Origin of the sequence: Thermosyntropha sp. (assembly GCF_017656155.1) — a bacterium.
GTDB lineage: Bacteria > Bacillota > Syntrophomonadia > Syntrophomonadales > Syntrophomonadaceae > Thermosyntropha.
The window spans coordinates 1-57,671 of record NZ_JACDOH010000005.1; the positions used below are offsets into that span (position 1 = coordinate 1).

General features: G+C 37.4%; 59 protein-coding genes and 1 other RNA gene (1 of these 60 running past the window's edge). 13 read left to right on the top strand and 47 right to left on the bottom strand.

The genetic code is table 11. The features are described from left to right. Nucleotides 1–482 (top strand): DDE-type integrase/transposase/recombinase (locus H0Z36_RS05940; protein WP_296864406.1); only part of this gene is annotated, 482 nt, incomplete at its 5' end. A gap of 111 nt (nucleotides 483–593) precedes the next feature. Here H0Z36_RS05940 and tatC read toward each other — a convergent pair. From tatC to speD, 7 genes are all read right to left on the bottom strand, one after another. Further along, a complete protein-coding gene (tatC, locus tag H0Z36_RS05945; protein ID WP_296864408.1) occupies nucleotides 594–1,397 on the bottom strand; it encodes a twin-arginine translocase subunit TatC in 804 nt (267 codons plus the stop codon). A gap of 24 nt (nucleotides 1,398–1,421) precedes the next feature. After that, the gene (locus H0Z36_RS05950; RefSeq protein WP_296864410.1) at nucleotides 1,422–2,387 is read right to left on the bottom strand and encodes a polyprenyl synthetase family protein; all 966 of its coding nucleotides are present in this window, start codon (nucleotides 2,385–2,387) and stop codon (nucleotides 1,422–1,424) included. A gap of 74 nt (nucleotides 2,388–2,461) precedes the next feature. After that, complete coding sequence (locus H0Z36_RS05955) at nucleotides 2,462–3,043, bottom strand: flavin prenyltransferase UbiX (protein ID WP_296864412.1); 582 nt, start codon at nucleotides 3,041–3,043, stop codon at nucleotides 2,462–2,464. Between the two features lie 51 nt (nucleotides 3,044–3,094). Continuing rightward, entirely contained in the window at nucleotides 3,095–3,949 is an 855-nt protein-coding gene (locus tag H0Z36_RS05960; RefSeq protein WP_296864414.1) for a UbiA-like polyprenyltransferase, read from the bottom strand. Next, the gene (locus tag H0Z36_RS05965; RefSeq protein WP_296864416.1) at nucleotides 3,939–5,390 is read right to left on the bottom strand and encodes a menaquinone biosynthesis decarboxylase; all 1,452 of its coding nucleotides are present in this window, start codon (nucleotides 5,388–5,390) and stop codon (nucleotides 3,939–3,941) included. Before H0Z36_RS05965 ends, H0Z36_RS05960 begins: the two co-directional genes overlap by 11 nt. A gap of 26 nt (nucleotides 5,391–5,416) precedes the next feature. Beyond that, on the bottom strand, nucleotides 5,417–6,178 hold the full coding sequence (locus H0Z36_RS05970) for a hypothetical protein (RefSeq protein ID WP_296864418.1): 762 nt from the start codon (nucleotides 6,176–6,178) through the stop codon (nucleotides 5,417–5,419). 279 nt (nucleotides 6,179–6,457) lie between these two features. Next, the gene (gene speD / locus H0Z36_RS05975; RefSeq protein ID WP_296864420.1) at nucleotides 6,458–6,841 is read right to left on the bottom strand and encodes an adenosylmethionine decarboxylase; all 384 of its coding nucleotides are present in this window, start codon (nucleotides 6,839–6,841) and stop codon (nucleotides 6,458–6,460) included. A gap of 276 nt (nucleotides 6,842–7,117) precedes the next feature. On the opposite strand from speD, the gene H0Z36_RS05980 reads away from it, so the two are divergent. Then, complete coding sequence (locus H0Z36_RS05980; protein ID WP_296864422.1) at nucleotides 7,118–9,337, top strand: hypothetical protein; 2,220 nt, start codon at nucleotides 7,118–7,120, stop codon at nucleotides 9,335–9,337. 27 nt (nucleotides 9,338–9,364) lie between these two features. Beyond that, nucleotides 9,365–11,524, top strand: a complete 2,160-nt coding sequence (locus H0Z36_RS05985) for a hypothetical protein (RefSeq protein ID WP_296864424.1) — start codon at nucleotides 9,365–9,367, stop codon at nucleotides 11,522–11,524. Between the two features lie 123 nt (nucleotides 11,525–11,647). On the opposite strand, the gene H0Z36_RS05990 is transcribed toward H0Z36_RS05985, so the two are convergent. After that, nucleotides 11,648–12,070: a MarR family transcriptional regulator gene (locus tag H0Z36_RS05990; RefSeq protein ID WP_296864426.1), complete on the bottom strand. Its 423-nt coding sequence runs from the start codon at nucleotides 12,068–12,070 to the stop codon at nucleotides 11,648–11,650. A gap of 260 nt (nucleotides 12,071–12,330) precedes the next feature. Here H0Z36_RS05990 and trpS point away from each other — a divergent pair, with 260 nt between their 5' ends. Beyond that, on the top strand, nucleotides 12,331–13,326 hold the full coding sequence (trpS, locus tag H0Z36_RS05995; RefSeq protein ID WP_296864428.1) for a tryptophan--tRNA ligase: 996 nt from the start codon (nucleotides 12,331–12,333) through the stop codon (nucleotides 13,324–13,326). 27 nt (nucleotides 13,327–13,353) lie between these two features. Here the strand turns inward: trpS and H0Z36_RS06000 are convergent, their stop codons facing one another. Continuing rightward, nucleotides 13,354–13,512, bottom strand: coding sequence for a hypothetical protein (locus tag H0Z36_RS06000; RefSeq protein ID WP_296864430.1), 159 nt, complete (start codon nucleotides 13,510–13,512; stop codon nucleotides 13,354–13,356). Nucleotides 13,513–13,602: 90 nt separating this feature from the next. On the opposite strand from H0Z36_RS06000, the gene H0Z36_RS06005 reads away from it, so the two are divergent. Then, nucleotides 13,603–14,040: a hypothetical protein gene (locus tag H0Z36_RS06005; RefSeq protein WP_296864432.1), complete on the top strand. Its 438-nt coding sequence runs from the start codon at nucleotides 13,603–13,605 to the stop codon at nucleotides 14,038–14,040. A gap of 15 nt (nucleotides 14,041–14,055) precedes the next feature. Further along, on the top strand, nucleotides 14,056–14,595 hold the full coding sequence (rbr, locus tag H0Z36_RS06010; protein WP_296864434.1) for a rubrerythrin: 540 nt from the start codon (nucleotides 14,056–14,058) through the stop codon (nucleotides 14,593–14,595). 41 nt (nucleotides 14,596–14,636) lie between these two features. Here the strand turns inward: rbr and speB are convergent, their stop codons facing one another. The 24 genes from speB to H0Z36_RS06130 all read right to left on the bottom strand — a co-directional run bounded on the left by speB (nucleotide 14,637) and on the right by H0Z36_RS06130 (nucleotide 38,675). Then, nucleotides 14,637–15,512: an agmatinase gene (speB, locus tag H0Z36_RS06015; protein WP_296864830.1), complete on the bottom strand. Its 876-nt coding sequence runs from the start codon at nucleotides 15,510–15,512 to the stop codon at nucleotides 14,637–14,639. Further along, nucleotides 15,505–16,338 carry a polyamine aminopropyltransferase gene (speE, locus tag H0Z36_RS06020; protein ID WP_296864436.1) on the bottom strand — a complete coding sequence of 278 codons (834 nt, stop codon included), beginning with the start codon at nucleotides 16,336–16,338 and terminating at the stop codon, nucleotides 15,505–15,507. Before speE ends, speB begins: the two co-directional genes overlap by 8 nt. Before the next feature lie 131 nt (nucleotides 16,339–16,469). Then, nucleotides 16,470–17,375, bottom strand: a complete 906-nt coding sequence (locus H0Z36_RS06025) for a selenium metabolism-associated LysR family transcriptional regulator (protein ID WP_296864438.1) — start codon at nucleotides 17,373–17,375, stop codon at nucleotides 16,470–16,472. Between the two features lie 12 nt (nucleotides 17,376–17,387). Beyond that, entirely contained in the window at nucleotides 17,388–18,311 is a 924-nt protein-coding gene (locus H0Z36_RS06030) for a SufD family Fe-S cluster assembly protein (RefSeq protein WP_296864440.1), read from the bottom strand. Beyond that, on the bottom strand, nucleotides 18,298–19,044 hold the full coding sequence (locus tag H0Z36_RS06035; protein WP_296864442.1) for an ATP-binding cassette domain-containing protein: 747 nt from the start codon (nucleotides 19,042–19,044) through the stop codon (nucleotides 18,298–18,300). The genes H0Z36_RS06030 and H0Z36_RS06035 overlap by 14 nt, the downstream gene beginning before the upstream one ends. Before the next feature lie 182 nt (nucleotides 19,045–19,226). Beyond that, nucleotides 19,227–19,457, bottom strand: coding sequence for a FeoA family protein (locus tag H0Z36_RS06040; protein ID WP_296864444.1), 231 nt, complete (start codon nucleotides 19,455–19,457; stop codon nucleotides 19,227–19,229). Between the two features lie 127 nt (nucleotides 19,458–19,584). Next, nucleotides 19,585–20,019: a transcriptional repressor gene (locus tag H0Z36_RS06045; RefSeq protein WP_296864446.1), complete on the bottom strand. Its 435-nt coding sequence runs from the start codon at nucleotides 20,017–20,019 to the stop codon at nucleotides 19,585–19,587. Nucleotides 20,020–20,082: 63 nt separating this feature from the next. Then, a complete protein-coding gene (locus H0Z36_RS06050) occupies nucleotides 20,083–20,202 on the bottom strand; it encodes a DUF4491 family protein (RefSeq protein ID WP_296864448.1) in 120 nt (39 codons plus the stop codon). A gap of 21 nt (nucleotides 20,203–20,223) precedes the next feature. Beyond that, the gene (locus H0Z36_RS06055; RefSeq protein WP_296864450.1) at nucleotides 20,224–21,384 is read right to left on the bottom strand and encodes a YibE/F family protein; all 1,161 of its coding nucleotides are present in this window, start codon (nucleotides 21,382–21,384) and stop codon (nucleotides 20,224–20,226) included. A gap of 83 nt (nucleotides 21,385–21,467) precedes the next feature. After that, nucleotides 21,468–22,529, bottom strand: a complete 1,062-nt coding sequence (carA, locus tag H0Z36_RS06060; RefSeq protein WP_296864451.1) for a glutamine-hydrolyzing carbamoyl-phosphate synthase small subunit — start codon at nucleotides 22,527–22,529, stop codon at nucleotides 21,468–21,470. Between the two features lie 15 nt (nucleotides 22,530–22,544). Then, on the bottom strand, nucleotides 22,545–23,270 hold the full coding sequence (locus tag H0Z36_RS06065; RefSeq protein ID WP_296864453.1) for a hypothetical protein: 726 nt from the start codon (nucleotides 23,268–23,270) through the stop codon (nucleotides 22,545–22,547). Further along, nucleotides 23,270–24,535 carry an FAD-dependent oxidoreductase gene (locus tag H0Z36_RS06070; RefSeq protein WP_296864455.1) on the bottom strand — a complete coding sequence of 422 codons (1,266 nt, stop codon included), beginning with the start codon at nucleotides 24,533–24,535 and terminating at the stop codon, nucleotides 23,270–23,272. The genes H0Z36_RS06065 and H0Z36_RS06070 overlap by 1 nt, the downstream gene beginning before the upstream one ends. A 2-nt stretch (nucleotides 24,536–24,537) precedes the next feature. Further along, the gene (locus H0Z36_RS06075) at nucleotides 24,538–24,987 is read right to left on the bottom strand and encodes a 4Fe-4S dicluster domain-containing protein (protein ID WP_296864457.1); all 450 of its coding nucleotides are present in this window, start codon (nucleotides 24,985–24,987) and stop codon (nucleotides 24,538–24,540) included. A 13-nt stretch (nucleotides 24,988–25,000) separates the two neighbouring features. Next, nucleotides 25,001–26,500, bottom strand: a complete 1,500-nt coding sequence (locus H0Z36_RS06080; RefSeq protein WP_296864459.1) for a glutamate synthase-related protein — start codon at nucleotides 26,498–26,500, stop codon at nucleotides 25,001–25,003. A gap of 43 nt (nucleotides 26,501–26,543) precedes the next feature. Next, a complete protein-coding gene (locus H0Z36_RS06085; RefSeq protein ID WP_296864461.1) occupies nucleotides 26,544–27,662 on the bottom strand; it encodes a glutamine amidotransferase family protein in 1,119 nt (372 codons plus the stop codon). Nucleotides 27,663–27,939: 277 nt separating this feature from the next. Beyond that, entirely contained in the window at nucleotides 27,940–29,253 is a 1,314-nt protein-coding gene (locus H0Z36_RS06090) for an ammonium transporter (protein ID WP_296864832.1), read from the bottom strand. 98 nt (nucleotides 29,254–29,351) lie between these two features. Continuing rightward, on the bottom strand, nucleotides 29,352–29,690 hold the full coding sequence (locus H0Z36_RS06095) for a P-II family nitrogen regulator (RefSeq protein WP_296864463.1): 339 nt from the start codon (nucleotides 29,688–29,690) through the stop codon (nucleotides 29,352–29,354). A 37-nt stretch (nucleotides 29,691–29,727) separates the two neighbouring features. Further along, a complete protein-coding gene (asnB, locus tag H0Z36_RS06100; RefSeq protein ID WP_296864465.1) occupies nucleotides 29,728–31,584 on the bottom strand; it encodes an asparagine synthase (glutamine-hydrolyzing) in 1,857 nt (618 codons plus the stop codon). Between the two features lie 128 nt (nucleotides 31,585–31,712). Then, nucleotides 31,713–33,047, bottom strand: a complete 1,335-nt coding sequence (gene glnA / locus H0Z36_RS06105) for a type I glutamate--ammonia ligase (RefSeq protein ID WP_296864467.1) — start codon at nucleotides 33,045–33,047, stop codon at nucleotides 31,713–31,715. Nucleotides 33,048–33,060: 13 nt separating this feature from the next. After that, nucleotides 33,061–33,627, bottom strand: coding sequence for an ANTAR domain-containing protein (locus tag H0Z36_RS06110; protein ID WP_296864469.1), 567 nt, complete (start codon nucleotides 33,625–33,627; stop codon nucleotides 33,061–33,063). 317 nt (nucleotides 33,628–33,944) lie between these two features. Beyond that, complete coding sequence (locus H0Z36_RS06115; RefSeq protein ID WP_296864471.1) at nucleotides 33,945–34,886, bottom strand: peptidyl-prolyl cis-trans isomerase; 942 nt, start codon at nucleotides 34,884–34,886, stop codon at nucleotides 33,945–33,947. Nucleotides 34,887–34,995: 109 nt separating this feature from the next. Continuing rightward, the gene (gdhA, locus tag H0Z36_RS06120; protein ID WP_296864474.1) at nucleotides 34,996–36,327 is read right to left on the bottom strand and encodes an NADP-specific glutamate dehydrogenase; all 1,332 of its coding nucleotides are present in this window, start codon (nucleotides 36,325–36,327) and stop codon (nucleotides 34,996–34,998) included. Between the two features lie 108 nt (nucleotides 36,328–36,435). Then, a complete protein-coding gene (gene gltA / locus H0Z36_RS06125; protein ID WP_296864476.1) occupies nucleotides 36,436–37,833 on the bottom strand; it encodes an NADPH-dependent glutamate synthase in 1,398 nt (465 codons plus the stop codon). Further along, complete coding sequence (locus tag H0Z36_RS06130) at nucleotides 37,833–38,675, bottom strand: sulfide/dihydroorotate dehydrogenase-like FAD/NAD-binding protein (protein ID WP_296864478.1); 843 nt, start codon at nucleotides 38,673–38,675, stop codon at nucleotides 37,833–37,835. Before H0Z36_RS06130 ends, gltA begins: the two co-directional genes overlap by 1 nt. Before the next feature lie 488 nt (nucleotides 38,676–39,163). On the opposite strand from H0Z36_RS06130, the gene H0Z36_RS06135 reads away from it, so the two are divergent. Next, complete coding sequence (locus tag H0Z36_RS06135) at nucleotides 39,164–39,349, top strand: hypothetical protein (RefSeq protein ID WP_296864480.1); 186 nt, start codon at nucleotides 39,164–39,166, stop codon at nucleotides 39,347–39,349. 441 nt (nucleotides 39,350–39,790) lie between these two features. Continuing rightward, nucleotides 39,791–40,036 (top strand): hypothetical protein, encoded by a 246-nt coding sequence (locus H0Z36_RS06140; RefSeq protein WP_296864482.1) that lies wholly within the window; start codon nucleotides 39,791–39,793, stop codon nucleotides 40,034–40,036. Nucleotides 40,037–40,084: 48 nt separating this feature from the next. Here H0Z36_RS06140 and H0Z36_RS06145 read toward each other — a convergent pair whose 3' ends face one another. After that, entirely contained in the window at nucleotides 40,085–40,543 is a 459-nt protein-coding gene (locus H0Z36_RS06145; protein ID WP_296864484.1) for a RidA family protein, read from the bottom strand. Between the two features lie 12 nt (nucleotides 40,544–40,555). Next, nucleotides 40,556–41,569 carry a sodium:calcium antiporter gene (locus H0Z36_RS06150; protein ID WP_296864485.1) on the bottom strand — a complete coding sequence of 338 codons (1,014 nt, stop codon included), beginning with the start codon at nucleotides 41,567–41,569 and terminating at the stop codon, nucleotides 40,556–40,558. A gap of 203 nt (nucleotides 41,570–41,772) precedes the next feature. Between H0Z36_RS06150 and H0Z36_RS06155 the strand changes: the two genes are divergently transcribed. Then, nucleotides 41,773–42,579: a histidinol-phosphatase HisJ family protein gene (locus H0Z36_RS06155; RefSeq protein WP_296864487.1), complete on the top strand. Its 807-nt coding sequence runs from the start codon at nucleotides 41,773–41,775 to the stop codon at nucleotides 42,577–42,579. Between the two features lie 47 nt (nucleotides 42,580–42,626). On the opposite strand, the gene H0Z36_RS06160 is transcribed toward H0Z36_RS06155, so the two are convergent. The 4 genes from H0Z36_RS06160 to H0Z36_RS06175 all read right to left on the bottom strand — a co-directional run bounded on the left by H0Z36_RS06160 (nucleotide 42,627) and on the right by H0Z36_RS06175 (nucleotide 46,458). Next, entirely contained in the window at nucleotides 42,627–43,385 is a 759-nt protein-coding gene (locus H0Z36_RS06160; protein ID WP_296864489.1) for an SDR family oxidoreductase, read from the bottom strand. A 122-nt stretch (nucleotides 43,386–43,507) separates the two neighbouring features. After that, nucleotides 43,508–45,331 (bottom strand): ASKHA domain-containing protein, encoded by a 1,824-nt coding sequence (locus H0Z36_RS06165; RefSeq protein ID WP_296864491.1) that lies wholly within the window; start codon nucleotides 45,329–45,331, stop codon nucleotides 43,508–43,510. 13 nt (nucleotides 45,332–45,344) lie between these two features. Beyond that, nucleotides 45,345–46,058 (bottom strand): formate dehydrogenase accessory sulfurtransferase FdhD, encoded by a 714-nt coding sequence (locus H0Z36_RS06170; RefSeq protein WP_296864493.1) that lies wholly within the window; start codon nucleotides 46,056–46,058, stop codon nucleotides 45,345–45,347. A gap of 73 nt (nucleotides 46,059–46,131) precedes the next feature. Further along, nucleotides 46,132–46,458 carry a hypothetical protein gene (locus tag H0Z36_RS06175; RefSeq protein ID WP_296864514.1) on the bottom strand — a complete coding sequence of 109 codons (327 nt, stop codon included), beginning with the start codon at nucleotides 46,456–46,458 and terminating at the stop codon, nucleotides 46,132–46,134. Between the two features lie 228 nt (nucleotides 46,459–46,686). On the opposite strand from H0Z36_RS06175, the gene rnpB reads away from it, so the two are divergent. Together rnpB and H0Z36_RS06185 are read left to right on the top strand one after the other, a co-directional pair. Next, an RNA gene (gene rnpB, locus H0Z36_RS06180) (RNase P RNA component class A) lies at nucleotides 46,687–47,026 on the top strand. A gap of 486 nt (nucleotides 47,027–47,512) precedes the next feature. Then, complete coding sequence (locus H0Z36_RS06185; protein ID WP_296864516.1) at nucleotides 47,513–48,652, top strand: acyl-CoA dehydrogenase family protein; 1,140 nt, start codon at nucleotides 47,513–47,515, stop codon at nucleotides 48,650–48,652. 46 nt (nucleotides 48,653–48,698) lie between these two features. Here the strand turns inward: H0Z36_RS06185 and H0Z36_RS06190 are convergent, their stop codons facing one another. The 7 genes from H0Z36_RS06190 to H0Z36_RS06220 all read right to left on the bottom strand — a co-directional run bounded on the left by H0Z36_RS06190 (nucleotide 48,699) and on the right by H0Z36_RS06220 (nucleotide 56,059). Next, on the bottom strand, nucleotides 48,699–49,811 hold the full coding sequence (locus H0Z36_RS06190; RefSeq protein WP_296864518.1) for a Ger(x)C family spore germination protein: 1,113 nt from the start codon (nucleotides 49,809–49,811) through the stop codon (nucleotides 48,699–48,701). Next, nucleotides 49,795–50,901, bottom strand: a complete 1,107-nt coding sequence (locus tag H0Z36_RS06195; protein ID WP_296864521.1) for an endospore germination permease — start codon at nucleotides 50,899–50,901, stop codon at nucleotides 49,795–49,797. Before H0Z36_RS06195 ends, H0Z36_RS06190 begins: the two co-directional genes overlap by 17 nt. Next, entirely contained in the window at nucleotides 50,894–52,462 is a 1,569-nt protein-coding gene (locus H0Z36_RS06200) for a spore germination protein (protein WP_296864522.1), read from the bottom strand. Before H0Z36_RS06200 ends, H0Z36_RS06195 begins: the two co-directional genes overlap by 8 nt. Nucleotides 52,463–52,643: 181 nt before the next feature. Then, nucleotides 52,644–52,973: an HU family DNA-binding protein gene (locus H0Z36_RS06205; RefSeq protein ID WP_296864524.1), complete on the bottom strand. Its 330-nt coding sequence runs from the start codon at nucleotides 52,971–52,973 to the stop codon at nucleotides 52,644–52,646. Nucleotides 52,974–53,171: 198 nt separating this feature from the next. Next, nucleotides 53,172–54,197 (bottom strand): HD-GYP domain-containing protein, encoded by a 1,026-nt coding sequence (locus H0Z36_RS06210; protein WP_296864526.1) that lies wholly within the window; start codon nucleotides 54,195–54,197, stop codon nucleotides 53,172–53,174. Nucleotides 54,198–54,276: 79 nt separating this feature from the next. Then, nucleotides 54,277–55,386, bottom strand: coding sequence for a Nif3-like dinuclear metal center hexameric protein (locus tag H0Z36_RS06215; protein WP_296864528.1), 1,110 nt, complete (start codon nucleotides 55,384–55,386; stop codon nucleotides 54,277–54,279). Further along, nucleotides 55,379–56,059 carry a class I SAM-dependent methyltransferase gene (locus tag H0Z36_RS06220; protein ID WP_296864530.1) on the bottom strand — a complete coding sequence of 227 codons (681 nt, stop codon included), beginning with the start codon at nucleotides 56,057–56,059 and terminating at the stop codon, nucleotides 55,379–55,381. Before H0Z36_RS06220 ends, H0Z36_RS06215 begins: the two co-directional genes overlap by 8 nt. Nucleotides 56,060–56,167: 108 nt before the next feature. Here H0Z36_RS06220 and H0Z36_RS06225 point away from each other — a divergent pair, with 108 nt between their 5' ends. After that, nucleotides 56,168–56,572 (top strand): NUDIX pyrophosphatase, encoded by a 405-nt coding sequence (locus H0Z36_RS06225; protein ID WP_296864532.1) that lies wholly within the window; start codon nucleotides 56,168–56,170, stop codon nucleotides 56,570–56,572. Continuing rightward, nucleotides 56,569–57,369: a hypothetical protein gene (locus tag H0Z36_RS06230; protein ID WP_296864534.1), complete on the top strand. Its 801-nt coding sequence runs from the start codon at nucleotides 56,569–56,571 to the stop codon at nucleotides 57,367–57,369. The genes H0Z36_RS06225 and H0Z36_RS06230 overlap by 4 nt, the downstream gene beginning before the upstream one ends. On the opposite strand, the gene H0Z36_RS06235 is transcribed toward H0Z36_RS06230, so the two are convergent. Next, nucleotides 57,366–57,671: the 3' portion of a TrpB-like pyridoxal phosphate-dependent enzyme gene (locus H0Z36_RS06235; RefSeq protein ID WP_296864536.1), read on the bottom strand. 1,062 nt of this gene lie beyond the right edge of the window; 306 of the gene's 1,368 nt are visible here — the last part of the coding sequence; its start codon lies beyond the right edge, outside the window; its stop codon occupies nucleotides 57,366–57,368. The two genes, H0Z36_RS06230 and H0Z36_RS06235, sit on opposite strands and share 4 nt — an antisense overlap.

A 57,671-nucleotide genomic window follows, 5' to 3' on the forward strand; every position in this document is an offset into this window, starting at 1 on the left:
AAACTGTTGTTAAGGTAGCTGGTAAAAAATATTACCTTTGGGTTGCTTTATGCAGCGAAACCCGCGTCGTTTTAGCCTGGCACTTATCACCTTATCGTGATACGATCCAAGCTATACGACTCTTGCGCGCTGCTATCCGTAATTCTCAAACTCAACCTGCTGTCTTGATTACAGATCGTTACCCAGCTTATGTCTCTGCTTTCTATGCTGATTGCCCTCATGCCGAGCATATTAGAGTTAACTCTTTCGAAGACCTTATCTCTAATAATACTCTTGAACGCTTTATGGGCACTTTTAAAGACTGGTACAAGAAACTTCGCGGCTTTAAATCCTACAATAGTGCTGTAGCTTTAATCTCTTTTTGGGTAACCTGTTATAACTTCGCCCGACCACATTCGGGTTTAAATAACTGGTCTCCGGCTGAAGTTGCTGGTTTTACACCAAAATTTAAACATAATCGCTGGTTTTCTATGATTGCGTGAGTTTTTTCATCATTTTAAGTTAACAGTTCCTCCACTACCACCCTGATATTTTAAAGATTAAATTGTTACTGCTATTATGACAAAAAGCGTGAATTTTGTAAAGCTAAAGGCTTAATCAATATTCGAATCTTTATTTTTTTGTTTTTGTTTTTTCAAACGCCTTTCTTCCATCTTTTGTTTTCTTTCTTCACTCGGTTCAGCTATCTTAGTAATCCAGATACTTATTTCATATAGCAGATACACAGGTACTGCCATCATTATCTGAGAAAAAGGATCTGGTCCGGGAGTTAAGGCTGCCGCTAGTATGACTATTATAAGCAAGGCATATTTCCGGTTTTTGGCCATAAATTCATAACTTATAATCCCCAGCTTGCTTAAGAAAAAAACTACTACCGGTAGCTCAAACACTATCCCAAAAGGAATAGTAAAAGCCAGGACAAAAGAAACATACTGATCTACCTTAAACATAGTTTCCAGATTTTCGCCAGCAATATAGATAAAAAAGTTGAGGATAAGCTTCAAAATCCCAAAATAAGCAAATAAAACCCCACCGGCAAAAAGTAGCACAGTTACAGGAAAAAGGATATACACATATTTCCGTTCATGGGGGTAAAGTGCAGGTTTTACAAATCGCCAGATAGCCCATACTACTATGGGAAAAGCTATTATAAATCCGGCAATAAAAGATAATTTAAGCTTAACAAAAAAAGCCTCGGTAACTCCTGTTACCACCAGATTTTCGTTAAGCGATTTCAGAGGAGACATAATTATGGCAAGTATCTGTTCACTATAATAAAAAGAAAAAACAGCAGCAATAATAATCGCTATTACACTTATAAGGAGTGCTTTTCTTAAATCTTCCAAATGTTCAATTATAGTTTGCCTGTCCTCAGGCGAAAGATCTCTAAAAACCACAAACCCTCCCCCTCTTTCTCCACATCAATAATTACGTTGAAGAATAAAATCAGCTATATCGGACAAATTTTTTTTCACTTCCACATCAGGCAAAAGTGCAAGCTCTTTCTGCGCTTTAAAAGCAAAACGGCTGCTTACCTCATAGGCGTAATCAATCCCACCTGAATCTATAACAGCCTCAATAATATAGTCGGTATAAGCATTGCATAATTGCGGAGAAGCCAACAATCTTGCCAGTTCTTCCCTTTTAGAACTATATTTTAAAGCAAATAAAGCAGGTAAAGTTATTACCCCCTGTCTTATATCACTTCCAGTAGGTTTGCCTAATACCTCTTCATCAGCAATATAATCTAAAATATCATCAGTTATTTGGAAAGCCATCCCCAGATAATATCCGTAAAGCTTTAAGGCATTGATATCTCTTTGATTTGCATTACACAAAACTGCCCCTAGTTGGCAGCTAACCGAAATCAGCAAAGCAGTTTTACGTTCAATCCGGCGCAGATAATTTTTCAATCCTTTAGTAATATCAAAAGAACTCATCATTTGAACAATTTCGCCTTCACATATTTTCATACTCGCATCTGCTAATATGTCCAAAATATCATTTCGTCCGTATGAAGCTATTATTGATAATGCACGGGCAAAAATATAATTGCCGGCGTAGATGGAAACCCGGTTTCCCCAGCCGCTTTTTACAGTCTGTGTTCCTCTTCTTACCTCAGAGTCATCAATAACATCATCATGTACCAGCGTTGCCATATGGATAAGTTCTAAAGCAACAGCCATAGGAATAATGTCATTTATATCATCCTTAAAAATTTTGGCAGACAAAAGTGCAAAAGCAGGTCTCAACCTTTTCCCCCCTGCGCTTACCAAATGCTGGGAAGCTTCATTAAGAATAGGAACACTGCTATCTATATTACAGATCAGATTTCTTTCCACCACTTCAAGTTCTCTCTCTATCGGAACAAAAAAATTAAAACTCATACCTTTCCCCTTAAGCCTAATTTTTTATACTAATTATATAAAGATATCGGTTTTATTCCAAATCGAAAATATATTTATTCATATCTTCTGTACAAATCATTAGGAATCCTTATTACATCCAAAACCTTTCCTACTATAAAATCAACCATATCGTCTATACTCTGCGGGAAATTATAAAAAGCAGGCATAGCTGGAACTACATATACCCCCATTTCTGATAAAGACAGCATATTGCGCAAATGTACAGTGCTTAAAGGAGTCTCCCTGGGAACTACTATAAGAGGCCTTCTTTCCTTAAGCATTACATCAGCAGCCCTTTCCAAAAGATTCTTGGAAACCCCATGGGCAATATTAGCTATGGTTGACATGGTACAGGGAATAACAATCATTCCATCAATCAGAAATGATCCACTGGCTACAGGAGCAGCTATATCCGCATTGTTATATACAAACAATTTTTCACTGTTAAAATGGCTTTTTACAACCTCTTCTAAACTGCCTTCGAATTCCCAGCCCATCTCCTGATTAAGTACAATTTTAGCTGGGTCGCTTATAATAAGATGCACTTCGAACTCACGTTTCAAAAGCTCTTCTACCAATCTTACTCCATAAACTGCACCACTTGCACCAGTAAAAGCTACTACATACCTTTTCAAGTTTTTACCTCCTTAGATAAATCCATTTGCTATAAACTATTTTTTCATAGGCTAGACAAAAATATCCACAAGGGTAGCGGCAAAAATAATAAGACCTACATAGCGGTTGATAACAAAAGATGCAAAATTGACCTTATCAAGATTTCCCGGCCTAACCAGAAGATGTTCATATAAAAGGATAAAAGCAGCAAAAGCAATACCAAAATAATAATATAATCCCAGTTTAAAGTACAAACCGTTTATAACAAAAAAAAGAACAGTCAAAACATGAAACCAGACAGAAAACCTTAAAGCACCTACTTCTCCAAAACGTGCGGGGACAGACTTAAGCCCATAAGAGCGATCAAATTCTATATCCTGACATGCATACATAACATCAAAACCTGCTATCCAGAAGGCAACCGCTAATCCCATAATAAAAGGGGCAAAATCCAAAGTTCCTGTTATTGCTATCCAGGAACCTATCGGTCCCATGCCTATAGCCAATCCCAAAATTAAATGGCACCACCAGGTAAAACGCTTGGTATAGGAATAAATCCACAAAACTGCCACTGCCAAAGGCGCCAACTTAACACAAAGCATATTCAATTGATAGGCTGAATAAAAAAGCAAAGCAAAAAAAATAAATACTGCCACCCATACCCGCCTTACCGATAATTTTCCCGCTGCCATTACCCAGTCCCTGGTGCGCGGATTAGCCCTGTCAATCTTGCGGTCAATTAAGCGGTTTAAACACAAAGCTGCTGTCCGGGCACTTATCATAGCAACAGTTATCCAGAAAAACTGTCTTATCGTAGGCATCCCCATAACAGCCAGAAAAGCTCCCAGATAAGCGAAAGGCAAACCAAAAAGAGTATGTTTAAAATCTATCATTTCCAAAAAAAGCTTTATCTTATTATAAGTCAATTTCATACTCACTCCATCTTTTGTCAACTAACTCTTTAATTTCCGGAGACATCTTTATATCTTCCGGCCACTCACGCAGGTGCCCTTCGCTTCTCCATTTTCTAGTGGCATCAATCCCCATTTTTGCACCATATAAAGGTAGAGGAGCCGAATGGTCTAAAACTTCTAAAGGTCCATCTACTATTACCGTATCACGACGCGGATCTACATTATTAAATACCTTCCACATTACCTCAGATACATTCTGAACATTTACATCTTCATCTACCACTATAATAAACTTGGCAAACATCATCTGTCCCATCCCCCATAAGGCGTTCATCACCTTACGGGCATGTCCGGGATATGATTTTTTAATAGATACCAGAACACAGTTATGAAATACCCCTTCCATAGGCAAATGCATATCTACAATCTCCGGCAGCTGGAATTTCAAAAGAGGTAAAAATATGCGTTCAGTAGCCAAAGCCATATAACAATCTTCCTGAGGTGGCTTACCCACTATAGTTGCCGGATAAATTGCATCACGACGGTAAGTTATGCATTGGACATGAAATACGGGAAATTCCCCAGCTAAAGAATAATATCCAGTATGATCTCCAAAAGGTCCTTCTACTCTGGTTTCCCCCGGGTTTACATATCCTTCAATTACGATTTCAGCATCAGCCGGAACTTCCAGATCAACCGTCTTGCACTTAACAAGCTCAACCGACTTTTTGCGAAGGAAACCTGCAAAAATCAGCTCATCTATATCTTTAGGCAAAGGTGCAGTAGCTGCATAAGTTATAACCGGATCTCCTCCCAAAGCTACTGCTACCTCTGTTGCCCTGCCCAACTTGCAGTTTTTGCGGTAATTTTCTGCTCCATCATGATGCATATGCCAATGCATTCCAGTAGTTTGGCTATCATATACCTGCATCCTGTACATACCGACATTCCTTTTACCAGTTTCAGGGTCTCTAGTATAAACTTGAGGCAAAGTTATAAACTTTCCGGCATCCTTAGGCCAACATTTAAGAATAGGCAAAATATCCAGCGAAGGCTCATAATCAACTACTTCCTGACAAGGGGCTTTTTTTACTATTTTAGGCATAAATGATGACAGTTCAGCCAGCTTAGGCAGCATTTTTACTTTATCCCACATCGATCTGGGAACATTATCTTTAATCTCCAGCAAATCAGTAACTTCTTGGGCAATATCATCAAGACTCTTTACCCCCAAAGCCATAGACATACGCTTTACACTGCCAAAAGCATTAATCAAAACCGGCATATTATATCCTTTAACATTTTCAAAAAGCAACGCAGGCCCATAAGCTTTAGATACACGGTCGGTTATTTCCGTAATTTCCAGTTCACTGTCAACTTCAACCTTTATTCTTTTAAGTTCCCCTTCTTTTTCGAGAACACTTATAAATTCTCGCAGGTCTTGATATGCCATATCTACTTTCCTCCACCCGATGATATTTAGACCACCGCTTTTTCCCTGGATCTATCAATAGAACAGATTTCTAAAAGCAGCCTTTGAATATAATTGGAACTAATGTGATTTTCCGGTTCTAATTCAGATAAAATCCTGATACTTTCATCTATATAAAACTGAACAAGAGGGGGATACTCCGTATAATCACAACTTATCGAAAGACATACAGCAAATCCCAAACTGCATCCCAGTCTGCGGTAAGCTTCCTCTTTTTTCTTATCACTTCCTGAAAGGCGAGCTGCTGAAATAAAAGCTGCCGAAAAAATAGGAACATATATATTTTTAAGTTCATACAGTAGATCTGTTTTCATTTTATATTTTACAGTTAATCCTTCACTCATCTGGCATATTAATTCGGCAAAAATATCTAAAAGTTCTGTTGCCTCAACCTGAATCAGTAGTTTAAGTATTTTTCCAAATATATAATCTCCCAGTAAAATAGAAAACTGCATTTCCTGATCACATTCCTGACCTTCTTCTTTATCCTTAACACCTTCATGGATACAGGTTCCCAGATAAATAATCTTAAAAATATTGGCCATAGAAATACTTAAATCCCTATCAATCCCCGCATATTTATAAACACCCAGCACAAAAGCCGGAATGATATCCAACAAAGGATCATGGCTTAATTTTTCAACATATCTTTCAATTTCTTCCTGCCATATAACAAAGCTGTTTGTAAATTCTTCATTAACTTTTCTAAGCTCGTTTTGCAGTTCCCCTGATGTTACGGACTGTTTCATTCCCCTTCCCCCTCTTTAAATCACCTGAATACTTAATCTTATTAAGATACCTGCTGGAATATAATTCGACCTTCAACATGGCAATTATAATAACAATCATTATTGTTTTTATTATAAATTAAAAACCCAGCTTGTAGAGCAGAAAAATAATTATTTAAAAGCGTTTTTTCCAAAAATAAAATAGACCTTATCCGTTTCCTCCCAACGAATAAGGTCTACTAACGATACTTACCGTTCCTCTTCTTTAATCTACATCGGTCAACTAAAATAGTATCCCTCCTAAATGTTTGCCACCAAGCGCTCTTCCTGACCTTGTTCTATAATACCGCGTTTTACTTCGGTTGCATTAACATATTCAGCACCAAAATTTTCCGCTAAATAATTACAAGCATCCCATGGATCTACTTTTTCTCCACAGGTAAATACATCTACAGCTGCATATCCTAATTCAGGCCAGGTATGAATCGCAAGATGGGATTCTGAAATTACAACGACTCCACTTACTCCTTGCGGACTAAATTTGTGAAAAACAAATTCTCGGACTTCCGCTCCAGCCTCTAAAGCAGCGTTGAGCATGATATCTTCGATTTTCTTTAGATCATTTAATACCTCAAACTTACATCCATAAATTTCAGCCAAAATGTGTCTCCCTAAAGCCTGCAATAATGTCGCCTCCCTCCAGAAATTGCGTTTGGTTTCCCAAACCTCCTTTAATACATAAAGATACATGTAGAATTTTAGCACAATTGTCTGGAAAGTCAACTATAAATTAATTTTTTCGCATAGTCATTAAAAACCGCTTAAAATGCAGGATTAAAATAATCTGAAGCTAATTATATCACTGTCTAAAGTTTTTTTTCCCAGTTTATTTTTGTATAATTAGCAAATGATTAAACAAAAAAACAATCTGTTTTCACAATTCAAATAGGAGGCATTAGAATGCACAAAAAAGTTAAACTGTCTATTATTATTACCTTACTGTTTTGCATAATGTCCATAATCGCTTTTCCATTACCAGCAGCTGCACAAAATACCGAGCCTGATAAAAAAGTTGTAATACTGGTTATGGATTATATAGATGTTTCCGATTTAATTTCAGCTCATACTCCCAATTTAGACAAACTTATAGAAAACAGCGGCACTGGTCTCATGAATATAAGAAGCAAAAATCTTAATCCATCAAGCTCTTATATGTCTATAGCAGTTGGAACAAAAGTAGGCACTGTATCCAGGGCAGAACTTTCTTTCAACACTGATGAAGAAATCTCTGCACTACCTTATGTTTTCAAAAATCAGAGTGTTACTACTAAGGCAGAAACTTTATATTCCTTATTTACTGGTAGAATCCCTCCTTCTGATGGAGTAGTCAATATATATACAGAAATGCTAAAAAATACCGCCAGCAAGTACACGCCAGCCTATGAAATCGGACAAATAGGTAAAATTGCCCGTGAAAACAATCTTAGAGTAGGTGTTATAGGAAATGGAGACACGCTTTCCCGTCTGAATCGAAACATTGCCTTATTAGGTATGGACGAAGATGGTATAGTCCCATGCGGAAATGTAAGTCAGGATTTGCTAGAAACAAGTCCACTTACTTTGGGAGGAATGCGAACCAACCATAAAGCTATGCTGGACAATATCCAAAAATATTTGCCTGAATGCGATATCCTTTTCATAGATCTAGGCGACACAACCAGAATAGAATCAGACCGCACAAATGCTGCCGAAGATATAATTAGAAAACAACGCGAGCAAGCTTTAGAACGCAATGACCAGCTAATAGGTCAAATTCTTCAAAAAATCAACTTTGACAAAACCATGCTGGTAATTATAACTCCTAATCCCAGTGCGCAAATGGTAGAAGCAGGAAACTTTGCATTAACCCCTATAATAGTCCATTATCCCAACAATAAAAAAGGGTTGTTAACATCTCCTACTACCCGGCGTGAAGGTATAGTAGCCAGTGCTGATGTCTTGCCTTCTATATTCGCTTATCTAGACAGTAATATAGTGCCAAGCAATCAGGGAATGCAAATTGTAAACAACGTGGATAATAATCTTCGCCTTTTAGAACAAAAACTTACATTTTTCAAACAATTAAGAACCAATAGAAAACCTTTAAACATAAGCTTCATGCTCCTCGCCTTAGCAGTTATATTATTGGGACATTTTGTAATAAACAAAAAAAATACCAAGTTTTATCCGTTACTCGATCGATTAATTATATCTTCACTTTGTATTCCAGTAATTTTTCTTTTTTTAGGCTTTACTAATTATAATTCTATAATCATATCTATATTATTAACTTTATTGCTGGCGTTTTTACTCTCAGCCATAATTCTGAGAATTTGCCCTGATATTCTTAAAGCTTTTTTCACCATTGCTTTTATCACAGTCTTTTTACTTATATCAGATGTATTTTGCGGTTCACCTTTAATGCTGAATTCACCTTTGGGCTCTGATGTAATAGCCGGCGGAAGATTTTATGGAATAGGAAACGACTATATGGGGATTCTTTTATCCTGTGCCATAATAACAACAATTTTAACAATAAATAAACTTAAGCTTAACCCGAACTTGAAAGCTTTATTAGGAAGCATTCCCCTGCTTTTTACCGCTCTGGTAATAGGTTATCCTAAGTTGGGAGCTAATGTAGGAGGCTTTATCAGCACCTTATTTACTACAGGGATTTTTCTTCTGTTAATGCAAAAAAATAAGCTTAATTTCAAAAAAATCATAATAGCAGGAATAGTATCCGTACTTGCTGTAGTAGGTATAGCTAGCCTGGATGCTTTTATTAATCCTAATCCTTCACATGCAGGAAAAGCTATTCAAAGCCTCCTGTCTGGAGGCAGAGAAGCATTCTTTTCTATAATTCGCATAAAACTAGGCATACTGGTCAATACCGTTTACAAATCGATCTGGACTTTAGTCCTTATAACAGAAGTAGCTGTTCTCGTTTTCTGGAAGCTTAAAAAACGCGATGCTTTTCTTAAGATTTCACAAATTCATCCTTATATAAACCAGACTCTAAAAATTCTCGCAGTCGCTGCAGCAACCGTTTTTCTGGTCAACGATACCGGAGTAATTGCAGCATCCTTCATTCTGTTTTATATGGTTTCGCTCATGTGGCTGACTATAAAAAAAGCTGCATAAAATTTTAGAAGTTAAGGTGAATTTATAATGAAAAAGATTATTAACTTTCTCATAGCTATCTTTATATTTAATCTGATCATCTTTCCTGAATATATTAAAGCTCAAACTGATGGAAATACCCAAAACGAAAAAATAATAATCTATATGATAGACAATCTCGCTCTAAGCGATATTACTCCAACTAATACCCCTTTTTTATGGAAAATTCAAAACGAATGGGCAACAGGACTTTTAAATACTTCAGCTGCCAAAAACCGCACTTTTAAAAATGCCTGTGCTACCGTATCTGCCGGACAGTCTGCCGTTGGCAGCGCCAATTCTCATCTTAACTATAATGCAGCCGAAAATTGCGAAGGTGAAAATGCAGGAACTGTATTTTACCGCAATACAGGAATAAAACCGGGAAAAGAAAATATAGTTATAAGCTCGTTTGTTGTAATAGAAAAAAATAACCGTAAACGCAATCTAGGAGATGTCGGAAAATTAGGGGAAGAAATATCTAAACACGGCTATACCACATATATAATCGGCAATGCTGACCGCCCGGGCTATTATTATCGTCCAGGCGCAATAATACTTATGAACAAAAAAGGATTGGTCGACAAAGGAGCTGTCGACCAATCTACTACCATTAGAGATCCAAATATGCCGGTTTTTATCTGGACAGACTATGATGCCATAAATAATAAAATTAAAAACATAAAAGAAAAAAGCGTAATTTTAATAGAATATGGCGATCTAAACCGCTTAGAAGCTATGTCAAAACTCTTCTCTCCGGCTAACTATAGCCTAGAAAGGCAAAAAATACTTAAAAATATCGATAGTTCGATTGCCGAAATCGAAAAATATAATAAATCAACCAAACATTGCAGCTATATAATAAATATCGCTCCTTCCTTAAATGGAAAAAATCCTGAAAATCTTTTAACCCCTGTTTTCATAAAAAAGCCGGGATATAATGGTATTTTAACAAGTTATTCCACCCGGCGTGACGGAATAATAACCTTAATCAATTTGCATGATTCTATTTTAAGCTGTATCGTCCCGGAAAAAGTCGACCCCGTCTTCGCCATATCGGTTTCTTATCCTTTACAAACACTGACCAAAATCAATAAAAAGGCTGTTTTTAACTACGTAAACCAGCCTTTTATACTTACTTTTTATGCTATTATCGCTCTTTTATCTTTTTCTGGAGCGATTTTATTGATACTGCTGAAAAAGAAAAAACTCAGAAAACTGATTTATTTCTTTATAATTCTGCCGATTTCTATCCCGGCAACTTTGTTTGTAATGCCCTTATTAAGTATAAACAGTCTTTTGTCTTTTATAATCATATCATTTATTCTAAGCCTTTTCATAGGGATAATGTCCTTTACCATTGCCAAAATCTTAAGAATATCTCCTTTAGCAGTTGTTACAGCCATTAACGTCATTATAATAACTGCTGATATGATTGGCGGCTTTGAACTGATAAAAAATTCTATAATGAGTTATCAACTCATAAGCGGAATACGCTACTATGGTTTAGGTAACGAATACATGGGTATACTCATCGGTTCTGCAATAACATGGGCAGCCTTAAAACAAAACCAAAACAATTCTTTGCTATCTAAATGCTTAATTTTTTCGCTTTTCGCACTGGTTATATTTTTGCTTTCTTCTCCTCATATAGGAATAAACGTAGGCGGAACCATAACTGCCTGTATTTCATTAAGCTTTACCTGGTTTAATCTTAATAACCGGCAACTAAAAGCAAAAGATATACTTTTAATAATTGCTTTAACTATTGCTATAATTAGCTCTATGCTAATATCTGATTTAAGGATGCCCGTAAACCAGCAGTCTCATTTAGGCAACAGCTTTCGGGCAGTCATAAATGAAGGTTATAAAGAAGCTTTAAATATAATCAAACAAAAACTCTATCTTCATTTAAAAATAATCAACTATACAAAATTAGGCTGGATCTTACTGTTTTTAATTTTGACTGTATCTGCACTGATACTTAAACCTTCATCATTAGCTATAAAACTTAAAAATAATAATCCTGTAATATTTGCGGGAATACAGGGACTTTTAACCGGAGCAATTACTGCCCTCATATTCAACGATTCTGGCATAATTCCTGCCGGATACCTGATGGCGTATGCGTTAACTTTAACCATTCACTCTCTGCTATCGACAAAATAAAAAGCAGGAAGTTAAATATCAAACTTCCTGCTTTTTATGCATTTTTAGCTTTTGAATCTGCTTTCAAGTTAAGCAGATTTTTTTGTAATTATGTCATCTCCACCTTCAATCTCGAATCCCTTTTTATTCAAGCCCATTTATTATATTATTGAGCCCATGCAAAAACTCTTTCTGGTTATCTTCACCTAAAATTTCAAATAAATGAGAATTAAATTCATCAGCTAATTTTACTATCTTCTCGGCAATATCTCTGCCCTTATCAGTGATAAAAACCCTTATTGCACGCCGATCCTGGGAATCAAGCTGTCTTTCTACCAGCTCTTCTTTTTCCAGTTTATCTACCAGAACCGTCATAGAAGAACTATCGATCAAAGTGCGATTGCCTATCTCCTTCAGAGTAAGACCATTCTCCTGTAAAAGGCAGGAAAGAATAAAAGATTGCGGAATACTTATTCCGTATGATTCTAATTTTTCTGTTAAATGTTTATCAATCTTCTTCATTGCGGCACGCATATTAAAACATATATAATTGGAAAAATCGTTCATAACTCAAACTCCTTTACTCAAAATTTTTATTTTTTTATCTTTATAATCATATTATTACACTTAACAATTATATGTAAACATAATTTACTTTTAAATAAAATCTACCGGAGGCGAAAGGCTTGCATAACGCACTCTATAATGTTATTTTAAAAAAGTCGAGCAGTCAAATATATTATTTTTTGAGCCTCTATATCTAAAAATTATATCCAAAAAAATTACACTTTAAAACTAGATATATGCAAAAACAGGAGGTAATTAAAATGCCAAAAATAAAAAAACGAATACTGACTGGTGATCGCCCTACTGGCAGCCTTCATCTAGGACATTATGTAGGTAGCTTAAAAAACCGGGTTAAGCTGCAGGACGAATATGAAAGCTATATAATTATCGCAGATGTGCAAGCCCTTACCACCCACTGGGAAAAAGGTGAAAGCCTTTATGATAGCGTTATGCAGATAACTTCTGACTACCTGGCTGCCGGACTTGATCCAAATAAAGCAACCATTTTTATCCAAAGCATGATTCCTGAAATACATGAACTTACCATGTATTTTTCGATGTTTACTTCGGTCAATGTGCTACGCCACAATCCAACTATCAAAACTGAAGCTGCCCAACACGGCTTCAAAGACATGACCTATGGATTTTTAGGCTATCCGGTAAGTCAGGCAGCTGATATAACTATATTCAAAGCAGATTTGGTTCCGGTAGGAGAAGACCAAATACCTCATATCGAATTTACACGTAAAATCGTGCGGAGATTTAATGAACTTTATGCTCCAGTTTTAGTAGAGCCTGAAATAATAGTTGGCGAAATTCCGCGTTTAATAGGTTTAGACGGACAGGCTAAGATGAGCAAAAGCCTTAATAACGCAATCTTTCTGGCAGATCCACCTGAAGTAGTAAATCAAAAGGTCTGGAATGCAGTAACTGACCCGGCTAGAATAAGAAAAAACGATCCAGGTCATCCTGAAGTATGCACCGTATTTACTTATCACCAAGTATTTAATTCCGCAGAAGTGCCGGAAATCGAACAGGATTGCCGCCAAGGCAATATAGGCTGTGTAGCATGCAAAAAAAATCTGGCTTCTAAAATCAATGAGCTTTTGGCTCCTATGCATGAAAGAAGAAAAAATTACAGCATTTCTGATATTAAAGACATACTTAAAACTGGTACAGCTAAAGCACATGAAGTAGCCATAGAAACTATGCAGGAAGTCCGTGAAGCCATGAAGATTGATTATTTTAAACAATAAAAAGGGGAAATCCCCTTTTTATTGTTTCTATAATACATTTATACATCCCTTGGTCTCAAGGGATAAAATTATCACCATAATGAGCACAACTACACCCAAAATATTATTTTTCATTCTCTGCTTTTCTATCATCTGGTATTTTTCATAATAAAACTGTTCCTTTTTTTTATTTCTCAACTTTCTCAATTTCTCACCTCCACGGGCAATAAATAATTGCCAAAAACCCCAAAAAGAATATATCATGTAAAAAAACTGACTAATAAAAGGAGTGACAAAATGACAAACCTGTCAGAATTCGAGCTGAAGTTTTTGAGGCTGGAAAAGCACCTGCTTTTGCCCAACGTTACAGCAATAATTACCACTCAGCACCTTTATGATATACTTTTTCAATACTGTATAACAGTGGAAAAAGAACAAAAACTGCAGCACTTTATCAATATGATGGAAAAACATATTAAAAGCAAATCTAAAGCTCCTTTTTCCATGCCTTACAGCGAATTGGCCTTTCTGGAAGAAGGTCTTGAGGAACTTAAGCTTTTAAACTGGATGGAAGCCGATATTGCCTTATTTGAAATTAAAGTGTATAATTTGGAAAAATCATCTTCAGAATATATAGAAAATATTGTCGAAGTCCTCAACAATTATCTGATCTGCAAGCAGATAGACGACAGTAATCTCATCTATGTATATCCCAACTGGATTACCAAATATTAAAAAGGAGGATAAATTATGGAACTCAAAGGCAGCCGCACCGAAAAAAACTTGTGGGAAGCGTTTGCCGGCGAATCCCAGGCTCGAAACAAGTATACCTTCTGGGCAAGCCAGGCAGATAAAGAAGGCTACAAACAGATAGCCGCCATTTTCCAGGAAACCGCAGACAATGAAAAAGAACATGCCAAAAGGCTTTACAAATTCTTAGTAGGAGGTTCAATTCCGATCACTGAAGAAAATTTATTAGAAGCAGCTAACGGTGAAAATCACGAACACACCAGCATGTATCCTGAATTTGAAAGGATTGCCCGCGAAGAAGGCTTTGATGAAATCGCTGATGTTTTTCGGGAAATCGCAGAAGTAGAAGAGGAACATGAAAAGAGATTCAGAAAGCTTTTAGAAAATGTTAAGAATAAAACCGTATTCAAAAAGCCGCATCCGGTAAAATGGAAATGCCGCAACTGCGGATATGTGCATGAAGGAAATGAAGCCCCGAAAATTTGCCCGGCCTGTGCACATCCTCAAGGCTATTATGAAGTAATGTGCGAAAACTACTAATTTAAAAAGCGGAGAATTTAAAATCTCCGCTTTTTGTTTTACTAATAAGCCAGCAAAACTTCCCTCAAAATTTTAGCCCCTAAAAGCGATGTGTTGTCATTCTGCTCATAAGGTGGAGAAATTTCCACCAGATCAAAACCTACTATATTTAATCCTTTAAAAACAGCAAGGGTTTCAAAAAGCTCTCGCGAAGAAAAACCTCCTGCTTCCGGCGTTCCTGTTCCAGGAGCAAAAGCCGGATCAAGTACATCTATATCCAGGGTTATATATACCGCTTTATCTCCAATTTTATCCTTAACATCTTTTGCAGCCGATAAAAGCTGATTTAGATAAATACATGTATTTTCAGCCGCATATTCCATTTCTTCTTTCGTTCCCGAGCGTATTCCAAGCTGAAATACCCGCTTCTTGCCTAATTTTTCCGCTATTTTATGCATAACCGTAGCATGGGAAAAGTCTTCTCCTAAATAATCGGAGCGCAGATCAGCGTGGGCATCCATCTGGATAACTACCAGATCAGGATAAAAATCATGATAGGCATTTATAAGAGGAAGAGAAACCAAATGTTCTCCTCCTAAAGCAAAAACTTTTTTCCCCTGCTTTAAAATTTCCCTGGTCACATTTTCTATCCTTTTTAAGCTTTCCTTTACATTTCCAAAAGGAATTACTATATCACCCGCATCGTAAAAATTTATATCTTCCAGAGATTTATCCTGATATATGCTATATTCTTCTATGCCCTCTGAAACCTCTCTTATCCGATACGGAGCTAATCTGGCTCCCGGTCTGAAGCTGGTAGTCGAATCCATAGGAATACCCAGTATTACCTTATCACAAACCGTAAAGTCAGAAGAATTTCCCATAAAAGCAGCTTTTTGTTCTAAATAAGGTAATTTAAACAGACTCACTTTACTCATCTCCTGCAATAATCTTTTTAACAAAAGGCGGAAGTTTAAAAGCTGCTTTATGCACTTCTGCCGAATAATATTTCAATTCGGCATCATCACGCACATAATTAACTACTTCTGGGTCATATTTTTTGGATCCTACTGTAAAACTCCATAATCCGCTGGGATAAGTAGGGATGCTGGCTAAATAAAGCTTGGTAATCGGAAAAATACTTTTTATACCTTTAAAAGCCATTTGGATAACATCTTTATTATAAAAAGGTGACTCACTTTGTACTACCAAAATGCCGTCTTCTTTTAACGCATTGTAAACATTACGGTAAAAATTAGCTGAAAAAAGCTCTACTGCAGGTCCAACCGGTTCAGTTGAGTCTACAAGAATAACATCAAAGAAGTTTTCATGTTCTTGGACAAACTTTACCCCATCATCTATCACAACATCAGCTTTCGCATCATCAAAAGAACAGGCCAAATCTGGAAAAAAATCGCGGGCAGCCTGGACCACCCGATCATCTATTTCGACAAGTGTCCCTTTTTTCACTTTCGGATGCCGCACAACTTCTCTTAAAGCCCCCCCGTCTCCACCTCCTATTATAAGCACATTTTCCGGATGCGGATGGGAATTTAAAGCAATCTGGGTAATCATCTCATGATATACATACTCATCAGACTCCGTAGTCATTACCATACCGTCTAATAAAAGCATTTTTCCAAACTGTTCGGTATCAACTACTGCCAGATGTTGAAAAGGAGTCTTTTCATTTCTAAGCGTAGCCTTCACTTTACAGGTTAATCCCAAAAATGGAGTCTGATATTCAGTTACCCAAAGTTCCAATCTACCTTCCTCCTTTATAAAAAAACATATAAATATTTAACATCAAATTCAGATCAAACAATAGCAATATTATATACAATGGCATTTAAAATGCAAACCTATTTTTCCCTTTAAAAAGCAAAAAAATAAGCTTAGGTACCTAAGCTCTTATCTATATTTTTTATATAATTTAGAAAATCCTGCACCGACTTGCGACGCGTTTTCTGTTTAGGATAAATAACATAGAAAAAACGTTTAACCTTAGGATTCTTTATCTTTAACACCTTAATTTTCCTATACCCTTCAAGATTTTTCAATGCCCATACCGAAACAATAGATATTCCCATACCTGATTCAACTACAGCCAAAACTGCCTCTGTACTTCCAGCTTCCATATAAATATTTAAATCATCTTTCTTAACATCATAAGCAGTCAAGAGATCTTCAACCGCCTGCCTGGTGCCAGACCCTTTTTCACGGAAGATCCAACGCTCAGATAAAATCTGTGGGATTTCTATCTCATCCTTTTCAGCTAAAGCATGATTTAAAGGGACAATCACCACCAATTCATCTTCAAGCCACTTAAAACCATCTATCTTGCGATTATTTATCCATCCTCCTACAATTCCTACATCCAGTTCCCGTTCAGCAATCTGGCTGATTATTTTTTCTGTATCTCCTATATTCATACTTATACTTATATGATTATATTTCTCTTTAAAGTTCTTTAAAAGAGAAGGCAATATATACTGTCCCGGTATAGTACTCGCACCGATATAAAGCTTTCCTTTACGGCTTTCGGCAGCTTCCTCCATGGCTTTTTCAGCTTTTTCAACTGCTTTTATTATTTCTTTTGCATGGTGATACAAAATTTCGCCTGCCTCCGTCGGCTTTAACTTTCTCCCCGAACGTTCTATAAGCAAAATCCCATACATATCCTCCAAAGCCTGTATCTGTTTGGTAACTGCCGGCTGCGAAAGTCCAAACTCTTCAGCCGTTTTTGAAAAATTCTGAGTTTCGATTACCTTAATGTAAGTTTTTAATAAGTTAATATTCATTAATTCACCCACCTATCTTAAGAAACCATTCAATATAGTTTCAACTGCTTCCTCTTCAGTAAGACCCAAGGACATAAGCTTAATAAGCTGTTCGCCGGCTATTTTGCCTATCGCAGCTTCATGAGTCATAACTGCATCAGAGTCTTCTGCAATAAGCGCTGGAATCGACTTAATCTTAGCGTTGTCCATTATTATAGCATCACATTCGACGTGTCCGAAACATGAGGTCTTACCGGTTAAAGATGCTTTAAAAACCTGTTCAGAAGAATCTTTCGCTACTGACCTGGACAGGATCTGAGCATTGCCGTCCTTTCCTTCTATATATATATTAATATCAGACTCTGCTCTCTGCTTTCCATGAGTAAGAAGCCTTTCTATAATTTTAAGGCTTCCTTTTTCTCCAATATAAGCAACAGTCGAGCGGAAAGTGTCATCAACCCCCTTAATCTGTACCATTTCCAGCTCAGCACTTGCTCCTTCTTCTATCCTGATAATTGTAGAGGGGTTTAAAATCCTCTTGCCTTTTCCTTCTCCCTGCCCATAATGTTTTTCCGCATATTTGAGCCGGGCACCTTTTTTGACAATAATTTCATGGATACCATCATGTCTGGAATCGCTATGACTTGTATTGTGGATTCCACAGCCTGCTATTATAGTTACCTCTGCATCTTCTCCCACAATGAAAGTATTATAAACTTTATCCCGCATTCCCGGTTTAGTAAGTATTACCGGCACATGCACCGTTTCATTTTTAGTTCCAGGTTTTATCTCTACCACAAGGCCGCCATGTTCAGGATGTGAACTTATCTTGATATTCGAAGAGGAACTTCGTACAACTGCTTCCCCATCTTTTCGAATATTAACAGCTCCTGAAGGAATATTCTTTAAATTCGCAACTGCATTTAAAACATCAAAATCTAGATTATTTAATTTCATATATCATTTCTCCCCGACATTCTTGTCTCTTTTTGCATTCAATATCATCACATATAAGCGGCCATATTTCATCTGGTCTGCCTTCAGCAGCTACAACTCCATCTTTTATAAGAATTATCTCATCACATACCGGAAGAACATTTTCATTATGAGTTATAATAATGGCAATAGCCTTATCATTATTCTTATAATTACTCATAATTATATGTATAAGCTTCTGTATAGTCCAGAGATCAACTCCTGCCTCCGGCTCATCAAAAATGCTTAATTTTGCATTTCTCACTAAAACTTGAGCAATTTCAATGCGCTTTATCTCCCCTCCACTCAAACTGGCATCTAAATCACGTTCTAAATAATCTTCAGGGCATAGACCTACATCACGCAAAGTTTTACGCAGGAGATTATTATCTATATCAGGTTTGGCAATCTTAAGTAAATCCTGTACAGTAAGACCTTTAAAACGCGGAGGCTGCTGAAAAGCATAAGCAATCCCTCTTCTTGCCCTCTCCGTTATCGAAAGATCGGTTATATCTTCACCATCAAAATAAATATGTCCTTCAGTAGGCTTATATATCCCCATAATAACTTTTGCCAAAGAAGTCTTTCCCCCACCATTAGGACCAGTTATTCCGTAAAGTTTACCAGGTTCAAACTTTATATTTATTCCCTTAAGTATTTCTTTATTTTCACCATGGTCATCGACAGCCATGGTTATATTTTTAATTTCTAACATTTATTGCCCTCCAAAGCTGCACATAATATTGAACAATATTTTAACATAACTTTTTGTTATACTTCAATGAACTACTAATACTCATAATAAAAATAAAATCAAAAAATTTCAACTCTACAATAATGTCATATCAATTATATAAAACCAAAAATATGATACAAAATTTTCATCCATTATTTTTTCTAGTTTTGTAACAATTCTACCTCTACAGCATCTGCCATTCCTCTCCCCAAAGCAAGCCTGGTTCTTCCTATCTCCAAAACCACAGGCCCGTTAAATGGATGACGCGATATAAGCTTTAATTCAGTCCCCGGTACCAATCCCATTTCAAAAAGTTTTCTTTGTCCCTGAACACCTTTCTTTATAGTTTTTACCTTTGCCTTTTGGCCTGGAGTCATTTCATTTACTGTCATTCATAGTCCCTCCTTTTTGTGCCGGCAAAATTAAATTAAGTATAATACCTACATAACTACTACCTGTCTTGCCGTCCCAATGCGATAATATTAATAATCATTATCAAAAAATTCCTATAAAAAAAGATTATTTCGTCGAGGAATTTCGGCACTCAGGACAATATCCATAAAACTTCAGCTCATGGTCAACAATTTCAAAACCACGATTCTCCAATTTTTTTTCCAGTCCATTCAGTAAATCTTCTTCAACTTCATAAATCTTGCCACATTTAAGGCAAACTATATGATGGTGCCGGTGACTTTCATCATCAGAAAGCTCATAGCGGAATTTACCACCTTCAAACATAGTTTTATACAAAATATTCATGCTGGCCAGTTTTTCCAAAGTTCTATAAACCGTAGCCATTCCAATATTGGGAAGTTTTCGTCTTGCCTCCTGCAAAACTTCTTCCGCACTTAAATGCTTACCACGGTTATCCATCATAACCTCTAAAACAGCTTCCCGCTGTTCGGTAAGCTTGTAGTTATTCTCTTTAAGCTTGGCATTTATCTTTTTATCCATTTTTACTCCCTCTTTAGATAATAGCCCTAATTATATATTAACACTCTAAAAAAAAATGTAAAATCAGCTCTTTTTAAGATACCAGCCCTTTTCCACCCTTTTTATCTGTTCAAAAATCTCCCGTATCGACCACAGATTCACAAAAGCCATATATTCCCAGAACATAGACCAAGTCTTTTCCATCTCATTTGAAGAATGTTTATACTAAAAATCTTCAATCCTGCTGCTGTAGTTTTGAGCTTCCTTTTCCGCAAGAAGACCAGCAATAATCGCTGTTAAAGGCACCGCCACTATAAGTCCTATACTTCCTGCTAATGCCCGCACTATTTCCGTAGCAATCAGCTCGGTATTAAATATTCTTATTGCCGGTGTATTATAAGCCATCAATAAAAGCAAAAGAGGAAGAGCTCCACCAGTATAAGCCAAAATCAAGGTGTTGGCCATAGTCCCCATAATATCACGCCCAACATTCATCCCTGCACCCATAAGCTGCAGTCTATTTAAACCCGGATTAGCTTTTTTTATCTCATCAATAGAAGAGGCAATCGACATGGCAACATCCATGATAGCACCCAAAGCACCTGTTATTATACCGGCAAATAAGAGTCCCTGCATATCAACCTTCAAATTTTCAACATACAAAAGCATCCTGCTCTCTTCTGTAGCATAACCGGTTAAATGAGCTAAATCTCCTACCCACATAGCAATTAAGCCGGCAACAACAACTCCCCCTGCCGTTCCTAAGGTAGCTGCTACAGATTTGCGTGAAATTCCCCCTACAATGAACATAGTCAAAAGGGTAACCGCCACAAGCACAATGACAGTAACAGGTATAGGAGAATATCCTTTAAGCAAAAAAGGAAGCAAAACTTTATATATAGCCAAAATAGTAAATCCCAATGCTACCAATGATTTTATCCCTTTTATACCGCCAACAATAATAAGAGATAAAACAAAACCTAAAATAAGGTAATTCAAATAAGATGTACGGACCATATCCGCAATATAAACTTCAGATAACCTGCCATTCTCCTCTGTTATATAGAGAACTACCTTATCTCCTGGTTTAACAATTAAATCCCATCCTCTAGTCCCTGAAAGCGAGTTGCGCGCTTCTACTACTTTTCCCTTGTATTCTCCAGTAAGCACTTTTACCTTAATAATCTGTTCAGTAAAATAATGTTCATCCTGCTCCGGGCTGGAAGAGGCCTCATTAACTTCTAAAACTATAGCTTTTTCATATTTTTCAACAGGCAACTTGTTGGCTTCTCCGTCAGTCCCAATCGCCACTGGTAATTTGCAAAAAACAAAAATAACTAGAAAAAGCCCCCACATAAATAAAAATGCCAAATTACCCTTCTTCATAATACCCTCCCTTTGTAAAAGTTCGCTATTATTTTACCATAAAATGAAGAGTAATTTGGCACCAAACTAGGTTATACATTTTGTTAAATTGTCATAAAATAGTCAAAAACATACGCGGTATCCGTAGGCCCCGGAGCCCCTTCCGGATGAAATTGCACTGTAAAATACGGATAATATCTATGTTTTAAACCTTCCACCGTTTTATCGTTCAATTCCTCAAACCATATTTTCCATCCCAATTCAGCAAGCAAACCTCTATCTACAGCATATCCGTGATTTTGGGCAGTAACAAAACACCTGCCGCTTTCTAAATCTTTAACAGTGTGATTTCCCCCTCTGTGTCCAAACTTCATTTTATAAGTATTCGCCCCCGTGCTTAAAGCTAAAACCTGATGTCCCAAACAAATGCCAAGAATGGGAATATAATTTGGTATCTTTTGCAGTTCTCTTTGGACATAATTCAAAACTTTAGGATTCCCAGGCCCATTAGATAAAATAATTTTATCCGGGACAAACTCCATAACTTCTTCTGCTTTAGTCCATGCCGGGACTACTATTACTGTGCAGTCATAATCGAAAAGTTTGTTTATAATACTCTTTTTTACGCCCAAATCCCAAACTACAACTTTTTGTTTACCATTACCATAAATCATCTTCTTATCTATGCTTACCTTACGCGGCAAATCCTCATCCAGCATCTTTTTACTGTTGGCAGCCCTTTCTCTTACTTTTTCAATTGACTCAACCTTAGAACATATAACTCCTCCCATGCTGCCTTCTGTACGCAAAATCCGAGTAAGCATTCTGGTATCAATTCCCCGGATGCAGGCAACGTCATATTCTCTTAAAAATTGCTCCATGTTCCACTTGCTCTGATAATGTCCCGTAAGTTCGGCAAAATCATATAAAACAATTCCATTAACAGCCGGTTTCTCATATTCAAAATCATATTCATTAAAACCATAATTGCCAATCTGAGGATAAGTAAAAACCAGTATCTGTCCGGCATAAGAAGGATCAGTTATTATTTCCTGATAACCATTCATGCTGGTATTGAATACTATTTCCCCCTCCGCTTCACTTCCGCTTACAAGCTCTCCTTTGAAGACAAAACCGTTTTCTAATACTAAATATCCTTCTTTCATAAAACTACCCTCACTTTAAATTCCAGCATATAATTTTTTATAAGGTCTGTTTCCAGTGCTTATTATCTTATTAAACTCATCAATTTTTACATTTTCTAAATTAATTTCAAACAAACTTTTATATACCTCTAAATGAAATGTCAAAACCTCTTTATCCCTTTCCCCTAAAGATTCAACTCTTACATCCCGCCCAACCTCAACATTTCCTCTCATATAAATGACTCCTCCATGCATACCGCTGGCGCAAAAATACCCAGCTGGCCGCCAAGCATCCTGCCGGTTAATAAGTATTATAATTCCTCCAGCCATATATTCCCCTAAAAAATCTCCGGCAGTCCCTCCTATAACCAAAACCGGTTTTTTTTCTCCGAATTCTTTCATATGCACACCTGCTCTATACCCTACATTATCTCTAACATACACACTGCCACCACGCATACCGTAACATATAATATCTCCGGCACTTCCGTATACTGCCAAAGCCCCCCCATTCATAGTATTGGCAGCTCCATCCTGAACATTGCCATAAACCCTGATAAAAGGCCCGTCCATAAAGATGCCCAAATCATTCCCCGGCACCCCGTTGATTACAATGTCGAAATCACCTTCCAAACCCGCTGCAATATACCGCTGCCCGTTAACATTATTTATAACCGCGTTTTTGTCAGAGCTCAAAGCCTCTTTAATCATACCGTTAAGTTGGCGAAAATGTTTCTTATCACCATCTATAAAAACAGCCATCAATAAGTCCCCCCCTTAAACCCGGCTTCTGCTCTTCCAAGGAGCCTCCATGAAATTTCCGGAGATAATATACTCTGTTTAAAATCTGTGATCTTGATTTTTTTCTCAATTAAATAACGATATATTCCACATCGGTAAATATCTCCTATCAAAACAGTCCCAACAAGAACATCATCTTTTAATATAAATTTTTTATAGTTAAATTCCCCTCTAAACTCCTCTATAATTTCTGAATCCCTGTCGTCACAATTACTAAGACCGGCAGTAACAATATTTAAACCTAAAAGAGGAATGGAATTAAAAGCAATACTTCCTCTATATCTGACATTTTCACCTGCCATATTCGCGCCGGCAATCCTTCCTTGGATATAAGCATTAGGTAATATGGGAACAACTTTCTTTTCCCCAGAAATAATTTCATAAGCCTGGGCAACATCACCGGCTGCATATATTCCATCTATAGAAGTTTGCAAATACTCGTCAACTAAAATACCTTTATCAACTTTTAAATTCTTAAGGTTAAGCCAGGCATAATTAGGTTTTATACCAGCAGCAGCTATAACCATATCACATTCTAAAATCGTTCCATCGCTCAATATAAGCCGCTCAAGCTTATCTTCTCCCTCTTTTTCTTCCACTATATTCTGTATAAATATGCTGATTCCACGCCTTTTTAGATAATTTTCAACTATATTTCCAGCCTTCAAATCCAAAATAGAATTTAACAAACAATCCCCTGCTTCCACTACTGCAACATCCTGTCCTCTAAAAAACATACTCTCAGCTGCTTTAAGTCCTACTAATCCTCCCCCTATTATTGCAACATTTTGCCTTTTGCCCGCTTTTTTTAAAAAGTCATCTATTTTTTTTACATCATCAAAACTATGAAACAAAAAAACATTATCATAACCACCATTCAAAAAATCAGGAACAACAGGTTTTCCTCCAGTAGCAATCAGCAATTTGTCATAATGAATTTGCTCTGAACCTGGTTCAATCCATACAATTTTTGTTTCCGGATTTATTTGAACATTGCTTTGCCCTGTATGCAAGGCTACCCCATTCTGGACATAAAAATTTTTATCCCGATAATATATGTTTTTTTCAATAATTTTCCCACTTAAATAATAAGAAATCAGAGGACGTGAGTAAGCTTCATAAACTTCGTCAGAGATTATTATTATTTCCCCTTGTTTGTCTATTTCCCTTATTCCTTCTACCGCTCCAATGGCTGCTGTTGAATTACCTATTATTACATAACGCATAATTATTCCTCCCCATACCTTAAAGCCTCATTTGGACAATGCTCAACACATTGGGGCATATCAAAGCTATCCTTACATAAATCACATTTCAAAGGCAGAGATCGGCCGTTTTCACTCCCTTCCCTTATAAAACCATAGGGACAGGCTATTACACAGGTAAAACATCCTACACATCTTTCTTTATCAACTTTCACCACCCCCGTTCGGTTATCTTTAAACATAGCTCCACTTATACACGAATACACGCATAAAGGTTCATCACAATGCCTACACATCAAAGAATAAGAATTGCCTTCTTCTTCCTCAATAAATAACCGGGGAACAGGTTTTAAGGACGATAATTTAAATGCCTTAAGTAGGTCTTTCGGATATTCTGAATGGGCAGCTGCACAATAAACCATGCAAGTTCCACAACCTATGCAAAAATCTTCTATCACATAAACTTTTTTCATATAACAAAACCTCCTATTCACCTGCTGCCTTTATGCCTAAAATTTCAAGCTCTTTCTTATTAAGCCCTATCCCCCTTAACATTAGCCTGTTTCCCCTAAGGCTTTCTATTGCATTTATCCCCATACCTCCCAGCATTTCCTTGATTTCATGTTGCCAAGCAGTAAGGAGATTAACCAATTTACGCGCTCCAATTTCCGGATTAAGCCTTTTTACCAATTTCGGATCCTGGGTAGCAATTCCCCAGTTGCATTTTCCGGTATAACATTTCTGGCACATGTGACAGCCAAGTGCAATAAGAGCAGCCGTTCCAATATACACAGCATCAGCTCCTAAAGCAACAGCCTTAACTATATCTGAACTGTTGCGAATACTTCCAGCAACCACAATAGAAACCTCGTTTCTTATCCCTTCCTCTCTTAAACGCTGATCTACTGCAGCTAAAGCAAATTCAATCGGAATTCCCACATTATCGCGTATAGCCTGTGGAGCTGCACCAGTTCCACCCCGGAAACCATCAATAACGATAATATCTGCACCTGCCCTGGCAATTCCTGAAGCAATAGCCGCAATATTATGAACAGCCGCAACTTTAACTGCTACCGGTTTTTTATAATCAGTAGCTTCTTTTATAGCAAAAATAAGCTGTTTTAAATCTTCAATCGAATAAATATCATGATGAGGAGCAGGAGATATAGCATCGCTGCCTACAGGTATCATACGGGTATCAGCCACCTCCTGACCTACCTTTTCACCCGGAAGGTGTCCTCCTATGCCAGGTTTTGCTCCCTGTCCTATCTTTATTTCCACCGCTGCAGCCTCTTTCAGCATTGCAGGATTAACTCCAAACCTTCCGGAAGCTACTTGAACTATAGTGTGGTTCATACTCTTCTTTAAGTCAGCATGCACTCCCCCTTCTCCCGCGTTCCAATAAGTTCCCATAGTTTCAGCCGCTCGTGCTAGAGCCTTATGAACATTAAGACTGACCGACCCGAAAGACATAGCTGAAAACATCACGGGCAAATCCAGCTCCAGCCAGGGAAATATATCATCTTTAAATACCTCATCTTTTTCATTTAACGCCGACTTACGCCCCAAAAAAACTTTTAGCTCTATAGGCTCTCTTAAAGGATCAATTGAAGGATTAGTTACTTGCGAAGCATTCAAAACCATTTTATCCCAATAAACCGGATACGGCCGGTCATTACCCATTCCAGTCAACAAAACCCCACCACTTTGGGCTTGGCGATAAATATTCTTAATGTGTCTGTTTTCCCAATTGGCATTAAAAGTAAAATCATTAGCGTTCTTTCTTATAGATAAGGCGCCGGTAGGACAAAAAACTACACATCGATGACAATTTACGCAGTATTTATCATCACTTATTATCATTTGCCAATCTTCATCCCATCTGTGCACATTATTAGCACATTGATTGACACATATTTTACAACCTATACACTTTGCCTCATTGCGTAAAACTTCATATTCCTGCATGACTAAATTTATCCCCATAATTCTCTCTCCCTTTATGTTGACTTAAATAACCGTTGATAAATTAATTTGCTTCATCCTGTTTTAGGAAAATATCGTCTGCCCCTTCCAGCAAAGCTATAACCGGTTCTCCTCCCCGCGGAGCCCATATTCTTTCTAACTTTTCCCTTGCTACTCTTCTTATCGCTGCCTCCTCACTTGCTACATAAAGCCTGCTTCCCTCCTCTGCAGCTACCAAGGAACGCAATTTTATACGATCATTTAAGGCCATCATCCCATTGCTTGCCGACAATATTATGGAAAAAGGTCCATTAAGCAAAAGACTTCCATAAGTGCCTCTAAGCCGCCTCAATTTTTCCCGGTTTTTCTGGTCTTTTTCAGCTATTTGCTCCCATAAAGGCGGAGCCACAACTGCAGCAGCTTTTTCGATGGAAAGGTTATTTTTGCGAATTAGAAAGTCGAAAATATAAGTTATTACCTCTGTATCCGTCTGTAAAGTACATTCATACTCATACATTTCTATAAACCTTCGGTTGGCATCATAAGAAGAAATTTCACCATTGTGAACAACCGACCAGTCCAAAAGATTAAACGGATGAGCTCCGCCCCACCATCCCGGAGTATTGGTGGGAAAGCGACCGTGCGCAGTCCACAAGTAACCTTTATACTCGTCAAGACGATAAAACTCTCCGGCATCCTCCGGATAAGCTACTGCCTTAAAAACCCCCATATTTTTACCGCTGGAAAAAACATAAGCCCCTTTAATAGTCTTATTGATTTTCATAACCGCCTGTACCATAAATTCATCTTCACTCATACCTGCTTCCATCAGCTTTTGTTCTTTTGCTCTTACAAAATATCTCCATATCTGGGGAGGTTTTTTTACTGTTTTTACCTTTCGCAAAGGCATCGCTTCGGTCATACCCACCTTAAGATTGCAATTAAGAAAATCTTCTGTTTTCTGGCGCGCTCCTTTATCATCAAAGAAAATATGCAGAGCATAACAATCTTCATAACCTGGATATATACCATAAGCAGCAAAGCCTCCACCTAAACCATTGGATCTTTCATGCATAACCGCAATAGATTCAATAATATCAGTTCCAGAAAACATCTCTCTTTTTCTATCTATAATTCCAGCTATAGCACATCCAGACGAAATCCTTACCTTACCTTCGTTCATAACTTCCCTCCTCTATGCAAAAAAGCCCTTAGCCCCAGATAAACTGGTGCTAAGGACTTCTTTGTCCCATAAAAATATTATTTTAGAATAGCAATTCGATGCACCTTTGCATCTTTTATCTTTATTCTAATTTTATGCCTTCTTTAGCTGGAAAAGCAATACTGACAAAAAAGATATAATGTATACATTCTGCAGCAAATAAAAAGTCTTTTATCTGTTCAACCAGACAAAAGACTTGCAAAGCTTTATATTATTCAAAATTTATACAGCCCGCATATTACATATTATATGCATTTTCTCCATGCACTGAAACATCAAGCCCAGCCTCTTCTTCTTCCCTGCTTACCCGCAAAGGAATTAAACCTTTCAATACATTCAGTATTAACCAGGTCATAAAAGCAGCATAAAGATAAGTTACTATTATGCCTATAAGCTCTGCCCGAAAAAGATGAACTCCTCCATAAAGAATTCCGTCAACCCCTGCAGGATTCACTCTCTTTGAGGCAAATATTCCTGTAGCTAAAGCTCCAAAAGTTCCACCTATTCCATGGATGCCAAAAGCATCAAGTGCATCATCATATCCTAAATAAGTCTTTAATCTGCTCACTGCAAAATAACACAAGGGACTTACCAATAAACCAATAATTAAAGCTGAAAGAGGAGAAACAAACCCTGCCGCCGGGGTAATAGCAACCATTCCTGCAACTGCTCCGCTGGCAGCACCTAAAACCGTGGGTTTCCCTTGTCTTATCCATTCTATAATTATCCAGGAAAGTGAGGCAGCAGCTGCAGCGGTATTAGTGGTTAAAAGTGCCAGACCTGCAATTTCATCAGCTTTTAAAGCACTGCCAGCATTAAAACCAAACCATCCAAACCAGAGGAGAGCAGTTCCTAAAACCGTCATCGGCAGATTATGGGATACAATCGGCCCGGGATTTTCCTCCCGCCGCTTGCCCAGCACCAAAGCAGTTATCAATCCGGAAACCCCTGAACTTATATGAACCACCATACCACCTGCAAAATCCAAAGCGCCAAGCTTACTTAAAAAGCCTCCTCCCCATACCCAATGGGCAAGGGGATCATAAACTAAAGTTGTCCATGAAAATATAAAAATTATAAAAGCAGAAAACCTCATTCTTTCGGCAAAAGATCCGGTTATAATAGCTGCGGTTATAATCGCAAACATGAGCTGAAAAAGAGCAAAAACCGAGTGTGGCACTGTCCCAACATAAGCATTATCGGAATTAAAAACTACATTTTTAAACCCCAACCAGTCTAGTCCTCCTATGATTCCTGATATATCCGAACCAAAAGATAAAGTATAGCCTATCATAATCCACTGGACAGAAACTAACGCCATAATTACAAAACACTGCATTAAAATACTTAAGACATTTTTTCTTTTTACCATGCCTCCGTAAAATAAAGCTAATCCAGGAGTCATAAGCATTACTAACCCGGTGCATATTATCAGAAAAGCAGTATCTCCCGAATTCAAACTACTCCCTTCGGCAGCTGCAACCGGATAAGTCATCAAAACGAGCAAAACTAGACTCAAACCAATACAACGCGGTAACATATTTTTCAACATCATAATATAAACCCCTTCTTGATAAAAACGGCACTTACCTGTTGTGGTAAGCGCCTTTGCTTTCACTTATTTAAATTTGATTCAATTCTGAGAACAACCTAAAGAGCACTGTCTCCTCTCTCCCCGGTGCTTATCCGTATAATATCTTCTACCGGGTAGACAAATATCTTACCATCTCCAATTTGGCCTGTCTGACATACCTTAATTATTTTTTCAACAATCCGATCCTTCCAGTGATCCCTGCATACAATCTCTACTTTAACTTTGGGAAAAAGGTCTACTTCAACCTCCTGCCCCCGGTAATACTGTTTTATATCTTTCTGCAATCCCCTTCCCATCACATTGTAAACAGTCATTCCTCTTACTTCCATTTCATTCAAAGCTTTCTTCAAAACTTCCAAACTGGTAGGGCGTATAACCGCTTCTATCTTTTTCATATGCCAGCTCCTTTCTTTTTTAATTCAAAAGCTGATTTTAATCTATCAATATATTGACATTGTATTTATTAATCCACCGATTGAGCTGAATCATATATGCCAAATACTGAGCATCTCTCATAAGCTGACCAAACCAAGGCAAAGTAAAAAACTGCTGCTCGTTTTTCAGATATTCTTCCAGTTTATCTCTATCCAGCAAAAATAAAATTGGTGATGACGGATTTTTTAATATATTTTCCATTTCCCTTTTCACCATTCGGTAATAAATGGGATGGTGCGTTTTCGGATATGGAGTTTTAGCCCGGTATAAAATATCTTCTGGCAGCAAACCTTTCACAGCATACCTTAAAATACCTTTCGGCATATTTTTATAAAACTTAATTTCTGAAGGTAAATTCCATACATATTCAATCAACCGGTGGTCACTGAAGGGAACTCTTATTTCCAGCCCCCAGGCCATACTCATACGATCTTTACGATTTAATAGCGTAGGCATAAAATGATGAATACTAAGATAAGCCATCTCCAACAGCCTTTGTTCTTCTTTATTCTCCTCATATACTACAGGAACTTTCCTTATCGCTTCCTCATATCGATATTTAACATATTCCGTTAAATTAATCTTTTCTTTTATTTGTGGCCTTAAAAACATGCTTCTTTGGTCAAGCATTCTTATCCATGGAAAAACTTCCGTTTTTAACATAGCACTATCAGTAAACCATGGATAGCCTCCGAAAACTTCATCTGCACATTCTCCCGATAATGCAACAGTGGCCTTCTTTTTTATTTCCCGGCAAAACAGATAAAGCGAAGCATCAATATCTGCCATACCCGGAAGGTCATTAGCTTCCAAAGCCTGATTTAAAGCCTGAAAAAGTTCTCGATTGTCAAGAAGCACAGTATTATGTCTTATCTTTAAAAAATCAGCCACCTTTAAAGCCCACTTTGCATCAACATCTTTTTCAAAGCCATCAGCTCTAAAATAAACTTGATTATCTTCATAATCTACGGAAAAAGAGCTTATATCGGCCAAATAATTCTCTTTGCCAGCACATTCAGTCGTTAAAGCGGTTATAATGCTGGAATCGAGTCCGCCGGAAAGCAAAGTACAGATATTAACATCGGCATTAAGCTGTTTTTCTACTGCATCAGATAAAATATTCCTTATATTGAATGCTACTTCTTCTATATCAGCACTTACAGGAAGCGAAGGAAGCTGCCAGTAAGAAACCTCTTTTATTCCCTGCCTGCTATATATCATATAAGAGGCAGGTTTGAGCTCTTTTATATTGCGAAAAACACCATGCCCCGGTGTGCGTCCCGGTCCCAAAGCTAAAATTTCACACAACCCTTCCCGGTCAATTTCCGCTTTTACAGATGGATGGACTAAAAGTGCTTTTATTTCCGAAGCAAAAATCAAACATCCGTTTTTGAAAGTATAAAAAAGAGGTTTTACCCCTACTCTGTCCCGGGCTAAAAATAAGGTTTTATTCCTCATATCCCATATCGCCAGTGCATAAATACCATTAAACCTTTCAAGGCATTTTTCTTTCCAATTCATATAAGCCAGTAAAACCACTTCAGTGTCAGAATTACGCGTGCTGAAAATATAACCCGCTTTTTCTAACTCCTCTCTGAGCTCAGAAGCATTATAAAGTTCACCATTATAAACTATAACATAAGCATCTTCTCCTCTCTTTCTGATCATGGGCTGGATCCCTCCTGCCGGGTCTAAAACAATCAATCGCCTATGCCCTAAAATAACTTCGTCATCCTCCCATGTTCCTTCTGCATCTGGTCCACGATTTTTAAGTATCTCCATCATGTTTTTTACAATATTTAAATCTCCCTTAACATTTTTATTAAAACTTGCCAAACCTGCTATTCCGCACATTTTGCCACTCTCCTTTATTTTTTCAAATAAGTAAAAAAGAGCCGAAGAAATATATCTTCGGCTCCATTGCCTCTTTTAATATATGCAAAAAGGTGGCAAAATAGTGCTTAAAAATAGACACTATTCAATTAAAATCTGATTAAATATTGCTTTAACTCCCAGGGAGTTACCTGCATATTATACTCCTGCCACTCCTGCATACGCCCTTCTACCATTTTTTCATAAATATGCTCTCCCAATGCACTTTTTATCACTTCGTCTTTCTCTAATTCCTGGAGAGCTTCCAGAAGGCTTCCCGGCAAACTCTGGATATTCAAGGCCTTCCTCTCTTCTTCATCCATTATATATATATTTCGATCAACCGGTTCAGGAGGTTCTATCTTGTTTACTACTCCATCTAACCCTGCCTTTAATAAAGCAGCCATAGCCAAATATGGATTACAGCTGGGATCAGGATTTCTAACTTCAATGCGGGTACTCATACCTCTTTTAGCTGGAACCCGAACAAGACAACTGCGGTTTTTCCCCGACCATGCTATATAAACAGGGGCTTCATAACCAGGCACTAATCTCTTATAAGAGTTAATAGTAGGGTTAGTTACCGCGCAAAGAGCACGGGCATGTTTTAATATCCCTCCTATAAAATAGCGCGCAGTTTCACTTAAACCATCCGGATCACCTGGATCATAAAAGGTATTATTTCCATCTTTAAAGAGAGAAATATGAGTATGCATACCCGAACCGTTAACCCCATAAACAGGTTTAGGCATAAAAGAGGCATACAGCCCGTGTCTCTGGGCAATAGATCGGACAGTTAGTTTAAAGGTCATTATAGCATCAGCAATTTTAAGAGCATCAGCATACTTAAAATCAATCTCATGTTGACCTGGAGCTACTTCATGATGAGAAGCCTCAATTTCAAAACCCATCTCCTCCAATGTCAAATCCATGTCCCGCCTTGCATTTTCACCCAAGTCCATTGGTGCTAAATCAAAATAACCTGCCTCATCCTGAGTGCGGGTAGTTGCTTTTCCCTCTTCGTCTGCCAAGAACAGGAAAAACTCCGCTTCTGGTCCTACATTCATCACATATCCTAAATCATTAGCTTCTTTTAAAATCCTCTTCAGGTTATTGCGCGGGCAGCCAGCAAAAGGAGTTCCATCTGGATTTCCCACATCACATATAAGTCTTGCTACCCTTCCATTAGAACCACTGCGCCAGGGGAAAAGCACAAAGGTATCAGGATCAGGGAAAAGATACATATCAGATTCAGAAATATCTGCAAAACCATTTATAGAAGATCCGTCAAACATAATCTCTCCATCTAAAGCCTTCTTAAGCTGGCCTACCGGAATCGCAACATTTTTCAATATCCCTGAAATATCAGTAAACTGCAACCTTAAAAACCTCACATCATATTCCTTAACCTTTTCCAAAATAATCTCCTTTTGAACTTCAGTCATATTTTCTTCCTCCTTATTGTTTTTTTTCATTAGCCAAAATCAACATGCGTGCAATTTCACGCTTTGCCACCCCGTGATTCATACTTTCTCTTTGCAGCCAGCGATGGGCTTGGTCTTCATCCATGTCATATTTTTTCATAAGAATTCCTTTAGCTTTTTCCACCAGCTGGCGTGTTTTTAGCTCTTCTCTTAAGCGATCAATCTCTTTCTTAGCTGCATTTATTTTGTTTTGATAATAAAAAGAGACCTCAACTACAGCTAAAAGCACATCCGGATTTATAGGTCTAATAATATGCGGATAATCCTGCGCAAAACATGTGGCATCATTATTTCTGGTTATAAATATTACTGAACCCAAATTATCCCCCTCAATAATACCTGCTATTTCCTTCACATTACCCCCTTCAAGTTTAGAATCAATGATAACCAGGTCAGGATATAGGCTGCGGCATACCCGCAAAAGCTCAAAAGTATTAATTGCCTCTGCCTGAACCTTAAAGCCTCCACAAATCAGTACATCTTTTATAAAATTGCGGCTCAATTGATTACTATCGCCAATCACAATGCTCCCTTCATCCAAAAATCTTTCACCTCTCTTCGGGGAAGCTACACCCATTTAAATATTTAAAACCTTGTGAACAAGCAACTCTTCAACTTATATGGCCTTTTATTTCCAAAAAAAAGGGGCCACGGTATAAAGCCTTTCGACTGGCTTTACCCGGGTCCCCTTCGCCCTGACCAATTATTTTGTTTACAATTTTATTTTAATCAATATATTTTAAAAAACAATATTTTAACCTGCAATATATTGTATACTTTAGAAATTCAGGTTATCTTTTGTTCAATACAGATTAATATCCGTAATATTAGCTGCATTCATGAGGACAATAAAAAATTTTATTCCTTTCTTTTATCAACTATATCTGCTTCATTTTTCAAATCCTGAAGATACTGCCTAAAAACCTCATTTTTTTCCTGTTCTAAAAGTTGATATTTTATTTCTTCTTTAACTTCTTCAAAAGAAGCCTTTTTAGCTTCACTTCTTTCTCCGGCCTTTATAATATGATACCCAAACTCAGTTTTAACCGGTTCTTTGGTAATCTCTCCCGGCGTTAATTTTAAGGCAGCTTCTTTAAATTCAGGCACAAAGTTAGTTTGTTCATTTACTATGCCTAAATCCCCGCCTTTTTCTTTGCTAGGGCATTTAGAATACTTTTTGGCAAGGTCTGCAAAATCCTGACCTTCAGCTATCTTTTTCAGAATTTCTCTGGCTTCAGTATCTGTGTCAACTAATATGTGATAAATACGGATACCTCCAGGTTCAGTAAATATCCTCTGATTATCTTCATAATATTTTCTAACCTCTTCATCACTGACCTTAACATCTGAAGTAACCTTTTCTTTAAGCTCCATATACATTTTTTCTATCTTAAGCTGTCTCAAGAGTTCCTTTTCTGTTACTCCCATTTTGGCAATAAAATCTTTATACCCTTCCTCTCCTATCCTGTCTTTAAACGCCTTTAAATCATCTTCTACCTCTTTATCGGTAACCTTTATACCTTCTTTTTCAGCTTCCTGTTTAATTAAAACCTGCAAAACCAAATCATCGTAGGCTTTCTCCTTTATATTTTTCAAAATTTCTTTATCCTTTGCTTCATCGATACTTCCCATTTCCGACTCATAACCTTTTTTCAACATGTTATAATACCCATCAAACTGTTCTGCGGTAATATTTTCTCCATTCACTGTTGCTATTACATTACTGTCACCTTTAGCAGCACATCCCGGTAAAATAAAACTTACAAGCAAAACTAAAATTAAAATAAGCCTTTTTTTCATTTTTCTCATCCTCCCATCACAGCTAAAGGCAATTATAACATACTTCAACTTCAGGAAAAACAAAAAGGGAGCATAAAAGCTCCCTAAAATCTGATTATTTATCCTAAAATTATACAATCCCCTGAGCCAACATAGCATCGGCAACTTTTACAAAACCGGCAATATTAGCTCCCACCACCAAATTACCTTCAAAGCCATATTCTTTGGCAGCTTCACTTGCCTTCTTATGAATATCAGCCATTATCTGCTTAAGCTTAGTATCTACTTCTTCAAAAGTCCAGCTGTATCTCATGCTGTTTTGAGACATTTCCAAAGCTGATACCGCAACACCGCCAGCATTAGCAGCTTTGCCCAAACCATAAAGAATCTTGTTCTCAAGCCATACATCGACAGCTTCAGGAGTACAAGGCATGTTAGCACCTTCACCTACGGCAATAACTCCATTGGCTACCAGAGTTTTAGCATCGTTTTCATCTAATTCATTTTGGGTAGCACATGGAAGAGCAATCTGGCAAGGAATGCTCCATATCCCGGTACCTTCAAAATACTTGGCATCCTTATGATAATTTACATATTCCTTGATACGCTTCCTTTCCATTTCTTTTATGCGTTTTATGGTATCAAGGTCTATTCCATTTTCATGGAGTATATAACCATTTGAATCACTCATAGCAATTACTTTAGCACCCATCTGCATAGCTTTTTCTGCTGCATAGATAGCAACATTACCTGAACCTGAAATTACTACGGTCTTATCCTTAAAGCTTTCTCCTTTAGTTTTAAGCATTTCATCCACAAAATAAACTAGTCCATAACCGGTAGCTTCTTTTCTTACCAAACTTCCGCCCCAGGTTATACCTTTGCCGGTTAAAACACCTTCATAAACATTTCTTATTCTTTTATACTGCCCAAACATATAACCTATTTCTCTTGCACCTACTCCAATATCACCAGCAGGCACATCTGTATCTGCTCCTATATGCCGGTAAAGCTCAGTCATAAAACTCTGACAGAAACGCATGATCTCTCCGTCTGATTTACCTTTGGGATCAAAATCACTGCCACCTTTACCGCCGCCTATGGGTAAGCCGGTAAGCGAATTCTTAAAAATTTGTTCAAACCCCAGGAATTTTAAAATGCTCAAGTTTACTGAAGGATGAAATCTAAGTCCGCCTTTATAGGGCCCAATAGCGCTGTTAAACTCTACCCGATATCCCTTATTTACCTGCACTTTTCCGTTATCATCTACCCAGGGAACTCTAAATATAATTATTCTTTCCGGCTCCACAATCCTTTCTAAAACTCCACTTTCCACATACTCCGGATGTTTTTCAATAAGCGGCTCCAATGATTCTAAAACTTCTTTTACTGCCTGATGAAATTCAGGTTCATTAGGATTTTTCTCAATTACCCTTTCCAGTAAATCATTCAAATACGACATTACCTTTCCCCCTTTGGAACATTCAATATTTTTTTATATTCTCAAATTATAAATTTTATATGGATAAAGTAAATAGATTATCAAAAGATATATTGTATTCATAAGTTTTTATAAACTTCGCAAATATTTGTCAATGCTCAGAGCTGCCTTTTTACCTGCGCCCATTGCTAATATAACTGTGGCAGCACCACTCACAATATCTCCTCCGGCAAAAACACCTGGTTTAGAAGTCTTTCCAGTCTGTTCATCTGCAATTATATTTCCTTTTTTATTTACCTGTAGCTGGTCAGTTGTTGCTGCGATCAGAGGATTAGGGCCCTGTCCAATCGCCATAATAACCGTATCCACTTTCAAACTGTATTCAGAACCCGGAATAGGGACAGGTCTTCTTCTGCCCGATTCATCCGGCTCACCCAATTCATAATTTTGACATATAATTTCACATACCCGTCCCTCGTTATCTCCTTTTATTTCAACTGGACAGGACAGGAAGATAAACCGAACACCTTCTTCCTTAGCATGTTCAATCTCTTCCGCACGGGCTGGCATTTCCTTTTCCGTCCGCCGGTAAATAATATAAGACTCTTCTACTCCCAGGCGTAAAGCAGTGCGGGCTGCATCCATAGCAACATTGCCTCCTCCAATAACTGCAACTCTTTTACCTGTTCTAATCGGGGTTAAATAATTCGGAAAATCATACGCTTTCATCAAGTTTACCCGAGTCAAAAATTCATTGGCTGAATAAACCCCGTTAAGATTTTCACCAGGAATATCCATAAAATAAGGAAGCCCAGCCCCTGTTCCAATAAAAACTGCATGATACCCTTTTTCCCGCATAAGTTCATCAACTGTCCACAGTTTACCTATTACACTGTTAACTTCTATCTTTACTCCTAAAGCCTTAATATTTTCAATTTCCTTTGCCACTATCGATTTAGGTAAACGAAATTCAGGAATACCATAAACCAGAACTCCACCTGCTATATGGAGTGCTTCAAAAACAGTAACCTCATGTCCCATTTTGGCCAACTCAGCTGCACAGGTAAGGCCGGCCGGACCTGACCCTACCACTGCAACCCTGTAACCGGTTGGAGATTTTCTGGTATATTGCAATTCTCCATTAGCCAATTCATAGTCAGCTACAAATCTCTCTAATCTACCAATTGCCACGGGCTCATACTTTTTACCCAAAACGCACATTTTTTCGCACTGATTTTCCTGCGGACACACACGCCCACATACTGCAGGTAAACTGTTTTTTTCTTTGATTTTAGCAGCTGCAGCCAAATAATCCCTTTCTAAAATAAGCTTTATAAAAGCCGGAATATCTACTCCTACAGGACATCCTTCAACACATGAAGGTTTATTACACTGCAAACAACGCTCCGCTTCCTTTATAGCCAAATCTTCCGTATAACCAAGTGCAACCTCGTGAAAACTTTTTATACGCTTTTCAATCGGTAAAAGGGGCATAGGATATTTGTTTTTTATTATCTCCCGAGGCATTATTTCTCACCTCCTTGACAACAGCGGCAGCCCAATGAAGTTAAAGCTATTTTTTCCTCTCTCTCGAACATCTTGAGACGCCTTTTCGCATTTTCCCAGTCTACCAGATGTCCATCAAACTCAGGCCCATCCACACATGCAAACTTCACTTCATCCCCTATCTGAACCCGACAAGCGCCGCACATCCCGGTTCCATCTAACATGATTGGATTAAGGCTTACTAAAGTTTTAATTCCCTTCTCCTTAGTAATCCTAGACACAGCTTCCATCATCTGAATCGGCCCTATCGCCATCACCATATTTATTTCTTCTTTATCCATGATTTCAGTCAAAACTTCGGTAACAAATCCTTTTCGCCCATAACTCCCATCATCAGTTGTTACATAAAACTCATCGCTTACTTCATCCATTTTATCCAGCCATATAAGATAATCCGCACTCCTCGCGCCAATAATGGAAATTATCCGGTTTCCTTTCATATGCAATGCACGAGTAATCGGGTATATAGGAGCAACTCCAACTCCTCCGCCTACACATATTACAGTTCCATAAAAATCAATCTCAGATTCCCGACCTAAAGGTCCTACTAAATCTAAAATCATATCTCCGACTTCCATTTTACCCAAATCCTGTGTAGAACGACCCACTTCCTGAAATATAATAGTTATTGTTCCCTCCCTCTTATCACTGTCAGCAATAGTTAAAGGAATTCTCTCTCCGTATTCATCTTTGCGAACAATTACAAACTGTCCTGGCTTTGCTTTTTGGGCAATAGACGGAGCATCGATCATAAACATTTTAATTCCCGGCGCTAATAGAATCTTATCCTTTATCGTATACATAAAATCCCCCCCATTTAATAATTTTAAATATAATTCTTAAGCCTTTTATTTCAATTGTAAATACTCAAACAACAAATTATACTGTATACCTAATATTTATTAAAAAAAGCCGGCCTAATATTTATTAAGTTATTATTTTTTTATCTTGTGATTTTTTTCTTTATTTGCCTTAAATCCTGCTTGTTCTGTCAATATCACAGCATAATCAGTCCAACACCCTTTGAAAAAAAATTTACTTTATGATATAAATTATCATAACAGCTTACAAATTGGTATTTTTATTAGGTTAATATGATATAGAGAAAAAATACAATTTTTTGCTTTTGTGAATACAATAGCAAAATGTGAATATCATACCCTGTAAATTACGAAAAAAGCAAGATTAGCTGCCAAATGCTCTGAATAAATTGTATACAAAGCCATATCATATTAAAATTTAAATAAAAGCAAGGTACGGAAAGCTTACCAATGAAAGGAGGTAGTAAGACATGAAGTATATTTCAGTAGTAGTACCTGAAGAAATTGACCGTGAGTTGCGCTTTGCCTGTGCAGATCAAGCAACCACAAAATCACGCCTGGTAAGAAAATTAATTGAAGATTATCTGGAAGAATGGCGTAAAGAATTTGAAAAAAAAGGAATCCCCCTCCCCACTGAAGAACCAAAAGAAGAGTAATTTTCGGCCTGCCTTACTCAAAAAGGCAGGCTATTTTTATTTCTCCTGCTATGTAAAAATAATCCTTTCTATACTCCCCAACCTTTTTTACCATGTCTCCCAACTTTCATTATTCATAAAATTTTATTTTTTTGTATTTTCATATTTCATGAAAATTTATTTATTTTCCTTGCTAATTTATCTTTTTTCAAATTATTGCTAATTTGTTTGTAATAGTATGTTATGTTAATATGTTATTAAGATAACAGTATGTTATGTTTTTGTGATATGTAGGGGGGATCAAAATGTTAACTGTAGCTGCTGGTTTGGCTATCGGAATTTCATTGATAAGCGGCACATTAAGCATGCTTTATGTATTTAAGAGGGTCTATCTGGAATCGTAATATTTTATATGCCAAACAATAACAGGCCGGAAAAAATTTTAACAAAGGGGGGATTAAATTGACGGAAATGCAACAGGTTTTTCTTTTCTATACCTTTGTTTATTTCTTGGTCAAAGGAGCAATATATATAGCTATATATATAGCAACTATAATCATTGAGAAAAAAGCCCGTGAAAAACATGCACTTCTGCAAGCTTATTTAACCCATAAAAGAGCTGATGAAAAACAAAGATGGCAGGTGGCTTATGCTTTATACAACAAACGGCATAAAAAAACCAAAACTATGTGGAAAAAAGCTGCTTAAAACCATTAAAAAAGGGACTAACAGAAGTCAGCCCCTTTTTTTCTTGTTCTATTTTACCTTAACAATCATTTCTACTTCACAGGCTGCATTTAAAGGCAAAGCATTTACTCCCACTGCAGCCCTTGTATGTTTTCCCCGCTCGCCAAAAATCTTTTCTACAAGCTCAGATGCCCCGTTTAAAACCTGTGGCTGTTCATAAAAATCGTCTGTACTTTGAACATACCCGGTTATTTTTACTATTTGATCAATATCATCAAAGGAATCAAGGCAGCTTTTCAAAGCAGCCAAACAGTTTATTAAACAAATTTCAGCTGCTTTTCTTCCTTCTTCTAGTGAAAGATCGCGTCCCAATTTTCCGGCATAAACCAGCTCACCTTCTTTTATCGGCAACTGTCCCGATATATATACAAATTCTCCGGATTTAAGAGCAGGCACATAAGCTGCCAAAGGTCTAGCTGCTTCAGGAACAGCTATTCCCAACTCTTTTAGCCTTTCTTCCACTTTCACTTTTAAAACCTCCTATCTGATAATCCCTTCTACAACTGTAAATATAAACAAACCATAAAAAAGACCGCCTAAAAGCAAAGTCCCTGCACTTATAACTTTGCGCTTGCGCAGTTCAAAAAATATAACTCCGGCAGAAGCTAGAGCGATAAGTGCAGCCAAAAACATTCCTCCCCCTTTAAGCTGCCAGTTGGTGAGAAAAATCCCGATAGCCGGTATAAGTGAGCTTTGAAAAACCATAGCACCTGTAATATTGCCCAAGGCCAAGGTATCTTTATCCCTTGAAATCCAGATTATGCTGTTGAATTTCTCCGGCAATTCGGTGGCAACCGGAGCAATTATAAGGGCCAGGATAAATGCAGGAACTCCATACATAACTGCTATTTCTTTAACTGAACCTACAAATAAATTGGCGCCCCATATTATCAGCACCAAGGCTACTAAAACCTGAAGAATAATTCTACTTAAAGTAGGTGAGGAACTTTTCCGATCAAAATAAAACACTGGTAAACAATGATCCGCATCTTCTTCCCTTTCCTCACTTATAAGCACAAAGAGATAATATATATATGAAATAACCATAAATCCAGCAATTATAAGCTGCCAGTAGCGAAGTTCATGAGGAATAAAACCAGTTAAGACTGCAGCTGCAAAGACTATAAGAAAAAAACCTAAATCACGCGACATTGTTTCATAATCAGCTACTACTGTTCTGCCGCTCTCACGCCTAGAGCTAAAAACAATAACTGACATACCTGCCACAAACATGGCTAAAGTAGAAAGCATCAAAGGAGCTCCTAAAATTGCACCTATACCTATCTCATGCCCGGCTGTTCCGTGTCCGAATAAAATAGCAATCAAAGGTATCATAGTTTCCGGCAAGGCAGTTCCTACCGCTGCCAGCACACTCCCTACCGCACCTTCCGAAAGGTTAAGCTTAGCCCCAAGCCATTCAATTCCGTTAACAAAAACCTCAGCTCCGATAAGAATTATTCCCAGGCTGATGATTAAAACAGCTATACTGCTCATCGCTTTTCTCCTTTCTTGATTCCTGTTAAAAACTGAATTGGACTATAATTTATCATCTTTAAATTCCTCTAATTTGTTATTAAATCACTAATTATGCTTTAAATCAAGACAAAAGCTTTTTCTGGAATTTGCAAATGCTTAAGGGTAAAATAGGAAAGGATAATTAAAGTAATAAGAAACCTATTTCAATGGAGGTTAAAGTTATGCGTTTTTATGCTGATTACCATGTACATACTGATTTTTCCGGTGATTGCAACACTTCTATGGAAGAAATGATTAAAAAAGCAATAAAACTGGGCTTAAAAGAATTAGCCTTTACCGATCATGTCGACTACGATTACCCTGACCCCAGTTTTGAGGCGATAGATTATAATACCTACACTAAATTTTTCGAAGAGCTTAAATCAAAATATGAGAAAAAAATAAATCTGCTCCTCGGAGTAGAAGTAGGATATCAGCCTCATATCAAAAAAAACATAGAAGAACTTCTTCAAACTTATCCTTTTGACTTCGTCATCTGTTCTACCCACATGGCAGATCGCCTGGATTTTTATACCGGAGACTTCTTTCAGGCTAAAAATCAGAATGAATCTTACCGCAGATACTTTGAAAATGTCCTAGATGCAGTTAACCAGTTTCAAAACTATGATGTATACGGCCATCTAGACTTCATCGTTCGATATGGAAACTTTAAAAGCAAAACCCTGGCTTATGCAGATTTTAAAGATATAATTGATGAAATTTTGCGCAAAATCATAGCCAACGGTTCAGGAATAGAAATAAATACTTCCGGCTACCGCTATAAACTTAATCAGCTTCATCCTCAAACTGAAATTGTCAAAAGGTACAAGGAATTAGGCGGAGAAATTATAACCGTAGGCTCTGACGCCCACAGAGCAGAAGATTTATGTTCTCATTTCGATATCGCATATGCCCTGTTAGAAAAGCTTGATATAAAATATATCGCAACTTATCGCCAGCGCAAATGCAGTTTTGTAAAAATATTCTAAGCCGGGATTACATGTCCCGGCTTAAATCTTCCTTTACCAAAGCTTTGCTAGCAATAACAGGAAAGACCTCCATCAATCATAAAAATATTTCCGGTAATCCACTTTGACTCATCAGAAGCAAAAAATACTATACTAGGGCTCATATCTTCCGGATAACCTATCCGTTTCATGGGAAAAAGTTTATTAAGTTTATCCATCTTGCCTGTAGCCTCGAGATGGTCAAGCATAGGCTGAAGCATTGGAGTAGCAATATGGGAAGGACACAGGCAATTCACCCTTATCTTAGGTCCCAATTCGGCTGCCAAAGCCCGGGTAAGCTGAACGACCCCGCCTTTCATAGCACAATAAGCCGACTGGTTTTTAGTACCTAAAACCCCCAATATGGAAGAAATATTAATAATGCTTCCTCCTCCGCTTTCCAGCATAAGAGGAACCATAATCTGGGTAACCATAAATACACTCTTAAGATCAACCTGATAAGTATAATCGAGTTCTTCGGGAGTAATCTCTAAAAAAGGCTTAATCATAGCCGATCCAGCATTATTAACCAAAATATCCAGCCTGCCCCATTCATTTTTCACCATATCCCGCATCTTTTCAATATCCGCTATTTTAGTTACATCAGCTGAACAGGCAATAGCCTCTTCTCCATGCGATCTTATAATTTCCACCGTTTCATTAAGCGGTTCCAGCCTTCTTCCTGCCACCAGGACCTTAGCCCCTTCTTTAGCCATATCAATTGCTGCCTGCCTTCCTATACCGGTTCCTCCACCCGTAATGATAGCCACTTTACCTTCTAATCGCATCACATTCCCTCCTAAGTCTGGTTTATAGAGTATTCAAAGTCATTATTCGTCACAGCCAAAAATTATCCTTTTAAAATTTCAATAAATAAGCTTTTAAAGGCGGCTTGTATAAACAGCCGCCTTTAAAAGTTAAGGTTCTTTATAAATCTATCTTTAAAATCAGGTTCCAAAGCGAGCTCAACATAATTAATCTCTTCTTTAATTTTCCGGGCTTTATTTCGCATTTCAGAAGAAAGTAAAGCTCTTATTGCTCCTTTCGCTGCTGCATTGCCTATATTCTTCACTTTTTTTAAATCAACTGCAGGCAAAAGACCAATCCTTATACAATTTTGCGGATTAAGAAAACTCCCAAAAGTTCCAGCTAAAAAAATATATTCCAATTCATCAATTTCAGCTCCGGATTTATCTATAAGAACATCTATCGCCGTCCTTACGGCAGATTTTGCTAGCTGAACCTGTCTTATATCTTCCTGGTTAAAAACAACAGGAACGTTTTTCACCTTGTTTATATCATCACATATTACAATCTCCTTGCCCCTTTTATCGTTTTTAAAGATTTTTAACCTTTCTTCAGCTTTCGTTGTTATTATCCCTTTTTCATCAATATATCCGGCATCCAAAAGACAGGCAGCAAGGTCAATAACTGCTGAACCACATATATTTTTTATTAATCCCTGCCCCATAAAACTAAAGCAAAGATTTTCTTCCCCATCTAAGTAGAATTTATCTATGCTTCCAGGACCTGCTCTCCCGCCACAGGTTATATTCCCTCCTTCAAAGGCTGGACCTGCAGCAGCAGAAGCTGCCCACATCTCACCCTTCCACCCTAAAACTATTTCTCCATTAGTTCCAATATCTATGAGAAGAAAGCTTTCAGGAACTTCAGGTTCCAAACTTAAAAGACACCCTATGGTATCTGCTCCTATAAAACCTCCAATTTGCGGGAGGATAATTAACTCTGCTTCCGGATTGGCATTAATGCCCAGGTTATATGCATTCCAGTTCATCTCCTGACTAAAAAGCCCCATATAAGGAGCTTTAGAAAAACCTTTTATGCTAAGATTAATTAAAAAATGCAACATAACCGGATTTCCTACCGCCGTAAAACGATAAATCTGGTCAGGAGATATATGCCATCTTTCCATAAATTCCTCAATCATGCTGTTAATATTATTAATGAGTATCTGATGCAGCTTTTCTAAACCTTCTGATTTTTCAAGACAGTAGCTTACCCTGGAAATAATATCTGCACCGTAGATTCTCTGCATATTAGTTTTAGAGGAAACCCCAATAACCTTACCTTCAAGTAAATCCACCAAAGCAGCAAAAAGGCTGGTAGTTCCTAAATCCATGGCAATACCATAAACTTTATCTATCTGTTTTTTTATTTGCTTAATTTCCCTGGTTTCAAATGCTAAAGCCTCAAGCTCTATCAAAGGCCTTCCTGCACGATCCAACAAAGAAAGCTCATTTATATTTTCTGTTGACAACTTTAGAGAATAATCTTTTAAAGCGCTGTTTAAACGATCATAAATAGGAACAGGTTTTTCACTATCCAAACCAGGAATAAAAAAACTTAATATCTCTACTTTATCATCACTTTTTATATCTTCTATTTTGTCATAACTCAGATTTTCTTTGGTTACAAAAGAAATACTTTCATTTAAATATACTGTAGTTTCACCATATATGCGGCAGTAACATGCCAACCTTATTCCCTGTTCAATTTCATCTTGAGAAAGCTTCTCCTGTTCAGCAACGCTGATTTCACTTACCTTGCCTTCTACTTTAACCCGGCATTTTCCACAAATTCCCCGTCCTCCGCAAAAATCATCTATTGACCAATTGTTAGTCGCCAGAACCGTCCACAAATCCTGTCCTGCGGGAACCCAGTACTCATATTCTCTTCCTCTATTGATAACCCGGACCTTAACCTGTTCTGTCATAAATCCTCCTTTTCTATCTATAAGTAATAATTCGTTCCGGACAAGTATAAATATTAAACCTTTCCCCACGGGTAAACCCTACTAAAGTCACGTTATTCGTCTGAGCCAACTCTATTGCCATACTGCTTACTGCCGATCTGGAAACCAAAATCCTTATCCCCATCTTAAAAGCTTTATAACAGATTTCATGTGTAATCCTTCCACTGCTTAAAAGAATTTTATCAGACAAAAAAACATTATTTTTTAAACAATATCCATATAACTTGTCTACCGCATTATGACGCCCTATATCTTCCCTGGTAACTAAAATCCTTTCCCCGTCTGCGAGGCTCATAATATGAACAGCTCCCGTCAAACGATGAATTTCAGATATTGCAAGATGTTCTCCCATCAAATCCAGTAAATCGTCAGCATAAACCTTAAAATTCGCTATTTCCTCCCTTATACTTTCTCTACATTCAGAATTTAAATTTATGTTTATTTTATCGCTTTCTATTTCAATATCTTTAATATCTTCAAAACTCGTTATTTTCCCATTCAAGGCAAGATTGCCAATCACAAGTTCTTCCAAATATTCCGGACTGCAATAAAAAACATTGTAAAAAACATCATTTACAAAAGTTTTATAAGCATTTTCCACAATTATTAAATCATTTTCTTTTCTTGCCCCCTTTCCTCTTATATATCTTAAAATAGTTTTACCAATTATCTTTTCTTCCTTAAACATAAATGCAACTCCTTTTAACCAGATAAAATACCATAACAAAAAGGCGGCACCAAGCCGCCTCAGAAAAAATCAATTACTCAGCTCTTGTTTCAGTCATAACAACAAATGCAAAAATCAATGTCCAAACAAGAGCAACTAAAAGAGCTATAGTAGCACGGGAAAAATCTCCCTCTGCATATGCTTTGTTACCTATTGAGTAAAGATAATTAAATACAATCAAACCAATACCAGTCAAAATATATACCGCTTTCTTTACTCCTTTAGATAAAGAAAAATTCTTAGCCCACCCGCAGAACTTAACAAAGAGAACAATCGCCAGAATGATAATCAAAATCGCGACGATAGGATTATAAAATATAGCTGCACCACTTGCATGAGCAGTTTCCGCACCAAAAAACACTGATCCTGTTCCCCCCTCTCATCTATAATTAATTTTATTATTTTATACCGGCTGGGACAAGTCTGATTTCACTTATATTAATTATCCTGTTATATTATTCTGCTTTTTTTGTTTTTTTCCTGCCTAAATAAATATTTTAAAAACTCCAACTTTTTTCAGTAATATATTTCATAATCATTTACAAATCATCATATATGTATTATAATTCTTGTTGCAAGAATTTTAAAGTAAGCAAATCAGATAGTCGCGGGTAATAATTACCTGAGGAAAGTCGGAGCTCCACAGGGCAGGGTGCTGGATAACATCCAGTGGGGGCGACCCTAAGGAAAGTGCCACAGAAACAAACCGCCTCTCAAAAAAGAGGTAAGGGTGGAAAGGTGAGGTAAGAGCTCACCAGCGTTTAGGCGACTAAACGGCTAGGCAAACCCCACCCGGAGCAAGACCGAATAGGGGAACTATGAAGTGGCCCGCTTCGTTCCCGGGTTAGGTCGCTTGAGGTGTCAGGCAACTGGCATCCCAGATAGATGACTATCTAATACAGAACTCCGCTTATAGATTTGCTTACTAAAAAAATCAGCAAAAAATGTACGCCTTTTAGGTGTACATTTTTTCATTTTTACAGCCATTTTATTTTATCTGCCGTTTTCTTCTCTTTTATACTGGTTGCTAACCCTTTCCAATTTATTTCTGATTTCGTTCTCTAATTTTTCCTTATTTTTCGTTCTTTTTCTGCATACCGCTTTTTCTCTTCTCTAAGTCATCCAAAAATATATGTACTTCTTAATATTATATAGTTAAATTACAAAATTATTCATTCTAACATCTTAGTTTTTTATATTTTTTGTCACTTAATTGCATAATAATCAATAATTTTCGTTTCGTAAAATTTTCCTTTAACTTTAATATCTTATTAAGATGTAATCGTTTTACTTTTTTGTATTTTTATTATATTCGGAATTTTGTAATAAATAAGGCTTGGACATAAATATATTTTAAAAACAATACCCATCTTACCTTAAATTTTTTATTTCTAAAAAAGAGGAGGATTATTTTTATGGATTTCAGATTAACTGAGGAACAGAAAATGATGAGAAGAATGGCTCGGGAATTTGCGGATAACGAAATTGCACCTTATGCCCAGCAATGGGATAGAGATGATTATTTTCCGGTAGAAACAGTTAAAAAAATGCATGAGTTGGGACTTATGACTATCGGAGTCCCCGCAGAATACGACGGACCAGGCCTTGATCATGTAGCCCAAAACATAGTAACCGAAGAAATTGCCCGTGGGGATGCCGGCATAGCAACCACTATGGCTGCTAGCACCCTTCTGGCAGCTGACCCGGTGCTTATCGCCGGAACCCACGAACAAAAAAAATGGTTTTATGGTATGCAAAATGAAGGTGCTATTGCGGCCTTCTGCCTTACAGAACCCGGAGCAGGTTCAGATGCAGGCGGATTATCAACCAAATGTATAAAAGACGGCAATTATTATATATTAAACGGAACCAAACAATTCATAAGCAATGGCGGAGTAGCCCAGATATATACTGTATTTGCTACTCTTGATAAAAAACTTGGCCACAAAGGCATATGTGCCTTTATCGTCGATCGCAACACCCCGGGGGTTTCTGCAGGACCTAAAGAAGATAAACTAGGTATCAGAAGCTCCAATACTACACAGGTAATCTTTGAAGATGTACGTGTTCCTGCCCAAAACCTCTTAGGCAAAGAAGGAGAAGGGTTTAAAATTGCCATGAAAACCCTGGACCTTTCCCGGGCCTCAGTTGCCGCTATGGCAGTTGGAGTTGCCCAGGCAGCGATGGAAGCCTCCATAAAATATGCTAAAGAAAGAATCCAGTTTGGCAAACCGATAGCTTCTTTCCAGGCAGTACAGTTCATGCTGGCAGATATGGCACAGTATATTCATGCGGCACGACTTTTATACCTTGAAGCATCCTCCAGACAAGACATGGGGCTTCCTTTCACCCAGATAGCATCACTGGCTAAATGCTTTGCCGGAGATACAGCCATGAAGGTGGCTACTGATGCCGTACAAATATTTGGAGGCTATGGATATACTAAGGAATATCCCGTAGAAAAATACTTCCGGGATGCTAAAATAATGCAGATATTTGAAGGAACTGCCCAGGTGCAGAGACTGGTAATAGCCAATGACCTTTTACGTGGATAAAATAATAAGGTTGGCCAAAAAGGGTTTTTAATCCCTTTTTGGCCAATCAGCTTCCTGAACCCCAACAATCAATGTTTACCTTAGCATCTACTTTTATATCAGCATTCCTGATAAAATCCTCATCTTCTATAACATCTTCAAGTTCACGACGCCACTTGGCCAGGGCAAACCTGCTTATGTCTATACAGTCTACACCCCATTCCTCCTTCATTTTGAGAATTAATTTCTGACAGTCACGCTTTATCTGTTCTTCTACCGCTTTTTCCACCTCTCTAATATAGTTGGCATCTTTGATTAGAAAACGTTCAGAAGTATAATGTTCTACCAATCTGCCGTTAATTTTCAATTTAATATGAAAAATGAACTTATCCCCTTTTCTTTCCACATAGACTTTCCTTTGACTTGCAATTTCAACTGTACCTTTATCTATTTGTTTCCCCTCTTTGGTTATAATAAAGGGAATATGACCGCAGCAACGTTCTATTCCTCGCAGTAAAATAAGGGGAACAGTCTCATTCATATCTGCGATGGCAATCATCTTATCTTTTTTAAAAATAGCCGTTCCATCAATCTTGTAATTTTTCCTCTTATCGGCTGAAAGCACTGGTAATACCGGATTCTTTCCAGTAGTTGTTACAGCATGAGCAAAATCATACAGAGTAGTAATAGCAAAAAACTGATTTTTCTTTTTACTGCTGAAAACCTTAGGAAGTTCAAAACCAAGATACTGATTATTCTGGTGAACTTCTTTTAAAAATTCATAACTACCCCCTTTAACAACTGCCATATAAAGCGATTTTTTTATGCGGGGATTACGCACATAGTTGTCTATAAAAGAATATAATCCTTGATATGCCAGCTTCTCTCCATAAAGTGCCAGCTGTATATGTCCTAAAAGGAGGGTGCTTGGAAACCGTGTTCCTCTTTTAGACCTCGTATCACCAACCGTTTTTCCTTCTACTGGTTCTATCAATTCTTTATTTCTCTGGGCCACATCGGGATAAAGCACAGTTACTCTTACCTCTTTCCCATTTTCCTTTGCCAGATCATAAGCAGCTATTAAAGGTACATTAAAATCCTCAATATCCTGTGCATCCCAGCAACCGCAAACGAAAAGTAAAACAAAGAAAAGTAAACTCAGGCTAAGATGCTTTTTCATAACCAATCCTGCCTTTTCGGAAAAATTTAACTATATGGCATAAAACCGGCAATCCCAGGGAAATGAGCAAAAACATACTCCCTGCAAAATCAGCCAGTTTAAACACAACAACTAAATTATCAGGAATGAGAGCAATTATATATATAGCCAAAACAACAAGCAGAGTCACCCATATATAATATTTCCGGTTATCCAATTTCAAAAGCCGGCAGATTGAATAAGCACTTGCCAGATTTAAATTGAGAACTGGACGGGCACCTATTCCCAGCCAGAAAACGAGAAAAACTATTTCTAGCCTTTCTAAAACAGCAATTTGCCTCACACTTAAAAGGTCTAAAACCGGCCAGATCAGATATTGCAAGCTTTTCGGTCCCAAGATGAGAAGGGAAACAACAACCACCATTAAATAAAGCAAAAGCACTATTAATTGTCCTGTAAAAGCTGCCTTTAAAATTTTTTCTTTCCGGTTCACCATCACATAAGCTACAAACAAAAATTCTATTCCCGCATAAGAATAAAAACTCTCTTTTGCCCCTTTTAATAAACCGGTAACATTCAATTCATTCAACGGTAAAAATGCAGTCCAGTCTCCCTGGGGAATTAAAATTATAATAACTAAAAGGTCAACCAATAATATCCAGAATAAAATCTCATTAAGCCTCGCTACAGTTTTGGCTCCTTTGCTTACAGCATAATAAACCGAAAAAAGAATCAAAAAAAGAATCACAAATATAGGAGTTCGAGGCAATAAAAAAGTCTTGGTTATTTCAGCAAAAATCCTGATAACGATTGACTGAAAGAAAACAATATATGCTGAAAAAAGTACCACAATAACAAATCCTAAAAACCGACCAAATAAGAGTTGGCTTACTTTTATAAAGTCTGGCTCACTGAAATCTTTGTAAAGACTTACTATAAAATAAATGGACAATACAGGAACTGTTACCCCCAAAATAACTGCCAGCCATGCATAGTGGCCTGCTTCGGCACTTAAAACCCGCGGCAAACTTAATATACCGGTAGCAACTTCTGATCCTACAACAAGAAAAACCAGCTGTTTCGGAGTAATTTCAAACCTGTCCTTATCCATCTGTTTCCCTCTTTCTTACTGGATTCTGTCCGGGTATCGATACAGGACGCTTGGTCATTTTAGAAATAAATCCGCGTAAAATTGAATCCTTAAGGTCAGGATAACGCATAGGTGCATAGGGAGAAAAATAGGGAACTCCCATACTTTCAAGACTTATCAGATGAGTCAAGAGTAAAAACCATCCTACCGAAAATCCAAATATACCAAAAGCAGCCGCCATCAAAATCATAAAAATCCTGACTATCCTGCTGGCCATGACTAATGTAGAGTTGGGAAGGGCAAAGGTGCTTATAGTAGTAACCGCAATAATAATTATAATAGCGGGGCTGGCCAGTCCGGCCGTAATGGCTGCCTGTCCCAAAACAATACCAGCTACTACGCCTATTGTCTGTCCCATAGGCACAGGGAGCCTTAATCCTGTTTCAATAACTAATTGAATTATGACCTCCTGAATCATGACCTCCAGAACTACCGGAAAAGGAACTTTATCTCTTCCCTGGGCCAGAGTAATTAAAAGCTGCACAGGGATAAGCTCAGGATTAAAACTTAAAAGGGCAATATAAAGTGCAGGCAGTGATACAGCTAAAATGAATGCCAGATAGCGAAAAAGACGATTATAAAAGCTTATTACCGGTCTTTCTATATAATCTTCCGAAGCCTGCAAAAAGCTGTTAAATACGCTGGGGATAATTAAGGCATCGGGAGAACCATCAGCCATTATAACAATCCTGCCCTCTAAAAGTTCCATCATTACCTTATCAGGTCTTTCCGTAGTCTTAAACTGTGGAAAAGGTGTGTAATGATGATCTTCAATTAACTGCTCAATATATTCGGTTCCCAATATCCCGTCCATATCTATCCGGTTAAGTTTATCCCGCACATTTATCACTATTTCAGGGTCAGCTATGTCCTCTATATACATTAAAACTACATCTGTCCTGGTTCTCCTGCCTATAATCAATTTTTCTATCACCAGATTAGTATCACGCAAACGTCTGCGGACAAGAGCTGTATTAACTATAACATTTTCAACAAATCCTTCCTTTGCACCGCGTAAAGCCCTTTCTAAGTCGGGTTCTTCAATCCCCCTTCGGTCTGTTTTACGAATATCAATTTTTAAAGCTTCACTTATACCATCAAAAATTAGTATCACAAAACCATCAAAAACTGCCTGTAATAAATTATCCAGATTGTATACCTTTTCTATCTGACTTACATTAAGGCAATTTTTATATATATGGTCTATTAAATAATCTGTTCCTCTCTTGTTTAATTCTTCACCACACGCATAAAACATTAAAGACCTTAAAACATCCTGCTGCAGGCTTATATTATCTATCATGCCTTCAAGATGAATTACATACCCCTTAATCTCATGCTCTCCGCCAAGACAAAAAGGGCGTCCAACCATATCATCATTTTTAATCAAATAAGGCTGAATAAGTTCCATTTTTTCTTCCAACTTTAGCGGAAGCTTATAAGCACTTTCGGCTGGCAAAGCAGCTTTGCTTAAATTTTTTTCTTTATCTTTATCTTTTTTCTTTTTTCCAAAAATAAACATCAAACACCTCATATAAACCTTTGTCTTTTTCATTTATATAGATTTGCCAGTTAAATCTTTTATATACAGGGACGCTTTTATTTTTGGTCTAAAATCAAAAAGAGGTATGCATTATATGCATACCTCCAAAAAATTATTTATTTTCTTATGTGATATAAACAAAGCCCGTTAAATCAATCAATTATTTTTTCTTAGATCCTTTTTTGCCGCCTTTGGCAGCCGGTTTTTTTTCTTCAACAACAGCAACTGCATCTTTTAAAGCTTTTCCCGGTTTAAAAGCTGGAACTTTGGTAGCAGGAACCATAATTTCTTCACCAGTAGCAGGGCTTATTACCTTTCTTTCTTTGCGTTCACGAACCTCAAAACTGCCAAAACCAATAATCTGTACTTTGTCTCCTGTAGCTAAAGCCTCTTGAATAACTTCAAGCATTGCATCCAAAGCCTTACCTGCATCCTTTTGAGTCATTTCTGCCTTTTCAGCCAAAGCTTTCACCAGTTCTGTTTTATTCACGCCTAATCCTCCCTTTAATTTATTTAGCCATATTTTAGATTCCCCAAAAAATCCACAATTCCTGCCTGAAAACCATTTTTTTTAAAGAATTTTATAAAAAATTTTACTTTATAAGCTGTATACTAACATTCTGCCATTGCAAAGGCAGTTTTATACATCAAATCCCCATTTTATGGGACTTTTTAGCCCAACAAAAAATTAATCTAGGACCTCCACAATTGCCAAATCCGGTTCTTCAGCCAGATTAATAAATTCATTTTCCCCTACCATAACAATAGGCCTAGTAGGCTGGGTTTGATGAACATAAACTACAACTCCACGCTTATTATTGGAAAGCACCACTTCATTCCCCACATAAAAATTAGCTACTCGATCATAAAAAACCTTGACTATCTTCGGATCAAGCTTGCCAAATGATTCTTCCCATAAAATATCTGCTGCTGCATAAGGAGAAAGCTTTCCTGCATAAGTGCGATTGGAAGTTACAGCATCATAAACATCAGCTACCGCTACTACAGAAGCAAAAAAGTTAATTTTGCCTCTAACCCCCATAGGATAACCTGAACCATCCAGTCTCTCATGATGCATGAGAACTGCTCTTGCAACATCATCATCTATATCCTCACTCTGCATCAGAAAATTATAGCCTAATATAGGATGTTTTTTTATCTCCTCAAACTCCTCCGGTGTTAACTTTCCCGGCTTATTTAATATATCACTGCTTATATACACTTTACCTATATCATGCAACATGCCTGCCATGCCCAATTTCTTAATTATACCTTCTTCACACTTAAGCCAGCGGCCAATAAGTATAGAAAGGAGCGAAACATTTACCGAATGAGTAAAAAGATAGTCATCTTTATCTTTCATAAGCCGCAGATGCTTAAAAATATCATTTACGCTAAAAACCTGCTGCTGTAAAACCTCTACGGAAGCTTCAATTTCCTTATGATCCAAACTCTGCCCAAGCTTAGCTTCCAGCATAAAAGACTTTACCAGATCTAACGAATCATCAAATGCCTCCTCAAACTTTTTAGTCGTCCTAACCTGAGGGCTTGCTTCCATTATGTAAACTTCGCTGATGCCGCGGTTGGCAAAGCTTTTTAAATGCTCTTCAGCTATTACCGTTCCCTTAGCCAGCAACAGTTTACCATCATAAGTAAATATATCTTTTCCCAGTTTCATTCCTGGCTTAAGCGTATTCACCCTTATTTTAAGCATACATCATTCTCCCTCTATTTCCTTTATTCAATAATTTTAATTCTACAAATAGCAATCTAATCCTTTTTAAAAATACAAATTAAATGCTCCAAAAAATTTTATCGTTCAAAATATATTTATATTCAATTTCATAGCCCAAAATTCTGCTTTCATCCGCCAGCAGCTTTTGAAGGTAAGGCAAAAATAATTCTTCAGTCTCCTGATGCCCGGCATCAATAACCGCCAAACCTGATAATAAAGCATTTTTTGCCTCATGATATTTCACATCACCTGTTACAAGAACATCTATGTCCTCAGGAATTCCAGGAGCCAAACTCATTCCTGCTCCGCTTATAACCGCTACTTTTTTAACCTTTTTGTCTTTATCCCCCACAACCTTTATGCTTTCAAGATGTAGCCTATCCTTAACCAGTTTGGCAAAATCCTCAAGGGTAATTTCATTTTCAAGCTCTCCCATCCTGCCTGTACTGTAAACCTTGCCCTGATTTTGCAAAAGGTAAATATCATAGGCCACTTCTTCATAGGGATGAGCAGTAAGCATAGCATCTATAACCAAAGATAAAACTGATTCAGGCACAATAGTCTCCAGGCGATATTCTTGCACTTCTTCTAATATCCCTTTCTCCCCTATAAAAGGATTGGTCCCTTCTCCCGGCTTGAAAGTACCAATCCCTTTAGTGCGAAAACTGCAATCCGAATATTTTCCAATATAACCTGCTCCTGCCCCATTAACTGCTTTTCTTACTTCTTCAATATGGGTTTCCGGGACAAAAACTATAAGCTTATAAAGTTTTTCCACCATCTCTGAAAAAAGAGGCTTTATATCCTGTAATTCCAAAAGTTCAGCTAAAAAATGATTAATCCCTTTTTCTCCGGCATCTAAATTGGTATGAGCAGAATAAACGCTTATATCGCTTAAGATAAGCTCTCTTATAAGCCTTCCCTGAGAGCTGCTGTAACTTATCGTTTTAAATTCTTTAAAAAAAAGAGGATGGTGGGTAATTATCAAATCCGGCCTGCAGTTTAAAGCCTCTGCCAAATTGCTTTCATCTAAATCCAAACAAAGGAGAACCCTTTTTACTTTCTTATCAGACGAACCTAGAAGAAGTCCGCAATTATCCCATTTTTGAGAAAGTTTTAAAGGAAAATGCTTTTCCATTATCTTTACAATATCTTTAACTCTAGCCATACAAAAACCCCTCCAGCTCTTTAATTTTTTCTTCATAACATTTTTTAAGCCGTTTCTCTTCATATCCAGTAGAATTACTCAGTTCATTTACAATTTTCCTGTATTTTTGTAAATAATATCGTAAAAAATCAGGGTAAGATTTAGATCTTAAAATTAAAGGGCCAACTTCCGCCTCTAAATCAGATAAAAAATACGGTGTCCCTCCGGGTTCAGCACTTATAACTATAAAAAATTTCTTGTTTTCATATACGACCTTTTCTTCCAAAACAATCCATCCTTTTTCCGCTAAAGCCCTGCGTAAAACTTCGGGACGGCTCATCGGCTGAAATATAAACCGCTTAAAACTTGAGGCTTTCTTAAGGTCATCTTCTAAAATCCCGGTTATAGTTTCTCCTCCCATCCCGGCAATCACCACATTATCAACTTCTCCGGGGCTTATTACCTTAAGCCCATCTCCCAGTCTTACTTCAATTTTGTCCTCCAAGCCGTGCTTTTTAACTTCACTCTCTGCCCGCTCATAAGGAAAATTATTTATATCAGTAGCAATAGCAAAAGGCACTATATTATTTTTTACCAGATAAATGGGTAAATAGGCATGATCTGTCCCTATATCCGCTAAAGATCGGCCTTTAATTATCATTCCGCTTATTGCCTGCAATCTTTTATCATGCACAATTATCTTAACCCTTTCTTCTTAATTTATTGCTATAATATAACCTAGATAAAAACTATAAGCAAGATTTGTGCAATATAAGAAATTTAAGCAAAAGAGGTGTTAACCTTGGAAGAAAAGCATGTTGTAACCTGCTTTTTAGAATATGAAGGCAAAATCCTTCTTTTAAAAAGAAGCAGCCAGGTAAGTTCTTACCAATATAAATGGGCTGGAATAAGCGGATACATCGAACCTGAAAACACCCCTCTAAAACAGGCAGAAATAGAATTGTACGAAGAAACCGGCCTTAAAAACGAAGAGGTTGAACTTATAAAAGAGGGAGACCCTATCCCGGTAATCGATGAAAAAATGCAAAGAAAATGGATAGTCCACCCTTTTCATTTTCGCCTGTTAAAACTTAAAAAACTTAAATTAGACTGGGAACATACTGAATTCAGATGGATGCTTCCCGAACAGATGCTGAAACTGTCTACCGTGCCTGGACTTTATGAAGCCTGGGAGAGAGTAAAATGAAAGATATAATTGAAGAAATAATAAAAATAAAAAATGATAAAAGTCATGGAGCCAGCTATCTTGCCCTGGAAGCAGTAAAAATTTTAAAAAAAGCGGCCTTATTCTCTGATAGTTATGATAAAGACCATTTTCTTTCATATATGCAAACCTTAGCAGATGAACTTAAACTATGTCGTCCTTCTATGGTGTCAATTTATAACCTGGTTACATTATATATGCAAACATTAACTCAAAAACTCAGCTTAAGTGAAGAAGGAGCTAACTTAAATTCAACCGCCGCCTGTTTAGCAGACAAGCTTATAGAACAAACTCTTCTTTTGCAAAAACAGCTTATTCAAAAAGGAGCAGAATTAATTCAAAGTCATGACATTATAATGACCTGCAGCTACAGCTCTACTACAGTCGAAACAATAAAAACCGCTTATAATCAAGGAAAAATCTTTACTGTATTCATTGCCCGCTCTCTTTCTCCGGCAAGCACCTGTGCTTATGGCGAAATGACTGCAGATAAATTGCCGTCATCGATAAACAAAAAGGTAATCCCCGATAATTTAATCGAAGATTACCTTATAAAAACAGATTATGTCATTACTGGAGCCGATACCGTTCTGAACGACGGCACCCTTATAAACGGCTTCCCAACTGCTAGAATAGCCTATCTAGCAGATAAACTGGGCATCCCATTTTATGTGATCTGCGAAAAGCATAAGCTAGCACCGGCCGGTTTTATACCTCAAATAGAAACAGGTTTTGATCAAATCCCGGCTCATTTGATTACCCACATTATATCAGGCTAAAATTCTACCTCTGGCAAATCCTTCAGGCTTTCCTTAAGCTCTGCATCGGAAAACTCAATATCCTCAGTTTCTCCCGATAAATAACGATCATAGGAATAAAGATCTAAATGACCGTGTCCGCTCAAATTAAATACTATACACCTTGCGACTCCTTCTTCCTTAGCCTTTAGAGCTTCATCAATAGCTGCCCTTATAGCATGAGCAGACTCGGGAGCCGGAACAATTCCTTCATACTGAGCAAAGAGCATAGCTGCCTCAAAGGTTGGGTTTTGTTTTACCGCTACTGCCTCTATCAGCCCGTC

Excerpts from the sequence above, each read along its gene's own strand:
- H0Z36_RS05950 (WP_296864410.1), bottom strand. The coding sequence starts at position 2,387 with ATGAGTTTTAATTTTTTTGTTCCGATAGAGAGAGAACTTGAAGTGGTG.
- H0Z36_RS05965 (WP_296864416.1), bottom strand. The coding sequence starts at position 5,390 with ATGGCATATCAAGACCTGCGAGAATTTATAAGTGTTCTCGAAAAAGAA.
- H0Z36_RS05970 (WP_296864418.1), bottom strand. The coding sequence starts at position 6,178 with ATGAAACAGTCCGTAACATCAGGGGAACTGCAAAACGAGCTTAGAAAA.
- H0Z36_RS05980 (WP_296864422.1), top strand. The coding sequence starts at position 7,118 with ATGCACAAAAAAGTTAAACTGTCTATTATTATTACCTTACTGTTTTGC.
- H0Z36_RS05985 (WP_296864424.1), top strand. The coding sequence starts at position 9,365 with ATGAAAAAGATTATTAACTTTCTCATAGCTATCTTTATATTTAATCTG.
- H0Z36_RS05990 (WP_296864426.1), bottom strand. The coding sequence starts at position 12,070 with ATGAACGATTTTTCCAATTATATATGTTTTAATATGCGTGCCGCAATG.
- trpS (WP_296864428.1), top strand. The coding sequence starts at position 12,331 with ATGCCAAAAATAAAAAAACGAATACTGACTGGTGATCGCCCTACTGGC.
- H0Z36_RS06005 (WP_296864432.1), top strand. The coding sequence starts at position 13,603 with ATGACAAACCTGTCAGAATTCGAGCTGAAGTTTTTGAGGCTGGAAAAG.
- rbr (WP_296864434.1), top strand. The coding sequence starts at position 14,056 with ATGGAACTCAAAGGCAGCCGCACCGAAAAAAACTTGTGGGAAGCGTTT.
- speB (WP_296864830.1), bottom strand. The coding sequence starts at position 15,512 with ATGAGTAAAGTGAGTCTGTTTAAATTACCTTATTTAGAACAAAAAGCT.
- H0Z36_RS06025 (WP_296864438.1), bottom strand. The coding sequence starts at position 17,375 with ATGAATATTAACTTATTAAAAACTTACATTAAGGTAATCGAAACTCAG.
- H0Z36_RS06030 (WP_296864440.1), bottom strand. The coding sequence starts at position 18,311 with ATGAAATTAAATAATCTAGATTTTGATGTTTTAAATGCAGTTGCGAAT.
- H0Z36_RS06035 (WP_296864442.1), bottom strand. The coding sequence starts at position 19,044 with ATGTTAGAAATTAAAAATATAACCATGGCTGTCGATGACCATGGTGAA.
- H0Z36_RS06040 (WP_296864444.1), bottom strand. The coding sequence starts at position 19,457 with ATGACAGTAAATGAAATGACTCCAGGCCAAAAGGCAAAGGTAAAAACT.
- H0Z36_RS06045 (WP_296864446.1), bottom strand. The coding sequence starts at position 20,019 with ATGGATAAAAAGATAAATGCCAAGCTTAAAGAGAATAACTACAAGCTT.
- H0Z36_RS06050 (WP_296864448.1), bottom strand. The coding sequence starts at position 20,202 with ATGGAAAAGACTTGGTCTATGTTCTGGGAATATATGGCTTTTGTGAAT.
- H0Z36_RS06055 (WP_296864450.1), bottom strand. The coding sequence starts at position 21,384 with ATGAAGAAGGGTAATTTGGCATTTTTATTTATGTGGGGGCTTTTTCTA.
- carA (WP_296864451.1), bottom strand. The coding sequence starts at position 22,529 with ATGAAAGAAGGATATTTAGTATTAGAAAACGGTTTTGTCTTCAAAGGA.
- H0Z36_RS06065 (WP_296864453.1), bottom strand. The coding sequence starts at position 23,270 with ATGGCTGTTTTTATAGATGGTGATAAGAAACATTTTCGCCAACTTAAC.
- H0Z36_RS06070 (WP_296864455.1), bottom strand. The coding sequence starts at position 24,535 with ATGCGTTATGTAATAATAGGTAATTCAACAGCAGCCATTGGAGCGGTA.
- H0Z36_RS06075 (WP_296864457.1), bottom strand. The coding sequence starts at position 24,987 with ATGAAAAAAGTTTATGTGATAGAAGATTTTTGCATAGGTTGTGGAACT.
- H0Z36_RS06080 (WP_296864459.1), bottom strand. The coding sequence starts at position 26,500 with ATGGGGATAAATTTAGTCATGCAGGAATATGAAGTTTTACGCAATGAG.
- H0Z36_RS06085 (WP_296864461.1), bottom strand. The coding sequence starts at position 27,662 with ATGAACGAAGGTAAGGTAAGGATTTCGTCTGGATGTGCTATAGCTGGA.
- H0Z36_RS06090 (WP_296864832.1), bottom strand. The coding sequence starts at position 29,253 with ATGTTGAAAAATATGTTACCGCGTTGTATTGGTTTGAGTCTAGTTTTG.
- H0Z36_RS06095 (WP_296864463.1), bottom strand. The coding sequence starts at position 29,690 with ATGAAAAAGATAGAAGCGGTTATACGCCCTACCAGTTTGGAAGTTTTG.
- asnB (WP_296864465.1), bottom strand. The coding sequence starts at position 31,584 with ATGTGCGGAATAGCAGGTTTGGCAAGTTTTAATAAAAATGTTAAGGGA.
- glnA (WP_296864467.1), bottom strand. The coding sequence starts at position 33,047 with ATGACTGAAGTTCAAAAGGAGATTATTTTGGAAAAGGTTAAGGAATAT.
- H0Z36_RS06115 (WP_296864471.1), bottom strand. The coding sequence starts at position 34,886 with ATGAAAAAAAGGCTTATTTTAATTTTAGTTTTGCTTGTAAGTTTTATT.
- gdhA (WP_296864474.1), bottom strand. The coding sequence starts at position 36,327 with ATGTCGTATTTGAATGATTTACTGGAAAGGGTAATTGAGAAAAATCCT.
- gltA (WP_296864476.1), bottom strand. The coding sequence starts at position 37,833 with ATGCCTCGGGAGATAATAAAAAACAAATATCCTATGCCCCTTTTACCG.
- H0Z36_RS06130 (WP_296864478.1), bottom strand. The coding sequence starts at position 38,675 with ATGTATACGATAAAGGATAAGATTCTATTAGCGCCGGGAATTAAAATG.
- H0Z36_RS06135 (WP_296864480.1), top strand. The coding sequence starts at position 39,164 with ATGAAGTATATTTCAGTAGTAGTACCTGAAGAAATTGACCGTGAGTTG.
- H0Z36_RS06150 (WP_296864485.1), bottom strand. The coding sequence starts at position 41,569 with ATGAGCAGTATAGCTGTTTTAATCATCAGCCTGGGAATAATTCTTATC.
- H0Z36_RS06155 (WP_296864487.1), top strand. The coding sequence starts at position 41,773 with ATGCGTTTTTATGCTGATTACCATGTACATACTGATTTTTCCGGTGAT.
- H0Z36_RS06160 (WP_296864489.1), bottom strand. The coding sequence starts at position 43,385 with ATGCGATTAGAAGGTAAAGTGGCTATCATTACGGGTGGAGGAACCGGT.
- H0Z36_RS06165 (WP_296864491.1), bottom strand. The coding sequence starts at position 45,331 with ATGACAGAACAGGTTAAGGTCCGGGTTATCAATAGAGGAAGAGAATAT.
- H0Z36_RS06170 (WP_296864493.1), bottom strand. The coding sequence starts at position 46,058 with ATGTTTAAGGAAGAAAAGATAATTGGTAAAACTATTTTAAGATATATA.
- H0Z36_RS06185 (WP_296864516.1), top strand. The coding sequence starts at position 47,513 with ATGGATTTCAGATTAACTGAGGAACAGAAAATGATGAGAAGAATGGCT.
- H0Z36_RS06190 (WP_296864518.1), bottom strand. The coding sequence starts at position 49,811 with ATGAAAAAGCATCTTAGCCTGAGTTTACTTTTCTTTGTTTTACTTTTC.
- H0Z36_RS06195 (WP_296864521.1), bottom strand. The coding sequence starts at position 50,901 with ATGGATAAGGACAGGTTTGAAATTACTCCGAAACAGCTGGTTTTTCTT.
- H0Z36_RS06200 (WP_296864522.1), bottom strand. The coding sequence starts at position 52,462 with ATGTTTATTTTTGGAAAAAAGAAAAAAGATAAAGATAAAGAAAAAAAT.
- H0Z36_RS06210 (WP_296864526.1), bottom strand. The coding sequence starts at position 54,197 with ATGCTTAAAATAAGGGTGAATACGCTTAAGCCAGGAATGAAACTGGGA.
- H0Z36_RS06215 (WP_296864528.1), bottom strand. The coding sequence starts at position 55,386 with ATGGCTAGAGTTAAAGATATTGTAAAGATAATGGAAAAGCATTTTCCT.
- H0Z36_RS06230 (WP_296864534.1), top strand. The coding sequence starts at position 56,569 with ATGAAAGATATAATTGAAGAAATAATAAAAATAAAAAATGATAAAAGT.